This window comes from Trinickia sp. EG282A (genome assembly GCF_040965455.1).
GTDB lineage: Bacteria > Pseudomonadota > Gammaproteobacteria > Burkholderiales > Burkholderiaceae > Trinickia > Trinickia symbiotica.
Genome location: NZ_JBFRCC010000008.1, coordinates 113,589 through 157,496 on the forward strand (window position 1 = coordinate 113,589; position 43,908 = coordinate 157,496).

At 63.2% G+C, this 43,908-nt stretch carries 35 protein-coding genes and 1 pseudogene (1 of these 36 cut by a window edge); 17 read left to right on the forward strand and 19 right to left on the reverse strand.

The window, feature by feature from the left end:
- The 7 genes and pseudogenes from AB4Y31_RS29145 to AB4Y31_RS29175 form a co-directional block, all read right to left on the reverse strand.
- Positions 1-937, reverse strand: partial view of an MFS transporter gene (locus AB4Y31_RS29145; RefSeq protein WP_368677024.1) — the 5' portion only. Its footprint begins 317 nt before the window's first position; 937 of the gene's 1,254 nt are visible here — the first part of the coding sequence; it begins with the start codon at positions 935-937; its stop codon lies off the left edge, out of view.
- Positions 934-2,859, reverse strand: a complete 1,926-nt coding sequence (locus tag AB4Y31_RS29150) for an IucA/IucC family siderophore biosynthesis protein (RefSeq protein WP_368677025.1) — start codon at positions 2,857-2,859, stop codon at positions 934-936. The genes AB4Y31_RS29145 and AB4Y31_RS29150 overlap by 4 nt, the downstream gene beginning before the upstream one ends.
- Positions 2,860-2,879: 20 nt before the next feature.
- Positions 2,880-4,052: an NAD/NADP octopine/nopaline dehydrogenase family protein gene (locus tag AB4Y31_RS29155; RefSeq protein ID WP_368677026.1), complete on the reverse strand. Its 1,173-nt coding sequence runs from the start codon at positions 4,050-4,052 to the stop codon at positions 2,880-2,882.
- Positions 4,049-5,089 (reverse strand): PLP-dependent cysteine synthase family protein, encoded by a 1,041-nt coding sequence (locus AB4Y31_RS29160; RefSeq protein WP_368677027.1) that lies wholly within the window; start codon positions 5,087-5,089, stop codon positions 4,049-4,051. Before AB4Y31_RS29160 ends, AB4Y31_RS29155 begins: the two co-directional genes overlap by 4 nt.
- Positions 5,086-6,543 carry a Y4yA family PLP-dependent enzyme gene (locus AB4Y31_RS29165; protein WP_368677028.1) on the reverse strand — a complete coding sequence of 486 codons (1,458 nt, stop codon included), beginning with the start codon at positions 6,541-6,543 and terminating at the stop codon, positions 5,086-5,088. Before AB4Y31_RS29165 ends, AB4Y31_RS29160 begins: the two co-directional genes overlap by 4 nt.
- Before the next feature lie 14 nt (positions 6,544-6,557).
- Positions 6,558-8,816, reverse strand: a pseudogene (locus tag AB4Y31_RS29170) (TonB-dependent receptor).
- A 361-nt stretch (positions 8,817-9,177) separates the two neighbouring features.
- Positions 9,178-10,197 (reverse strand): GlxA family transcriptional regulator, encoded by a 1,020-nt coding sequence (locus AB4Y31_RS29175; protein ID WP_368677029.1) that lies wholly within the window; start codon positions 10,195-10,197, stop codon positions 9,178-9,180.
- Between the two features lie 367 nt (positions 10,198-10,564).
- Here AB4Y31_RS29175 and AB4Y31_RS29180 point away from each other — a divergent pair, with 367 nt between their 5' ends.
- The 11 genes from AB4Y31_RS29180 (at position 10,565) to AB4Y31_RS29230 (ending at position 23,958) form a co-directional block, all read left to right on the forward strand.
- Positions 10,565-11,851, forward strand: coding sequence for a serine hydroxymethyltransferase (locus AB4Y31_RS29180; RefSeq protein ID WP_368677030.1), 1,287 nt, complete (start codon positions 10,565-10,567; stop codon positions 11,849-11,851).
- Between the two features lie 15 nt (positions 11,852-11,866).
- A complete protein-coding gene (locus tag AB4Y31_RS29185; RefSeq protein WP_107148646.1) occupies positions 11,867-12,838 on the forward strand; it encodes a dipeptidase in 972 nt (323 codons plus the stop codon).
- 47 nt (positions 12,839-12,885) lie between these two features.
- A complete protein-coding gene (locus tag AB4Y31_RS29190) occupies positions 12,886-13,413 on the forward strand; it encodes a DUF5943 domain-containing protein (RefSeq protein ID WP_368677031.1) in 528 nt (175 codons plus the stop codon).
- Between the two features lie 90 nt (positions 13,414-13,503).
- Positions 13,504-15,567 carry an FAD-dependent oxidoreductase gene (locus AB4Y31_RS29195; RefSeq protein ID WP_368677032.1) on the forward strand — a complete coding sequence of 688 codons (2,064 nt, stop codon included), beginning with the start codon at positions 13,504-13,506 and terminating at the stop codon, positions 15,565-15,567.
- A gap of 2 nt (positions 15,568-15,569) precedes the next feature.
- Complete coding sequence (locus AB4Y31_RS29200) at positions 15,570-17,480, forward strand: (Fe-S)-binding protein (protein ID WP_368677033.1); 1,911 nt, start codon at positions 15,570-15,572, stop codon at positions 17,478-17,480.
- A 5-nt stretch (positions 17,481-17,485) separates the two neighbouring features.
- Positions 17,486-18,682 (forward strand): electron transfer flavoprotein subunit alpha/FixB family protein, encoded by a 1,197-nt coding sequence (locus tag AB4Y31_RS29205; protein ID WP_368677034.1) that lies wholly within the window; start codon positions 17,486-17,488, stop codon positions 18,680-18,682.
- Entirely contained in the window at positions 18,679-19,464 is a 786-nt protein-coding gene (locus AB4Y31_RS29210) for an electron transfer flavoprotein subunit beta/FixA family protein (protein WP_368677035.1), read from the forward strand. Before AB4Y31_RS29205 ends, AB4Y31_RS29210 begins: the two co-directional genes overlap by 4 nt.
- Positions 19,465-19,535: 71 nt before the next feature.
- Complete coding sequence (locus AB4Y31_RS29215; protein WP_026229958.1) at positions 19,536-20,777, forward strand: SRPBCC family protein; 1,242 nt, start codon at positions 19,536-19,538, stop codon at positions 20,775-20,777.
- A 41-nt stretch (positions 20,778-20,818) separates the two neighbouring features.
- Complete coding sequence (locus tag AB4Y31_RS29220) at positions 20,819-21,985, forward strand: FAD-binding oxidoreductase (RefSeq protein ID WP_368677036.1); 1,167 nt, start codon at positions 20,819-20,821, stop codon at positions 21,983-21,985.
- Positions 21,986-22,130: 145 nt separating this feature from the next.
- On the forward strand, positions 22,131-22,994 hold the full coding sequence (locus AB4Y31_RS29225; RefSeq protein ID WP_368677037.1) for a glycine betaine ABC transporter substrate-binding protein: 864 nt from the start codon (positions 22,131-22,133) through the stop codon (positions 22,992-22,994).
- 160 nt (positions 22,995-23,154) lie between these two features.
- Positions 23,155-23,958, forward strand: coding sequence for a hypothetical protein (locus AB4Y31_RS29230; protein ID WP_368677038.1), 804 nt, complete (start codon positions 23,155-23,157; stop codon positions 23,956-23,958).
- A 6-nt stretch (positions 23,959-23,964) separates the two neighbouring features.
- Here AB4Y31_RS29230 and AB4Y31_RS29235 read toward each other — a convergent pair whose 3' ends face one another.
- From AB4Y31_RS29235 to AB4Y31_RS29250, 4 genes are all read right to left on the reverse strand, one after another.
- Positions 23,965-24,165: a hypothetical protein gene (locus tag AB4Y31_RS29235; RefSeq protein ID WP_368677039.1), complete on the reverse strand. Its 201-nt coding sequence runs from the start codon at positions 24,163-24,165 to the stop codon at positions 23,965-23,967.
- A gap of 464 nt (positions 24,166-24,629) precedes the next feature.
- The gene (locus AB4Y31_RS29240; protein ID WP_368677040.1) at positions 24,630-24,962 is read right to left on the reverse strand and encodes a DUF4148 domain-containing protein; all 333 of its coding nucleotides are present in this window, start codon (positions 24,960-24,962) and stop codon (positions 24,630-24,632) included.
- Between the two features lie 224 nt (positions 24,963-25,186).
- Entirely contained in the window at positions 25,187-25,471 is a 285-nt protein-coding gene (locus AB4Y31_RS29245) for a DUF3331 domain-containing protein (protein ID WP_107148637.1), read from the reverse strand.
- Positions 25,472-25,778: 307 nt separating this feature from the next.
- Complete coding sequence (locus tag AB4Y31_RS29250) at positions 25,779-26,399, reverse strand: LysE family translocator (protein ID WP_368677041.1); 621 nt, start codon at positions 26,397-26,399, stop codon at positions 25,779-25,781.
- 405 nt (positions 26,400-26,804) lie between these two features.
- Between AB4Y31_RS29250 and AB4Y31_RS29255 the strand changes: the two genes are divergently transcribed.
- Positions 26,805-29,015, forward strand: a complete 2,211-nt coding sequence (locus AB4Y31_RS29255) for a glycoside hydrolase family 3 C-terminal domain-containing protein (protein ID WP_368677042.1) — start codon at positions 26,805-26,807, stop codon at positions 29,013-29,015.
- 190 nt (positions 29,016-29,205) lie between these two features.
- On the opposite strand, the gene AB4Y31_RS29260 is transcribed toward AB4Y31_RS29255, so the two are convergent.
- The gene (locus tag AB4Y31_RS29260) at positions 29,206-30,693 is read right to left on the reverse strand and encodes a DHA2 family efflux MFS transporter permease subunit (RefSeq protein WP_368677060.1); all 1,488 of its coding nucleotides are present in this window, start codon (positions 30,691-30,693) and stop codon (positions 29,206-29,208) included.
- Positions 30,694-30,930: 237 nt separating this feature from the next.
- Here AB4Y31_RS29260 and AB4Y31_RS29265 point away from each other — a divergent pair, with 237 nt between their 5' ends.
- Positions 30,931-31,380, forward strand: a complete 450-nt coding sequence (locus AB4Y31_RS29265; protein WP_368677043.1) for a MarR family winged helix-turn-helix transcriptional regulator — start codon at positions 30,931-30,933, stop codon at positions 31,378-31,380.
- 109 nt (positions 31,381-31,489) lie between these two features.
- On the opposite strand, the gene AB4Y31_RS29270 is transcribed toward AB4Y31_RS29265, so the two are convergent.
- Complete coding sequence (locus AB4Y31_RS29270) at positions 31,490-32,542, reverse strand: LacI family DNA-binding transcriptional regulator (RefSeq protein ID WP_368677044.1); 1,053 nt, start codon at positions 32,540-32,542, stop codon at positions 31,490-31,492.
- Positions 32,543-32,714: 172 nt separating this feature from the next.
- Between AB4Y31_RS29270 and AB4Y31_RS29275 the strand changes: the two genes are divergently transcribed.
- From AB4Y31_RS29275 to hpaI, 3 genes are all read left to right on the forward strand, one after another.
- Positions 32,715-34,262: a UxaA family hydrolase gene (locus tag AB4Y31_RS29275; RefSeq protein WP_368677045.1), complete on the forward strand. Its 1,548-nt coding sequence runs from the start codon at positions 32,715-32,717 to the stop codon at positions 34,260-34,262.
- Between the two features lie 96 nt (positions 34,263-34,358).
- Complete coding sequence (locus tag AB4Y31_RS29280) at positions 34,359-35,699, forward strand: MFS transporter (protein ID WP_368677046.1); 1,341 nt, start codon at positions 34,359-34,361, stop codon at positions 35,697-35,699.
- Positions 35,686-36,486, forward strand: coding sequence for a 4-hydroxy-2-oxoheptanedioate aldolase (gene hpaI / locus AB4Y31_RS29285; protein WP_368677047.1), 801 nt, complete (start codon positions 35,686-35,688; stop codon positions 36,484-36,486). Before AB4Y31_RS29280 ends, hpaI begins: the two co-directional genes overlap by 14 nt.
- Positions 36,487-36,612: 126 nt before the next feature.
- Here the strand turns inward: hpaI and AB4Y31_RS29290 are convergent, their stop codons facing one another.
- Complete coding sequence (locus AB4Y31_RS29290; RefSeq protein WP_368677048.1) at positions 36,613-36,912, reverse strand: 2Fe-2S iron-sulfur cluster-binding protein; 300 nt, start codon at positions 36,910-36,912, stop codon at positions 36,613-36,615.
- Positions 36,913-37,215: 303 nt separating this feature from the next.
- On the opposite strand from AB4Y31_RS29290, the gene AB4Y31_RS29295 reads away from it, so the two are divergent.
- Positions 37,216-37,506 carry a DUF1488 domain-containing protein gene (locus tag AB4Y31_RS29295; RefSeq protein WP_026229952.1) on the forward strand — a complete coding sequence of 97 codons (291 nt, stop codon included), beginning with the start codon at positions 37,216-37,218 and terminating at the stop codon, positions 37,504-37,506.
- Between the two features lie 106 nt (positions 37,507-37,612).
- Here AB4Y31_RS29295 and AB4Y31_RS29300 read toward each other — a convergent pair whose 3' ends face one another.
- The 5 genes from AB4Y31_RS29300 to AB4Y31_RS29320 form a co-directional block, all read right to left on the reverse strand.
- Positions 37,613-38,941: an NCS2 family permease gene (locus AB4Y31_RS29300; protein ID WP_368677049.1), complete on the reverse strand. Its 1,329-nt coding sequence runs from the start codon at positions 38,939-38,941 to the stop codon at positions 37,613-37,615.
- 182 nt (positions 38,942-39,123) lie between these two features.
- Positions 39,124-39,879, reverse strand: coding sequence for a slipin family protein (locus AB4Y31_RS29305; RefSeq protein WP_018442194.1), 756 nt, complete (start codon positions 39,877-39,879; stop codon positions 39,124-39,126).
- Positions 39,876-41,342 (reverse strand): nodulation protein NfeD, encoded by a 1,467-nt coding sequence (locus tag AB4Y31_RS29310; protein ID WP_368677050.1) that lies wholly within the window; start codon positions 41,340-41,342, stop codon positions 39,876-39,878. Before AB4Y31_RS29310 ends, AB4Y31_RS29305 begins: the two co-directional genes overlap by 4 nt.
- Before the next feature lie 127 nt (positions 41,343-41,469).
- Entirely contained in the window at positions 41,470-42,408 is a 939-nt protein-coding gene (locus AB4Y31_RS29315; protein WP_368677051.1) for a cation diffusion facilitator family transporter, read from the reverse strand.
- A gap of 81 nt (positions 42,409-42,489) precedes the next feature.
- The gene (locus AB4Y31_RS29320) at positions 42,490-43,404 is read right to left on the reverse strand and encodes a glutaminase (protein WP_368677052.1); all 915 of its coding nucleotides are present in this window, start codon (positions 43,402-43,404) and stop codon (positions 42,490-42,492) included.
- Positions 43,405-43,908 lie beyond the last annotated feature (504 nt).

The following is a 43,908-nucleotide window of genomic DNA, read 5'->3' on the forward strand; positions in this document are numbered from 1 at the left end:
CCCGCGTTGTTCCGGCGGCGATGGTCACGATGGCGCATGCGGCGGCGATGTAGACGATTTTCCGCAAGGCATCCCGAAGCGTCTTGTCTTCGAAGTACCGCGCCCAGAGCGATGCCGATACGGCAAAACCGAAAGACATGAGCGCGTAACAGAGCCCGGTGACCCAATTGCCGGCATGGAATACCGAATGGACATAGAGTGAAAAAGGGGACTGCGTCATCGTGCGGCTGGCCAGCAACATGCCCATGATGGCGAGCAGTCCGCCGATCGGTCCCGCTCGCCAGAGTCGGATCGGCCGATGCGAGGGCGGCGGCGCGCCTCTCGTCTCGCTCGAGGACGCGGTCTGCGGTGCTCGTACGTCGGGAACGGCCAGCACGACAGCGAGCGCGCAGGCGGCGCAAAGCAGAGCCGCGACGATGTTGATCCAGAAGAACGTTGCATGATCGAGGATGACACCACCGCAGATGGCGCCGACGATCGATCCGACGTTCGTCGACACTTGCAGATAGGCGAAGAGCCGCGCGCGGCGCGAGGGATCGACTACCGTAACGCCATAGGCTTGCGCGGGTGCCGTGTAGCCGGCGCATGCGCCCTGAATCACACGCAAGGCGAGAATGGCCCACACGTTCTCCGCATAGGCGAGCGCCGCCTGCGTCAGCGCAAGCGCAAGCAGCGCGCGGCACATCATGAGCTTATGGCCGGTTCGGTCGCCGATGCGGCCCCAGCGCGCGCCCATCAGCATCATCCCGAGCATCGGGCCGACGTAAACCGCGACCGCCGAGAACCCGAACTCGAAGCTCGAGGTGGCGAGCGCTTTCAAGCGGACCGGCCAGAAAGGGCCGCTCATCTCCATGGCGCTGATGGAGACGAGCTGCACGGCGAAGAGCAGGTGGACGAGCCGCGATGCCTGCGCAGGCAAGACGGTATTGCGTGTCATCGATCGGCTCTCGCGTTTTCGCGATTTCCCGACACGAGAGGATTCGATAACCTGTGCTCGATCCGATAGTCCGAATACTTGAGCAGATGCATCCTGAGCACGGATCGGCTCGGCCACGGCTGATCAAGGAAAGCGGTACGTTCGGTTTTCCAAAGCGTGCTGTCGACATCCGAGGCAAAGAGATCGAACGTTCGCGCCGTCTCCTCGCGGAGAATGTCCCATAGGCGGGGCGATGCGAGACCGTACTCCTGCGTCAGCAGCAGTGCGAGCTCGTGAAGATGGCAGACAAAGCACGCATGGAGCACACATGAGCGCACGGGTTCGATGTCGTCGTCGAAGACGGTCGGCAAAATGCCCGGATGAACGTACGGCTTCAATTCGTACCCGCGTGCATTGAGCAGCGGCGCGAAGGCCCGCCCGTCGCCGAAATCGCGCATTGCAAGCCGCCGGGGCGCGCCATCGCGAGCAAACAAGACGGACGCGTTTTGCTGATGCGCTTCGAGCGCGATGCCGTAGCGGAGGTAGATGCCGATGACGGGATAGGTGACGGTTCTCACGTATGCACGAAAGTATTCCTCGACCTGGTTCGCCGTGGCGCGCTGGCCGTCGCGCTCGATCAGTTCCGACACGAGTGCACGGCGGCTTGCCGGCGAGCGCGTCGACAGTGCGGCGACGGTGACGGGTAGGAGATCGTCGGACCGCTCGAAGGCACCCGCGCTTGCCCGATAGGCGACCGAAAGGTAGCGTCCGGGGCCGTCCTCCTGCTTGACCGCATGTTTATAGTGGAACGCCACCTCCTCGGGAAAGATTTCCAGCGCTCCGGCAAGGCGATGGTCGGTGGCGAGAATGCGCTCGATCACGCTGCTGATGCGCGGGCCCATATGAATCGATTTGGCCTGCAGACTGCGTTGCTCGCTCGTGAGCCACAGTGCAATGGGCAGCTTGATGAATGGCACGGGCCCCGGCAGCCGCGGCATCATCGTGCGAAAAGACATCGTTGGCAGCGTATCGATGTCCGGCCCATCGACGATGAGAAGGCCTTGCTCTATCTCGGCCGCATATTGTTTGCAAACGAAATGCTCGAGATGCCAACTGTGGATCGGCAACGGAAGCCATTCGTGCTCATGCAGCTCACGTTCGTTCAGCCTCGCTTTCCATCGCGCCCAGACTTGCGGAAACTGACTTGCGAACCAGTCGTGATAACTGCCGACGTGCGGCATGCGTTCGATATAGGCCATGTCCGCGCGCAATGCCGCGATACGCACGCGAACGCAGGCGTTGAATTCGGGTGAGAGGGCCGCTACCTGGTGCGCGTCGAGATCCGGTTTGCTTTTCCACGTCGGATAGTAGGGGTGCCCTTCGAGCGAGCCCCATCGATCGAGCAGCACCGCGGCATCGCGCACGGAATAGTGGCTACGCAAATAGTCGATCAGTCCGGTCGCGCCCGCTGCCTCCATTTTGGCCCGGAGATCGGCCTCCCACGTGACGCGATGGACTCGCGCGAGGACATCGTTTTCAATGCTGTTTTCGATGTCGTGCGTGAGTCTTTCCACGCCGTCGTCAGGAGCGGGAAAATCGAACGCCGGCCGCAGTAAGTCGATCAACTGGTCGGGGCTTTCGACGGCAGTGCGTGCGCCGTTCGCACCGATGAGCACGATGTCGCCTCGGTTGACGAACGTATCGCCCGGCGCCGCCCATAGGTCCGAGAAGTCGAGGACGGCGTGGCGATGCCAGAGCGGCAGATAGGCACTTGTTCCCTCGGGAGCAAAGACGAGCGCAGCGCTATCGACGATTCGCTCAGCGAAGATGCATCGCACGATGCGCCGCAGCGCGTTGCGGCGCGACGCGAAGCGAACGGCCTGGTGCCTTTGTAGCGCGGGCGACGCACTGTCATTGCGCTCGTTCGAGGGTAGGTATTCCATGTGTTCCATAGGAGTCCTGATCAAGATGGCCAGGTTCGAGGGAAATATTCGAGCGCGGAGCCGCGCGATTCCCCCATGTAGGAGACATTCCAGCGATACACCTCGTCGATGTGCGGCAACCGGACGTTCAGGCGCCTTCCCATTTCAACGAGCAGCGCGAGGCCGTATGCCACGTCTTCCTGAAAAGCGCGGCTTTCACGGTCGATGAGATAACCGGTGCCGCCGGGTGAGGGGACGAGCGGGGCCAAGATTCCGTCATAGGCGCGATTCGTTCTCAGGACCGACAGCATGGTTCCCCTATCGCCGATCTGATCGCCGTAAGCCTCGACGATCTCCTGCCTGAGCGGCTTCACCGAGGACAGATCAATGCCGAACTCGCGCTCGAGCGCCGTTCGCAATCGCTGATTGTCTTCGTCGCAGCGCTCGATGAAGTAGGCGCCGAGCTCCGGGCAATCATTCCACCAGCGGATCGGTTGCGAGAACGGCCGCCCGTGCCATTGGCCGTAAGGCCCGATGAGCCCGTAGATGACGGAGCCGTGCATGATCGGGTTGCCCGGCGTCAGCGTGATCTCAAGATAGTCGTTGAGCAGTTCGACGCGTGCGTCGTAAAGCCGCTCCAAATGCGAGAGCAAATTTTGTCTCGCTGCCGCGCTTTCCCGCACATGCGTCGCGACATGCAGGGTCGCCTTCGCGCCGCCCATCCGAACGGATACGCCGGAGTCGAGATCGGACGCGATATGCGCCACGTCCTTCATGCCCCAGATGACGACATTCGGCAGCGTGCCGAGCAATCGTTCCGCGAGCCAGTCGTAGCCGCAAAATCCCGGGATCGCGCCCACGAAAACCGGCTTCCCGGTGGGCAGTGATTCAGCGATTCGGTGGAGCAGCGGGGCGCGCACCTGCGCCGGCACCGTGACGATGACGACGTCGGCGTTGTGAAGCGCTTTGGCCGCATCGCAGGTGACCCGGTCGAGTCGCACGGTTTGCTTCGTGCCGTCGCGCATGATCGCGTTCATGCGCTGCCCCGCGCGGAGATAGCGATCGACGACCTCCTGGCGGCCGGTCAGCAATGACACGCGGATGCCGGGGCGCGCTTTGAAGAGCACCGCGGCGAGATGACCCGTACGCCCCCCGCCGCACACGGTGACGTTGAGCGGCGCGGAGCCGTCGCTTTCAGCATCGAGCTCGTTCATGCGAGATGCAGCCGTGGCGTCTCGCGCGGCTTGTCGATCGAGCGGTCGTCGCCGAGCCATTCGTCGAGCTGTTGCCAGACGAGCGGGTCGAGCAGGTTGCGCTCGCGCAACCAGTCTTCGCTGAAGACGGTGTGCAGGTACTTTTCGCCGCCGTCCGCTACGGCGACGAGCACGTTCCCGCCGATGGTGCCGCTATGGATGAACTCGAGCGCCTTGTAAATGACGCCACCGGTCGAGCCGCCCACCAGCAGCCCCGTCTTGCGCGCGACGTAGCGGGCCGTTTCGAAGGCCTGCGCGTCGGAAACCTGCACGCCCATGTCGATGCAGCTGTAGTCGAGCACGAGACCCACCGTATCGCCAGCCGGTGTTCCGGTGCCCGACTGATAGTAGGCGTGCCCGGGCTGGCCGAACACGATCGAGCCGTCCGGCTCGACGGCGATCGTTTTTGTCGCCGCGTTGTGAACTTTCAATCCGTGCGCGATGCCGGTCATCGAGCCGCCCGTGCCGACGCAGCCCACATAGGCGTCGATGCGCCCCGCTTCCGCGATGGCTTCGCGCACGAAATCCGCATAACCGCCCGCATTGGCGGCGTTGTCCGACTGGTTCATGAAGACGGCGCCGGGGATCTTGCCGGCCAGCTCGGCTGCCATTCTCTGGCGCTCGACGACGGCGACCTCGTCCTCGCGATAATCGCCTTCCACATAACGGATCTCGGCGCCGAGCGCACGCATGACGGCGATCTTGTCGGGGGCGGCATGATGATCGACGACAGCGATGAAGCGCATCCCGAACTCGACGGCGGCAATCGCAAGGCCGATGCCGGTATTGCCCGACGAGGACTCGACGATGACGCCGCCGGGCTTGAGCCTGCCCGATTTCAGCGCGGCGAGAACCATGTTGCGCGCCATGCGGTCCTTGATGCTTCCGCCCGGATTGTTCTTTTCGACCTTCAGCAGCAGCCTGGCCTGCCTTCCCGGAACGGAGAGACTGAGAATCGGCGTATTGCCGATCAGATCGGTGACTTTGTTCAAGATCATGCCGATACCTCAAGCGAAACGTCAGGTGAGAATTCCATGCGGCCCGCGGTGTCGAAGCTTGCGGCGACGCGGCACGGCATGGGGTGGCGATGAAACTCGTTTTCGAGCAGGTCCATCTGGTAGCCGGCCGTGTTGGCATAAACGAGCAGGTCTCCGGCTTTGGGCCGCTTCGGAAAATGGACGTAGCGATTCGTGATCACGTCTTCGTCGAGGCAACTGTGCCCGGCGATGTAGGCGGGCACGGTTGCAGGCGACGTGCCGCGGTGCCGCGCGTAATCGTCGGCTTCGTTCGCTTCGTCGGCGGCGATGAGGATCGGGTCGACGAGAAACTCCGAGGCAAACCAGGTTTCACAGGCGCTGAAGCTGCTGCCTTCCGCGAAGACGGCCAGCGTGCCGTTCGCAAGCGACTTGACGCGCGTGATGCGGAACACGGAAAGCGCGGCCTGATCGACCAGGCTGCGTCCGGGCTCGAGCGCGAGGGTCAGATTTTCGCGGTTCAGATATCGAGCGACGGACAAGCCCGGGGCACACGACGATGTGAGCAGGCGGTCGAGCCATTCGGTCGCGCCCAAGTTGCCGCCGTAGGGATAGAACGAGGACGGAACGCGCGAATGTCGATAGTCGGCTTCACGCTGATTCAACAAAAACGCGTTGTAGAGGGCGCTATCGACATATCGAACCGGCATCCCGCCGCCGATGTCGATCAGTCGCGGCGAGAGGCCAAGCGCACGCGCCGCGTCGATGAGCGGCACCAATTCGGTGATTGCCTCGACGCGCGATTCGTATTGATAGCCGGATAGATGAAAATGGAACCCCTCGAACCGAAGCATCTCGGGTACAGCGGCAAGACGGCGCAGGCAGAAGAGCAGGTCGGCCGCCGTCATGCCGAAGCGGCTCGCACGATGAACATGAGGCTGATAGCGCAGCAGGATTCGCGTGGGACGCTCCGCGGCGATTTCGCGCGCGAGCGAGAGCAGATCGTCGAACTCCTCGCGAGAATCGATGGCGATGAGCGCACCGGCACCGATCAGTGCCGCATGAAACACGCGTGTCTTCGCGGGGCCGGTCGCGCAGAGCCGGCTACCGTCAGCGCCACAGCGGAGCGCATCTCTGAGCTCGTAGATGCTCGACACATCCACGCCGATCCCCGATTCCACGGCGGCGCGCACCAACGCATTCGATTTGTTGACCTTGGCGCCATAGAACATCTCGAACGGCAGCGCGTGCTCACGGAGCACGGCGCGCAACGCATCGACGTTCTCGACGAGCACGTTCGGCAAGACGATGTTGAGCGGCGAGCCGAACTGTGCGACGAGCGATCGGATCCGCTCGGGCCATTCGTCGACGAGTCGCGCCACGTAGCGATGAACGAGCGGCGCAAGCGTCTTGCCTTCGATGACGAGACTGCGCGACGAGATGTCCGGAAGCGGCGGTGAAAAGCGGGCGGGATGCATGATCGCCGATGTCGTCAAAAGTCCACGGAGGCGGACATGAAGACCGTTCTCGGCGCGCCGAGCGAAACCGTGCCGAACGATGCAACGCCCGCCCAGTATCGGCGATCGAACGCGTTGAGGACGCCGGCGCGCCATGTGGTCGATTTGCCATAAATCTTCGTCTTGTAGCGCGCGCCGAAGTCGAACGTCGTCCAAGCGGGGACGGACTGCGTATTCGCTTGATCGACGTACTCGCGGCCCGTGAGGTTGACGGCGCTCGTCAGCGTCAGGCCGCTGATCCAGGGGGTGTCCCATTCGGCGCTCGCGTTGGCCATCCAACCTGGAACGCCGACGGGGCGGTTTCCTAGCGTCGCCTGACTGTTCGTTTTGGTGAGCGTGGCATCGATCCAGGTCACGCCGCCGAGAAGCCGCACGCCGTTGACGGGCTCGCCGGAGACGTTCAGCTCGATCCCCTGATTGCGCTGTTCGCTATCCACGGCGAACGTCGTGCCGAACAGCTGCCCGCTCGGCTTCGTGATCCTGAACGCCGCGAGCGTTGCTAGAACGCCGCCGAACTCCGCCTTGACACCGACTTCCTGCTGTTGCGTCTTGTACGGTGCGAACACCTGTCCGGCATTCGACGCTGTGACCGGTGCGATGTCGCCCTTGCTCAGGCCTTCGATGTAATTCGCGTAGAGCGAGACGTTCCGCCAAGGTTTTACGACGATGCCGGCGAGCGGCGTGACGGCACTGTCGTTATACGATGAAGAGCGGGCGCCCGTCGTCGCGTTGAAGTTGTCCGATTGCACATGCTGCTGCCTGACGCCGAGCGTCAATTGGACGCGTTCGTCGAATGCGCTCAATGTGTCCGCGAGCGCAAGGCCCGTCAAGGTGGACGCCGATATTTTCGGCACGCGCGTTGGCGCGGCCACGTTCGGCTCCGCGCTGGCAACCGGCGAATAGATGTTCGAAAGAATGGCGCGGCCCGTGTTGTTCGCGCTCGCGACGCGGTCCTGATAGGCGCTGGCTTGGAACACGACGGCATGCTTGACGGGCCCCGTATCGAAGCGGGCGCGCAAACCCGTATCGGCGGTCGAGCGGTTGACCTGGAACTTGGCGTTGAACGGAGTCGACGACGTGTTGCCGAGTGCATCGAGGATCGTCGGCGTCTGGTCCGAGAAGCGCGCGACATCCGTTTTCGCGCCGCCTGCGTCGGCGAATACCGTCAAGGCATCGTTGACGTCATATTCGGCATGCAGCAGCGTCGACATTTCGTTGGCTTTCCACCAACCCCACGGCTGACTGACGTTGCGACGGCCATCGGGCGCATCCGGCACCGGAAGGCCCGGCGCGACGAGGAACGGCCGCGTGGGCGCATCGACCCACTGATATTGCTCGATCAGGTCGAGCGATGCGCGCAAGCGTTCGCCTTGATAATCGAGCGCCTAGTGGCCGACTTCCGCTCGCGACTTTTGATTGTCGAGAGCCGTCTCGCCTTGTCGATGCAAGCCGTTGAAACGAATGCCGAACTGTCGCTCGCTGCCGAACCGGCGGCTCAGGTCGACTGATTCACCTACTTGGGAGTCCGAAGCATAGTCGAGCGTGACGCGAGTCAAGTCCTTGTTGAGCGGCCGCTTGGGGACGACGTTGACCACGCCCCCGACGCCGCTATTCGGCGACATCCCGTACAAGAGCGCCCCCGGCCCTTTGAGTATTTCGACGCGCTCGAGGTATTCGGTGAAGAGGTGGTAGTTGGGCGAAACGCCATAGACGCCGTCGAAGGCGATCTCGCTGATGTTGCCTTCGTTGATCGGGAAACCGCGGATGTAGAACGAATCGGTCACGCCGCCGATCTGCCCGGTGAAGCGGCTCGATGGGTCTTTACCGACGACTTCCGCAAGCGTGGTGGCGTTCTCGTCTTCCATCGTTTGCGACGTATAGTTCGTCACGCTGAATGGCGTATCGGTGATGCTCTTATTGCCCAGGAGTCCTAAGCGTCCGCCTTGCGCGAGCTGGCCGCCGGGCAAGGCGGGCGGCAATTCCGTCGATGCCTGGGCTCGAACGATAACCGCCGGCAATGCATGCTCGGTCTGCGTCTTCTTCGTTGCGCTCGCCTCCTCGGTGGCTTCAGCAGCGGTTTGCGCATAGCTTTGCGCGACGCCGGCGGCCAAAGCCCCGGCGAACAGAAGGCGAACGGCCGTCGAGAGCCGCGATGGAATCGACGAAGGCGAGCCCGCCGACGAAGATGCTGGCCAACCTATGGCGTTGGCCCTGGCGCTGCGATGCCACTGCATGACGATGGATTTCCTCTTCTTGGTGATCGATGCGGGTGTTTGCGGGTCTGCACGTTTCTCGGTGAAGACGGGTGAACAGTAATCGAAATGGGAATCATTCGCAATAGCATTCGTAAGAAGTTTAGGGCGTTGGCTTGATTTGGAGGAGCGGACGGGTTCGCGGAGGCGGCGCGCTTGGGCGCACGCGGCGGTGCGAAATGCGCTATGCCGATCGCCGATTCGCGACCGGGAAGCGGAAGCGACGGCCAGAAAGGATGGATGGGCGGGCGAGCGGGCCGTTCAACGGGCCGCCCTTGCGGTGACGCTTACGATCCGGCCAAGACGGTCAGGCCGTGTGTGTTGCGCGAAACGCGCGATGGCCTCAGGCGTGGAACGCGAGCCCCTTGTCGATCGTCACGCCGCCGGTCGCGAGCGGCGCGACTTGCTTGCGGCGCTCGCGCGTCGGCGCGGTTCCAAACGCGTCGCGATAGCTCTTGCTGAAATGACAGGCCGACTGAAACCCGCAAGCCATCGTGATATGCATGATCGACATGTCGGTCTGCAGCAGCAGCTCGCGTGCGCGCCGCAACCGTAGCGTCAGGTAGTAGTGGGTCGGCGTCATTCCGAGGTGCTCGCGGAAAAGCCGTTGCAGTTGCCGCTGCGACATATTCGCCAGCCTTGCGAGCTCCTCGCGCGAGAGCGGCTCTTCGATGTTGCTCTCCATCAGCGAGATCACTTCGAAGAGCGACTTGTTCGCCGAGCCGAGCCGAGCCACGAGCGGCATGCGTTGCTGCGCCTTCGGATCGCGCACGTGCTCGACGATGAACTGCTCCGCGATTTGCGTCACGCGCGCCGTGCCCACACGCGGCGCGATCAGATGCAGCATCATGTCGAGCGGGGCCACGCCTCCTGTGCAAGTCACGCGATCGCGATCGATGACGAAAAGCTCCTTCAAGAACCGCGTTCCAGGGAACTCTTCTTTCAGCGCGGACATGTTCTCCCAGTGGATCGCGCAAGCGTAGCCCTCGAGCAGCCCGGCCCGCGCAAGCGCATACGTGCCGGTGCAGAGGCTGCCCAGCACGACGCCCGAGCGCGCGAAGCGGCGCAGTTCGGAAAGATGCGCCGGCGTCGTCGAATGCTGCACGTCGATGCCGCCGCAGACGAACACGACATCGGGAACTTGCTCGAGCGAGCTGACCGGGACCGTCTCGACCGAAAGCCCGTTGCTGGCGGTGACCGGCCCACCGTCGGGGCTGACGACCGACCAGCGATAGAGCGTCTCTCCGCTCAGATAGTTCGCCATCCTGAGCACTTCGATCGCGTTCGAGAACGCGATCATCGTGAAGTTCGGCAGAGCCATAAACGCGAACTTCGCGAGCGACGCGGTACGGTCGGTTGACATGGGGCGTTCCTTCGATCCTCGGTGTTGCCGCCGATGTGGGGATTCGGCTCTTGCATTGTCCGATTCGTGGCAACAAGCATGCCATACGGCTTAACCCTAACCGGCATAAGGGCCGGAGCGCCATGCTGCACTGCCATCGTGCGTGAGGCGCTTCCGCTGGGCGCATAAGCGGCGCCGCCGTGGTGCGTGGCGGCGACTTGTCCAAAACGGACGTATGTGTCGTAAAAGGCAAAGAACGCGTCTGAATTCATCAATCCCCGCCAAAGGCGAACGACAAGAATAGAGCCGTCGTCAACGAAAGCCGGCGGCGCCCCGAGTCAAGCCAAGCCTGGCGCGGCGCTGCGCAGGACCCCACTACGGAAACGTCATGTCGAACACACAGTCGTTTTTCACGCAGACTCTCGCCGAGCGCGACGCGCGCGTCCGCGGCGCCATCCTGAAGGAACTGGAGCGCCAGCAATCGCAGGTCGAGCTGATCGCTTCCGAGAATATCGTTTCTCATGCGGTGCTCGAAGCGCAAGGCTCCGTACTGACCAACAAATACGCCGAAGGCTATCCGGGCAAACGCTACTACGGCGGCTGCGAGTTCGTCGACGAAGTCGAAGCGCTCGCGATCGAGCGCGTCAAGAAGCTCTTCAACGCCGGCTATGCGAATGTGCAGCCTCATTCCGGCGCGCAGGCGAACGGCTCCGTCATGCTCGCGCTCGCGAAGCCCGGCGATACGATTCTCGGCATGTCGCTCGATGCGGGCGGCCACCTCACGCACGGCGCGAAGCCCGCGTTGTCGGGCAAATGGTTCAACGCCGTCCAATACGGCGTCGATCGCGAGACGATGCGCATCGACTACGACAGAATCGAGGAGCTCGCCCGCGAGCACAAGCCGAGCCTCATCATCGCCGGCTTCTCGGCCTACCCGCGCGTACTCGACTTCGCGCGCTTTCGCGCCATCGCGGATAGCGTCGGCGCGAAGCTGATGGTCGACATGGCCCACATCGCGGGCGTGATCGCGGCCGGCCGTCATCCGAATCCGATCGAGCATGCCCACGTCGTGACATCCACCACGCACAAGACGCTGCGCGGCCCTCGCGGCGGGTTCGTGCTGACGAACGACGAAGACATCGCGAAGAAGATCAACTCGGCTGTATTCCCCGGCCTGCAAGGCGGCCCGCTGATGCACGTGATCGCCGGCAAGGCCGTCGCGTTCGGCGAGGCGCTCGAGCCGAGTTTCAAGCAGTACATCGACAGCGTGCTCGCAAACGCACAGGCGCTCGGCGCCGTCTTGCGCGAGGGTGGCGTCGATCTCGTCACGGGCGGCACCGACAATCACCTGTTGCTCGTCGACTTGCGTCCCAAGGGACTGAAGGGCACGCAAGTCGAAGTCGCGCTCGAGCGGGCCGGCATCACCTGCAACAAGAACGGCATTCCGTTCGACACGGAAAAGCCGACCGTGACATCGGGCGTTCGCCTCGGCACGCCGGCCGGTACTTCGCGCGGATTCGGCGTGGCGGAGTTCAGCCAGATCGGCCGCCTCATTCTCGAGGTACTCGATGCGCTCACGCATCACCCGGACGGCCATGCCGAAACGGAGCAGCGCGTGCGCCGCGAGATATTCGCGCTTTGCGAGCGTTTCCCGATCTATCCCTCACGCGCCTAAGCACCGGAGCAAGCGATGTCCACTCTGCACGAGAACAGCATCATCATCGACGGCCTCAACATCTCGAAGTTCGATCAGTCCGTCTTCGAGGACATGCGCAAAGGCGGTATCACAGCCGCGAACTGCACCGTGTCCGTCTGGGAGAGCTTCGCGAAGACGGTCGACAACATTGCGCAGATGAAGCAACAGATCCGCGCGCACAGCGAAATCCTGACGCTCGTGCGCACGACGGACGACATCGCGCGAGCCAAGCGAGAGAACAAGACCGGCATCATCCTCGGTTTTCAGAATGCCCATGCATTCGAGGACAACCTCGGTTACATCGAGGCGTTCGCGGATATGGGCGTTCGCGTCGTACAGCTTTGCTACAACACGCAGAACCTCGTCGGCACCGGCTGCTACGAGCGTGACGGCGGGCTTTCGGACTTCGGGCGCGAAGTCATCACCGAGATGAACCGCGTCGGGATCATGGTCGATCTGTCGCACGTCGGCGGCAATACGTCGTCCGAGGCCATCGCATTCTCAAAGAAGCCCGTCTGCTATTCGCACTGTCTGCCATCCGGGCTCAAGGAGCATCCGCGCAACAAGAGCGATGCTCAGCTGAAGGAGATCGCGGATGCGGGCGGTTTCGTCGGCGTGACGATGTTCGCCCCGTTCTTGAAGCGCGGCATCGACGCGACGATCGACGATTACATCGAGGCGATCGATTACGTCGTCAACGTGGTCGGCGAGGACGCAGTCGGTATCGGCACCGACTTCACGCAGGGCTATAGCGTCGATTTCTTCGACTGGCTCACGCACGACAAGGGCCGCTATCGGCGCCTCACGAACTTCGGCAAGGTCGTCAACCCTGAAGGCATTCGCACGATCGGCGAGTTCCCGAACCTGACCGCCGCGATGGAGCGCGCGGGTTGGAGCGAGGGGCGCATCCGCAAGATCATGGGCGAGAACTGGGTCCGCGTCTTCCGCGAAGTGTGGGGCGCCTGACGCCGCATCGCAAGTTTCCCGATTCGTTTCTTAAACAAGGCCACTTCATGCAACCGCAACTGCCGATCGACGTCGATCCCGAGACGGGCGTCTGGACTACCGACGCGCTGCCGATGCTTTACGTGCCGCGTCATTTCTTCACGAACAACCACGTTGCCGTCGAGGAGGCGCTGGGCCGCGAGACCTATGCGGAAATCCTCTATCGCGCGGGCTACAAATCGGCCTATCACTGGTGCGACAAGGAAGCGAAGCAGCATGGCCTCGCGGGCATGGCAGTCTTCGAGCATTACCTGAAGCGCCTGTCACAACGCGGATGGGGGCTCTTCAAGATCATCGAGGCCGATCCGTCGCGCGCCCATGCACGAATCGAGTTGCGGCACTCTTCGTTCGTGCTCGCGCAACCCGACAAGCGCGGCAAGCTTTGCTACATGTTCGCCGGTTGGTTCGCGGGCGCCATGGACTGGGTCAACGATACGAGCGCCGGCGCACGCGGGCCGCGTTCGCAATCGAAGGAAACGCAATGCGCGGCCGAGGGCCACGATCATTGCGTGTTCGAGGTCTCGCCGCTCGCCTGAGCCGAGCGCGGGATTAGCTGTAAAGCCAGCTGTAAAGCGCGTAGAGCGCCACGACACGGCGCCTGGAAATTGCATTAGAGGTCGATCGAGATGCGCTACCCCAATCTGTTCAAGCCGCTGACGTTAAACACGCTCACGCTGCGCAACCGTATCGTGAGCACGGCGCACGCGGAGGTCTATGCGGAGCCGGGCGGGCTGCCCGGCGATCGTTATATCCGCTACTACGAGGAAAAGGCGAAGGGCGGCGTAGGCCTCGCGGTGTGCGGCGGCTCGAGCCCCGTCTCGATCGATAGCCCGCAGGGCTGGTGGAAATCGGTCAATCTCTCGACCGACAAGATCATCGATCCGCTATCGCGCCTCGCCGAAGCCATGCATCGTCACGGCGCGAAGATCATGATCCAGGCGACGCACATGGGCCGCCGCTCCGCATTTCATGGCGAGCATTGGCCCCACCTGATGTCGCCGTCGGGCGTCCGCGAGCCCGTGCACCGCGGCAACGCGAAGATCATCGAGGTCGAGGAGATCCGCCGCATCATCGGCGACTTCGCCGCGGCGGCCAAGCGCGTGCAGCAAGCCGGCATGGACGGTATCGAGATCTCGGCCGCGCACCAGCATCTGATCGATCAGTTCTGGAGCCCGCGCACGAATTTCCGCACGGACGAGTGGGGCGGCAGTCTGCAAAACCGGCTGCGGTTCGGCGTCGAGGTGCTGCAGGCGGTGCGCGAGGCTGTCGGCAAGAACTTCGTCGTGGGCTTGCGCATGTGCGGCGACGAGTTCCATGAAGACGGTCTGGATCACGATCAGTTGAAGGAGATCGCGCAAGCGATGTCCGAAACGGGACTCATCGATTACCTCGGCGTCATCGGTTCCGGCGCCGACACGCACAACACGCTCGCGAACTGCATGCCCCCGATGGCACTGCCGCCCGAGCCGTTCGTGCATCTGGCGGCGGGCATCAAGTCCGTCGTCAAAGTTCCGGTGATGCATGCGCAGAGCATCCGCGATGCGGGGCAGGCCGAGCGGCTGCTCGCCAGCGGCATGATCGACCTCGTCGGCATGACGCGCGCGCAGATCGCCGATCCGCACATGGTCATCAAGATCCGCGACGGCCGCGAAGACGAAATCAAGCAGTGCGTCGGCGCCAACTATTGCATCGACCGCCAGTACAACGGGCTCGACGTGCTCTGCGTGCAAAACGCCGCGACTTCGCGCGAGGCGACGATGCCGCACGTCATCGAGAAATCGCGCGGGCCGAAGCGCAAAGTCGTCGTCGTCGGCGCAGGCCCCGCGGGCCTCGAAGCGGCGCGCGTCGCGCGTTCGCGTGGGCACGACGTCGTCCTCTTCGAAAAGAGCACGGAAGTCGGGGGGCAGATCATGCTCGCCTCGAAGGCACCGCAGCGCGAGCAAATGGCGGGCATCGTGCGCTGGTTCGATATGGAAACGAAACGCCTTGGCGTCGATCGGCGTCTCGGCGTGGAAGCCGACGACAAGACGATCATGGCCGAGAAGCCGGACATCATCGTGCTCGCCACCGGCGGCCGTGCATTCTCCGATCAGGTGCCCGCATGGGGTGTCGCCGACGGGCTCGCGGTCAGCTCATGGGACGTGCTGTCGGGCCGCGTCGAACTCAAGCAGAACGTGCTCGTCTACGACGGCGTCAGCACCCACGCGGGCGCGGGCGTAGCCGACTACATCGCGAGCCGCGGCTCCAAGGTCGAGATCGTGACGCCCGACGTGAAGGTGGCGGACGACTGCGGCGGTACGACCTTCCCGATCTTCTACCGGCGCCTCTATGCGCAAGGCGTGATCCATACACCGAACTACTGGCTCGACCGCGTGTACGAGGAAGACGGCAAGAAGATCGCGGTGCTGCGCAACGAGTATACGGAAGAACTGGAGGAGCGCGCCGTCGATCAGGTCGTGATCGAGAACGGCTCGACGCCGAACGACGCGCTCTACTGGAAGCTCAAGGCGGAATCGTTGAATCGCGGCCAGGTCGATGTTCACAAGCTGTTCGCGGCCGAACCGCAGCCGTGCCTTGCCGAAACGCTCGGCAACGGCCGCTTCCTGCTCTTCCGCGTCGGCGATTGCATCTCGATGCACAACATCCACGGCGCGATCTACGACTCGCTTCGTCTTTGTAAGGACTTCTAATCATGAGCCCGGCGTTCATGATCACGGGGCTGCTCTGGCTGTCGATGGCAGGCCTCGCTTACGCACTCGCGCGCCGCGCGTCGTACTGGCGTCTCGGACGCGCCACGCCGGCCGGCATGTACGGCTGGACCGACTTGTTGAGGATCCCGAAGCGATATTTCGTCGACCTTCACCATGTCGTCGCGCGTGATCCGTATATCGCCCGCACGCACGTGGCGACGGCCGGTGGCGCAATCGCCGCGCTGGCGCTCGTCTTCGTCAACTATGGGCTGGCAATCTATTCGCCGTGGCTCGATCGGCTGATCGCCATCGCCGCACTGGCGATGCTCGTCGGCGTCGTATTCGTCTGGCGCCGCCGGCGCGATGCGAGCGCGATTCCCGCGAGGCTCTCGCGTGGCCCGTGGAATACGCTTCCCTGGTTGCTCGGCTCGTTCGCCATCGGCCTGGCGCTGCTGACGTTGTTGCCGGCAGCGGCAACGTCGGGCGCGCTCGCCGTCGTCATCGCTCTGCTGATCGCGACGGGCGCATTTGCCATGACGTTCGGTGCGGCGCGGGGCGGCCCGATGAAGCACGCGTTGGCGGGCCTGATGCATCTCGCCTTCCATCCGCGGCGTGAGCGTTTCGGCGCGGGCGATGCCGAGGCGTTCCCGCCGACGGCACTGAAGACGCCCGATTTGCAGGCGCACGAATACGGTGTCGCGACGCCGGCTACGTTCCGCTGGAATCAGTTGCTGAGCTTCGACGCTTGCGTGCAATGCGGCAAGTGCGAGGCGGCCTGCCCCGCGTTCGCCGCGGGCCAACCGCTGAACCCCAAGAAGCTCATCCAGGACCTCGTGACCGGGATGGTCGGCGGCACCGATGCCCAATACGCCGGCAGCCCGAGCCCCGGCATTCCGCTCGGCAAGCACGGCGGCAAGCCGGATCTGCCAATCGTCTCGGCGTTGATCGAAGCCGATACGCTCTGGTCGTGCACGACTTGCCGCGCTTGCGTGCAGGAGTGCCCGATGCTGATCGAGCACGTCGATGCGATCGTCGATATGCGCCGCAACCGCACGCTGACGGAGGGCGACTTGCCTGGCAAAGCGCCCGAAGTGCTCGCGAACCTGCGCGAGACGGGCAGCGCGGGTGGCTACGACATTGCGGCGCGCTATGACTGGGCGGTCGACCTGAACGCGCGTGTCGCCGCGCCTGGGCAGACGGTAGAAATCCTCGTCGTTGCCGGCGAAGGCGCGTTCGATATGCGTTATCAGCGCACGCTGCGAGCGCTCGTCAAGATCCTCAACGAGGCGGGCGTCGACTATGCGGTGCTGGGCGGCCGCGAGACAGATACGGGTGACGTGGCGCGGCGTCTCGGCGACGAAGCGACGTTCCAGCGCATGGCGAAGCGTCTGATCTCGACGCTCGACACGCTGACCTTCAAGCGGATCGTGACGGCCGATCCCCACGTGATGCACAGCTTGCGCAACGAATATCGCGCGCTCGGCAGGCAATACACCGTGCAGCACCATACTTCACTCATCGCTGAACTCGTCGAGAAAGGCAAGCTTTCGGCGAAGGCATCCGCCGCGCTGTCGGATAAGCGCATCACCTATCACGATCCTTGCTACCTGGGCCGCTACAACGGCGAAACGGAAGCGCCGCGGCGCGCGTTGAAGTCGATCGGCATCAAGGTCGTCGAAATGGAGCGCCACGGCATGCGCGGGCGCTGCTGCGGCGGCGGTGGCGGCGCGCCGTTGACCGACATCCCGGGCAAAGCGCGGATTCCCGATATCCGCATGGCCGATGCGCGGGCGATCGGTGCCGAAGTCGTCGCGGTCGGCTGCCCGAACTGTACCGCGATGCTCGAAGGCGTCGTCGGGCCGAGGCCTGAAGTACTCGATGTCGCCGAGCTCGTGGCGGCCGCACTGGAGTAAGCGCGATGAATACGATCAAGCGAATCGACCCGCGCAGGCCCTTCACGGTCACCCGCTCGGGACTCAAGCGGATCACGCTCGGCGAGGAATTCGTCGCGGGGGCAGCGGTCGACGGCGTGCTGCCGCTGCCGATCCATGGGGAGGCGAACGCGAAGCCGCGCCGTGCCATCGTCAATCCGGAGCGCGTCTTGCTCGTCGCGGCCCATAGCGATCGCGGCGCGCTCGATGAGCCGGCACGGCAGGCCATCGCCGCGGCGGCGATCGTCGCCGACGCGCGCACCGAAGTCGTCCTCGTGGTTTTCGGCGAGCTGAACGACGACGCCGCGGAGCTCGGCGCGGACAAGCTCATCGAGTTCCGCTCGCTCGGGCGCCCGGCGTTCGCGCCCGATCGTGAGCTCGAAGCACTTGATCGTTGCGTTGCCCAATGGAAGCCGGCGCATATCCTCATGCCCGACAACGCGACCGGCGATGGCGATCTGGGCCGGCGGTACGCGGCGCTCAAGCGCGCGAGCATCGCAACCCACGTTGTCGAGATCGACGCCGAGCATGTCGGCACCTACGTCGACGCGGGCAGGAAATACGCGACGCGGGCATGGCCCGATGTCATCCTTCTCGCGCCTGATGCTGTATCGGCCAAGCTGCCGTTCACGGGCGCGGGCGAATCGATCGATGTGTCGGACGCGAAGGAAGCCGGTGCTGCCGACGGGCGGATCGATTCGAGGCCGTATGGAGATCTCGGCACGAGTCAGCTCGATGCCGCCGACGTCGCGCTCGAGGAAGCAGATTTCATCATCTCGGCCGGCAACGGCGTCACCGATATCGCCGCGTTCGAGGGCTTGGCGCGCACGCTCGGCGCGGCAATCGGCGCGAGCCGCGTCGCCGTCGACAACGGGCATTTCACGCGCGACAAGCAAGTTGGCGCGACCGGCAAGACCGTCAATGCGAGCGTCTATATCGCCTTCGGCATTTCGGGCGCCGTTCAGCACCTGCAAGGGATCAAGGATTGCCGCCATGTCATAGCGGTCAACCTCGACGCGAGCGCGCCGATCGCGAAGCGCGCGAACTTGACGATCGTCGGCGATGCGCGAGAGACGATCGCGGCGCTGACCGAAGCGGTGTCCTCCGCCCGTGCGGCGGGCGTGTCCGGGGGCGAACCGCCCGCACACGGTAGGAAGAAACTGACGGAAGGAGTCGCGGCATGAGCGCAACTGCAAGGCTCGGACGAATCGCGGTACTTGTTTCGGTCGGGAAACATCGCGTCAGCGCAGCGTCGTGCTACAGCCGCAACGACGCGCTCGCGCTCGAAATCGGACGGCGGCTCGCGCGCGCGCACGACGCCGCACTCGACGTGTTGCACGCGGGCGACGCGGCCGACCCGGCGCTTCAAGACTATCTGGCGCTCGGCGCCGAGCGCATCGAAGTGCTCGAGTGCCGCGAGGGCGACGATGCGTCTGAAGCGCTGGCAAGACGCCTGCGTGGAACATCGCTCGTTCTCACCGGCACGCGCGCGGAAGGCGCCTACGATTCGGGGATGCTCCCCTATCGCCTCGCGGCGGAACTCGGCTACGCGTTGATCGATTCGGCGCTCGAAATCGCGATCGAAGGCGAGCGCGCAACGGTTACGCAGTTCATGCCGAAGGGCGTGCGCCGCCGTGTCCAGGCCGCGTTGCCGGCGGTCGTCGCCGTGCACCCGCAGGCGAGCGCGCAGCCTCGCTACGCCTATGCGCGAATACCCGACGGCGCCATCGTCCCCGAGGCCAAGCCGGTGCGCCGCGATATCGAGGCCGCCGAATGGCGCGTCGCGCCCGCGCAACGCAAGCCGATGAAACTCGTGGCGGCGGAGAAGCGCTCGGGTCACGCCCGGATGCTGATGGCCACGACAACCGAGAGCCGCGGCGGAAACGTCGTAATTGAAGGAACTTCGGTCGAAAAAGCGCAAGTCATCCTCGACTATTTGCGCGAGCATCGACTCGTGGACTACTGATGCCGCGGCCCGAGGGCCGGCACGTCGAGCACTCGAATTTGAACCAGGGACGTTACGAGGTCGGAGCAGAAATGAACGTATCCGCAGACATTCGCCAACTTGTCGAGCGGCGCAAAGAGGGCTACAGCCTCGAGGCGCCCTTCTATTCGAGCGAGGAGATCTTCGCGCTCGACATCGATGCGATCTTCCGCAAGCACTGGATCCAGGTGGCCGTCGAGCCGGACATTCCCGAGCCCGGCGACTACGTGACGATCGAAGTGGCGGGCGAATCCGTGCTCATCGTGCGCGATGACGACATGGCGATTCGCGCGTTCCACAACGTCTGCCGCCATCGCGGGGCGCGCCTTTGCAACGAGGAGAAGGGCACCGTCGGCAACATCGTGTGCCCTTACCACAGCTGGACCTACAACCTGACCGGCGCGTTGATGTTCGCCGAGCATATGGGCGAGAAGTTCGATCGCTGCAAGCACAGCCTCAAGCCCGTGCACCTGCAAAACCTCGCCGGACTCATCTTCATCTGCCTCGCGGACGAGCCGCCGGCCGATTTCGACGTGATGCGTGCCGCGATGGAGCCGTATCTGCTTCCGCACGACCTGCCCAATTGCAAAGTGGCGGCGCAGGTCGATATCGTCGAGGAGGGTAACTGGAAGCTCACGATGGAGAACAATCGTGAGTGCTACCACTGCGTCGCGAACCACCCCGAGCTGACGATCTCGCTCTACGAGTATGGCTTCGGCTACCAGCCGTCCCCGTCGAACGCGGAGGGGATGGCCGCCTTCGAGCGCGCCTGCGTCGAACGCGCCGCGGAATGGGAAGCGATGAGCCTTCCGTCCGTCGAGGTCGAACGTCTTTCGGACGTGACCGGTTTTCGGACGCAGCGCCTGCCGCTCGATCGCGGCGGCGAATCGCAGACGCTCGATGCAAAGGTTGCCTCGAAAAAGCTGCTCGGCGAGTTCAAGCGGGCGGACCTCGGCGGACTCTCGTTCTGGACGCAGCCGAACTCGTGGAATCACTTCATGAGCGATCACATCGTGGCGTTCTCGGTGATTCCGTTGTCGGCCGGCAAAACGCTTGTCCGCACGAAGTGGCTCGTGCACAAGGATGCGGTGGAGGGCGTCGACTACGACGTGGAGAACCTGACCGCCGTCTGGAACGCGACGAACGATCAGGACCGTACGCTCGTCGAATTCTCGCAGCGTGGCATCGGCAGCAGCGCTTATGAGCCGGGACCCTATTCGCCCTTTACCGAAGGGCTCGTCGAAAAGTTCTGCGATTGGTACATCAGGCGGCTCGGCGCTCATATCGGCGTATGACGGCCATCGGTAACGGCAACGGTAATCAAGAGGTAACTTCGATGATGCGAGACGCGCAAACCCTGGAGCCCGGAGAGAGCCGGCTCACGCGGCCCGCGTTCTGGAGCCGGCTTGGCGAGCGCTGGACGAGCGACGCCGAGGAGACGCTCGTCTGCTGCCAGGTCCGGCAGGAGACGCACGATGTGAAGAGCTTTTTCTTCATGTCGCGGGAAGGGCGCTCGTTCGCGTTCGAGCCAGGACAGTTCGTTACGCTCGAGCTCGACATCGAGGGCGAGACGATCAACCGGTGCTATACGATCTCGTCCGCGCCGACGCGCCCGCACACGATTTCGATCACGGTCAAGCGCGTGCCAGGCGGCAAGGTATCGAACTGGCTGCACGACAATCTGCGCCCCGGCGATACCGTCCGGATGCTCGGGCCCGCGGGCGAGTTCACCTGCGCGCGGCGCCCCGCCGGCAAGTATCTGTTCCTCTCCGCGGGCTCCGGGATTACACCGCTGATGTCGATGAGCCGGGCGTTTCACGAGCTCGGCGAGGACCGCGATATCGTGTTCGTCCACAGCGCGAGAACGCCGGACGACATCATCTTCGCGCGTGAGCTCGACCTGATCGCTGCCAACCAACAACGGTTTCGCACGTCGTTCGTCTGTGAACGGATAGGACAACGAACGAACTGGCATGGCGTGACCGGGTTCCTGAACCTGGCGCTGCTGAAGCTCGTTGCGCCCGACTTCATGGAGCGCGAGGTATTCACGTGCGGACCAGCACCGTACATGAAGGCCGTGCGCGATATGCTGGCCGAAGCGGGTTTCGACAACGCGCATTATCACGAAGAGAGTTTCACGTTCGGCGCACCGCCGGAGCCCGTTGCGGGCGATGCCATCTCGCCACCGCAGTCGTCGCCGGCGCAACCGGAGGAGACGAACACCGGGGCCACGTCAGCCGAGCGCTATGCCGTCTCGTTCGCGAAGAGCCGGCGCGACATCGAGTGCGCGGCCGACCAGCACGTGCTCGACGCGGCGCGCCAAGCCGGCCTGCGCCTGCCGGCCTCGTGCACGCAGGGTATGTGCGGCACGTGCAAGGTGAAGCTCGTGTCGGGACAGGTCGACATGAAGCACAACGGCGGCATCCGCCAACGTGAGATCGACCAAGGCATGGTCCTGCTGTGCTGCAGCAAGCCGCTCACCGACCTTGTCATCGAGAAATAGCAACGCAAAGCCCGCCCGGTCAGACAGCTTTCCTTTGCGCGCATCGCACAAGTCGTTTACAGGCAAGCGCGTGTCGCAAAGCGAACTCTTTCAAAATTATTGGCCGCTCAATGTAGACACTCCAGTATCGTTAGGAGACCTGATTATGAAACTGATGCAGAAATTGATGCTCACCCTTGCCGCCGGCGCGGCGCTCGTGAGCGCATTACCCGTTGCGGCCGATACGAAACCGACGATCAAGATCGGCTACGTCGAAGGCTGGGACGACAGCGTGGCGACGTCGAACGTGGCCGGCCAGATCATCGAGAAGCGCCTGGGCTATCCGGTCAAGCTCGTGCCCGTGGCGGCGGGCGTGATGTGGGGCGGCGTCGCGCGCGGCGACCTCGATGCGACGCTTTCCGCGTGGCTGCCTGCCACGCATGGCGCGTACATGTCCCAATACAAGGACAAAGTCGTCGATCTTGGCGCGAACTTCACGAATGCCAAGATCGGTCTCGTCGTGCCCGCCAACGTCAAGGCGACGACGATTGCGGACCTCGAGTCGGAAAAGGATGAGTTCGGCGGACGTATCGTCGGCATCGATGCGGGCGCGGGCGTCATGATGAAGACGGCCGATGCGATCAAGGCCTACAAGCTCGACTACCAGCTCATGCCGAGTTCGGGTAGCGCGATGACGGCCGAGCTCGCGCGCGACATGCACGCGAACAAGCCCATCGTCGTCACCGGCTGGGCGCCGCACTGGATGCTCGCGAAGTGGAAACTCAAGTTCCTCGACGATCCCAAGAAGATCTTCGGCGAATCGGAGCACGTCGACAACGTGATCAATCCCGAGCTCGAGAAGAAGGCCCCCGCGGTCGTGGCATTCCTCAAGAAGTTCCAATGGCAGCCTGGGCAGATCGAGAGCGTGATGCTGGAGACGGAAAACGGCGCGAAGCCGGACGCGGCCGCGAGCAAGTGGATCGCGGCGCATGGCGACGAGGTCAATGGCTGGCTTGCCGACGCGAAATAGCGCTGCGCCGGAACGCGGCCGGTCGGACGGCCCATGGGAGGTGCGCACCGAATTGGGGCGCGCCTCCCTTTTTGCATCAGAGGAGATAAGGAAGCCTTAATGTCGATTCGGCAAAATAGCGGGTGTCAACGTCTACCTGCAATTTCAAAGGAGAACACCAATGGCCGAACAGACATCGATAGTTGCTCAAGAGGCACAGGAGTGGGCTAGTAAGGTCCCTCAGGCGACGGCCGTATTCTGGCTCGTCAAGATCCTGGCCACCACGGTCGGCGAGACCGGCGGCGATGCGTTGTCGATGACGCTGAAGCTTGGCTATGCCACCGCGACGCTCGTTTTTCTTGCGTTTTTCGTCGTCACGCTTGGCTTGCAGATTCGCGCCAAGCAATACCATCCGGCTATCTACTGGGCGGTCGTCATCGCCACGACGACGGTCGGTACCACGACGTCGGATTTCTTCGATCGGACAGCGGGTTTTGGCTATGTCCTGTCTTCGGCGATTCTGCTCGTGGCGGTGCTCGCGATCCTCGCGGTCTGGCGCCTGACGGCTGGGCGAATCGAATACCAGCATATTCTGCGCCCTCGCGATGAAGTGTTCTATTGGGTCACGATTCTCGTGTCGAACACGCTGGGTACCGCGCTGGGCGACTTCACGGCGACGAGCCTCGGGCTCGGTTTCGAGCGAGGCGCGCTCGTGTTCGGGGGATTGCTCGTGATCGTCGCGCTGACATGGAGGCTCTCGAAGCGTATCCCGACCGCCGTGCTCTTTTGGGCCGCGTACGTGCTGACGCGACCACTCGGCGCAACGTTGGGCGATACGCTCACGAAGCCGCATGCCGAAGGCGGGCTCTCGCTCGATCGCATTTCCGCATCGCTGGCCATTCTGGCCGCGATGGCCGTCGTCGTCGCGATCCAGCATTTCACGCGTGACGACACGAAGCGCGTCGCTTCGGCCTCGTCCGAATGATCGTCGCTAGGGCGATTCGAGCTGCGCTCGCTCGATCTCTTGCGGATGCAGGCAGCGATAAGCGTCGAAGAGTTGCGAGCAAAGCGTTGCGAGCGCCTCGAGATTCACGGCCTGATCGGCGTGCTCGATCTCATTCGCGTTGAGCACGTCGTCGAGGATCGGAGCAAGGCGGCGCAGTTGCCGGAAGGTGGCGGAATCAAGTTTCATATTCGGGGTTCCGTCGCCGGACTGTGGAGCAGTCCTGGTTCTAGTCGGTCGCAAGGCATAACAGGCGCTCGAGCACATCACACTGCGCACCCGATGCAAGCGTTGCGACGAGCCGCTTCATCTGTCGGTGCATGCCGAGCCAGCATAGCGTGGACCGGTCGAGAAACGCCCTCCGTATTGTTATAGGTTGTTAGCGCAAAGGGCTGGCGTTACGAGCCGTTACATCATCGACATTACCGTTTCACCTGCCGGACGTATCGCGGCCTAGCATTGACTGCGTCACTCGAAGACAGCTGCAATCGAAAAGACGACAGGCAACAGGGAGAGATACGAACGAGATGCAGCGAAAGCCGGGTGTCGTGAGCAGGCGCACTGGGAGTTCGCCATCGCAGTGCGGAGCGGCGAGCACGCCTGCGTGCTTTGATCGTAAGGCTCGCCGCTCGAGGGAAGTGTTCGGCTATGTGCTACTGACCGCCCAACGGTTGCGGCCACTCTGCCGCGGGCCTGGCCGGTCTTTCCGTCGGCAGCGGCATAGCTTGATTGCCCGACTGCGTTGCACCGGGCGCCGCGCCGCCGATTCCGGTATTGGTCTGCGCCGCGCGACTCTCGGCGGCCTGAATGTCGTTCGGATATTGCGGGTCTTCGCCCGTCGCGGGGTTGTAACCCGCTTGCTCAAGACGTTGCAGGTCGTCGCGTACTTGTGCACGCGTAGCGGGTCCGTTCGACTGCTGCGCAAGTGTGACGACAGGTGCGAGAAGCGCTGCGCAAATGATGCCGGTTCGAATAGCGATATTCATGATCGTGCCTCCAGGTCGCTGATGCGACTGCTCACGGCGATGAGCAGCGGTGACAAAAAGGATAGTGCAGCAACCTTAAGGCCCAATTACGATCTGGCGGATTCGATTTGGATCGTTTTACCGAACGTTACGACGGTAGAAAGTGACGTCGGTTTCCGTCAACCGATCGAAAGCATGAACGACGAACGAAGGAGGCGGGTGACCCAATCGATGGAACGGTGCGCTTACTTCTTCGGCAATCCCTCGAAGGCCTCGACGGAAATCATGGCTGCCGCGTTGGCCGGCGCCGGACGCTCAGCGGGCCGGAACACCGCATCTCCACGTCGAATCGCTCGACGTGAAACGATGCAGGTCCCCGAAGCATTGGCCGAGCGACGGCGCCAGCGCTGCTCACCGTAATGGCAGCGGCCCGGTTCTACCCAGCGAATGACGAGCGTGTTTTCAGACTGTTCGAGAATCTGGATCTGGACGCGGCTAAGATCGGGAGCGGGGGATTTTTTGGTCCTCATTTCTGTTCCTTGAAACGAGCCCCCTTAATGTATTCGCCCGAAGCGGTAAGAACCATCGCCATATCATGAGAAACACAATTTTGCATTTCGCAACAATGGCGTCTAGAGCAGGCCGATTTGTCCGATTGTTCGCAAATCTTGCTCAATTCCGCCGCATTTCGCCGTAATTGTCTGGTCCAACGTTGCCATCGATGTTGTCATGTAGGGCTAATTCGGCTTGACGACGTTGCCCGCATCGGTCAGGGGCACATCATTGCAATTCGTCAACACAGTGTTTCGGACACGCTCCCACCGCTGGGGCCGGCCGTTACAGCGATTGCAACCCATGCTTGAGCGTCGGCAGGATCGACGCGACCAATAACGCCGCCATTGTCCAGTTGAAAGCGCGCAAAACCGCTGAACTCGACAGCAGTCGCCGGACTGCGACGCCGAACGCCGCCCAGACGGAGACGCTCGGCAAATTCACGATCGCAAAGGCAATCGCAAGCGAGACTGCATTGATCAGCAGATCGTCGTTGAGCCGAAACGCCGTCACGCCCGTCAGCGCCATCATCCAGGCCTTGGGGTTCACCCATTGAAACGCCGCCGCCTGAAGGAACGTCATCGGCCGCTGGTTGGCGTTCGAGACCGACAACGAGCGCGACGTCGCAATCTTCCACGCTAGATAAAGCAAGTAGGCGACGCTTGCCGCCTCGAGCGCGGCGTAAAGACCAGGCACGCGCTCAAACAGCTGGCCCAGCCCGAGCCCGATCGCCACCATCATCACCGTGCAGCCGAAAGTGATTCCGGCCATATGCGGCAATGTCCTGCGAAAGCCGAAGTTGACGCCGGACGCCAACAGCATCGTGTTGTTCGGGCCGGGGGTGATCGACATCACGAGCGCGAATGTCATTGCTGCGGGCAGGACGGCATAAACAGTGGGAGGCATCGGCGGCTCGTTGTTATCGATGATCGGGATGACCGCAGTCTATCCATTCGGACCGGTACGGTACCGATACGGTTGATCGCATAAATATCAGTACGGCCGCGCCGCTCGCGTGGCAAACCGTCTGGAAACCGCGCCAGGCATGGCCCTTGCGCGAGCAGCCGCCTTTTTGCGCGTCTTACCGTTCCTTACGGGTAAACACTGATCATGTAGCTGGATTACTTGCATAAGATAGGACAATATGAAATTTGGCTACATGGCTCGAGTCGTCGGCTGATCGTCCAGGCCTCGCCAGCGAAGTTGCAATCCCCTGCATCAAGGTTGCCGGTGCCTGCCTGGCGTCCGAGGCGGTCAATCCGTTGCCAGCGAAATCCGGTGCTGTCCAGATCAACGCACATGGAGAGACACATGCAGGTCAATCGTTGGCCAATAGCGTTGCTGTTGGCGGCTGTCTGCGCTAGCGCCCATGCGGGCGACAGCGACAATTCAGGACTTCCCTTTCCGCATTCGCCGGCATCGCCCGGTGCAGATTTCGCCGCCCACCGGCGCGCGGAGAAACTGCTCGAGCAGATGACGCTCGACGAAAAGCTGCAGATGATTCATTCGGAGTACGAAATGAGTCAGGTGCCGGGGGGCGGGGCGGGTTACATCCAGGGCGTCCCGCGCCTTGGCATTCCGAGCCTCGACATGGTGGATTCGGCAACGGGCTCTGGCAGCACCACGCAGCCGAGCACGACCTTCCCGGCCACGATCGCGTTGGCGGCAAGCTGGGACCGTCCGCTCGCTTATCAGTTCGGTGCCGTGATCGCAGAGGAGTTGCGCGCACAAGGATTCGCGATGGGGCTCGGCGGCGGCACCAATCTCGCGCGCGAGCCGCGCGGCGGCCGACTCTTCGAATACCTCGGCGAGGACCCGGTGCTGGCTGGCGAGATCCTGACGGCGCGGACGTTCGGCACCCAAGACCACAAAGTCATTGCGACGATTAAGCACTACGTCGGCAACGAGCAGGAAACAGGGCGCATGGGCGGAAACAGCCAAATCGACGAGCGCACGCTGCGAGAGCTCTATCTGCTGCCGTTCGAGATGGCGGCGAGAGTGGCGCGCCCCGGCAGCGTCATGTGCAGCTACAACCGTGTCAACGGAACGTACTCATGCGAGAACTCGCACGTGCTCAGCGACATCCTCAAGCACGAGTGGGGCTTTCAGGGGCAGGTGCAGTCCGATTGGGGCGCGACGCATAGCACGGCAAACGCCATCAATGCGGGCCTCGACGAGGAAGAGGATGTCGGTCCAACCGTCTATCTGACGCCGGCCCTCGTCAAAGACGCGCTTAGTACCCATGCCGTCTCGCAGGAACGGCTCAACGATATGGTGCGGCGCAAGCTGTACGTGATGATCCGCACGGGCGTGCTCGACGATCCGCCTGCCGGCGGTGCGCCGATCGACTTTTCGAAGGCCAATGCATTTGCGCAGGCTGCCGAGGAGCAATCGATCGTGCTGCTGAAGAACGACAACGGGCAATTGCCGCTCGCCGCGTCGGGGCTCACGCGCATTGCGGTTATTGGCGGCCATGCCGATGCCGCGGTGCTCACGGGCGGAGGCTCGGGTAACACGCGCGACCCGGTGACAGGCTCGTTCGCCGGATGCGGCGGCTTGACGTTCGGTTCGTCGACAGGCTGCAATTGGTGGACGAACCCGTGGCTCAAGCTCGACGTGCCGATCGTGAACGCGATCCAAGCCTTGGCACCGACGGCCCAGGTGAGCTTTGCGGGCAACAGCGATCAACAGTCGCCGTTCAGGGCGTACACGCCGCAAGAGATCGCTCAGGCGGCGGCGCTGGCGGGCCAGTCCGACGTCGCGATCGTCGTCGTGGCGCAGCCGGCGGGCGAGGATTTCGGAGACTTGTCGAGCCTCGGTCTTGCCAATCCGACGAATCAGGATCAGTTGGTCGAAGCCGTCGCGAGCGCCAATCCGCATACGATCGTGATCGTCGAAAGCGGCAATCCCGTGTTGATGCCGTGGAAGGATCAGGTCTCCGCGATCGTCGAGGCATGGTATCCGGGCGAGGGCGGCGGGCGCGCGATCGCGAACGTGCTGTTCGGGAAGGTCAATCCCTCGGGCAAGTTGCCGGTCACGTTCCCAGCGCATGACCAAGATACGCCGACCTGGGGCGTCGACGGCACGTTCGCTACCGATCCCGTCTACTCCGAAAAGCTCGACATGGGGTACCGCTGGTATGACGCGAAGAACATCGCGCCGCTATTCGAGTTCGGTCATGGCCTTTCGTACACGCACTTCAGCTACTCGAATCTTTCGGTCAGATCCGGGCTGGGGCACACCTTGACAACAAGTTTCACCGTCAAGAACGATGGCCGTGTCGCCGGCGCGGAAGTGCCGCAGGTCTATCTCGGTGTCGATTACAGCGGTGAACCGCCGAAGCGGCTAGTCGGTTGGCAGAAGGTTTATCTACGACCGGGTGAAGCAAGAGAGGTTCGAGTCACGATTCCGGAGCGAATGCAGAGTGTGTGGGATACGGCGAGCAACGGATGGAAGTACGTGCCCGGCAGCGCGGTTTATGTGGGCGCCTCGTCGCGAGATATCCGCCTGCAGAGCCGATAAACGATCGATAAGCGGCAGCGATTGACATCCCGCGATTGGCAAGCGCCGGCTACTGCGCCGGCGCTCGCCATTGGAGCGCAGCCATTTCGCCTTCGGCAAAGACCAGCGCGAGTGGTAGCTCAAACGGTGGGCGTGGCGGTCACGGCGACGGTGGAGGCCGTGGCGGTGGTCACCACGAAACGCAGCCCGATCAATCGATCGCCGCATGCGCGCCGACATCCGTCGAATACGCACCGGGCTTGCGAATCAGAATCAGCAACGGGATGACGAGGAGCGTGGCGAAGAACATCAGCTTGAAGTCGTCGAGGTACGCGATCATTGCAGCCTGCTGAGTGATTCCGCGGTCGAGCATGGCGATGTCCATTCTCGAGCCGGATGCGAGCAGCGGCTGTACGGCGGGGTTGAAGGCGGTGATGTTCGCCGCGAGATCGGCATGCGATACCTGCGTGTAACGCGTCATCAGTGTCTGGACGATGGAAATGCCGATACTGCTGCCGATGTTGCGCATCAGGCTATAGGTGGCTGTGCCGTCTGCGCGAAGCTCGGCCGTCAGCGTCGAGAAGGTCAGCGTGCTGAGCGGCACGAACACAAGGCCGAGCCCGAATCCTTGGACGACGCCGGGCCAAACGATGTCCGACTCCGAGAGCACAATGGTGTAGTGCATCATCTGCCACAACGCGAACGCCGAGATCAGCATGCCCGCGAGCAACATCAGCCTCGAATCGATTCGCTTGAGCAACTTCCCGGCAATCAACATGGCGATCATCGTGCCCGCGCCGCTCGGGGCGGTAACGAGCCCGGCTGCGGCGACCGGATAGCTCATCAGATTCTGCAGCATCGGCGGAACCAGAGCACGGGTCGCATACAAGACAGCGCCGACGATAAAAATGAAGAACGTGCCGACCGCGAAGTTCGGATCGCGCAGCAGTTCGCGCTTGAAGAATGAGACCTTGCCCGCCGTTGCGGTATGCGCGATGAAAAACGCAAAGCTGATCGAGGCGATCAACGCCTCCGCGACGATTTCCTTCGATCCAAACCAGTCGAGTTGCTCGCCGCGGTCGAGCATCGCCTGCAGGGCGCCGATGGCGAGGGCAAGGGTAGCGAAGCCGAAGGCGTCGAACGTGACTCCGCGCCGCGGCGCTCTCGCGGGCAAGAACGCCGCGACGCCGGCGAGCGCCATGATACCGATCGGCAAGTTGATGAAGAAGACCCAGCGCCACGAATAGCTGTCGGTCAGCCAACCGCCGAGCGTCGGGCCGAGAATGGGGCCCACCATCACGCCCATTCCCCAGATCGCCATAGCCTGCCCTTGTTTCTCACGCGGATTGATGTCGAGCAGGATCGATTGCGAAAGCGGCACTAGCGCCGCCCCGAAGACGCCCTGCAGCAGTCGCGAACAGACGATTTGCGCGAGCGTCTCGGACAAGCCGCAACACGCCGAGGCGACCGTAAAGCCGGCGACCGAAATCGTCAGCAGCCGCTTCACGCTCAGGCGGTCCGATAGCCAGCCGGTGAGCGGCGTGGCGATTGCAGCGGCGACGATGTACGAAGTCAAGACCCACGTGATCTCATCCTGCGAGGCCGAGAGGCTCCCCTGCATATGAGGCAGCGCGACGTTGGCGATCGTGCTGTCGAGCGTCTGCATGAGCGTCGCCAGCATGATCGAGACCGTCAGCATGGGCCGATTCAGCGGGCGGCCCGCTTCAGTCGCGGAGGACGTCTGTATCAATGAACTCTCCTATCAGACTCGCTGGCCTGTAGGCGCCCCGCGGCGAGTGCGATTTCTGGGCTGGCGCAGTGTCCGCCACTGGCGCGACGATCCAATTCATAAGCATGCTTATTATATCCCGGCTCATCGATGGCCGGAATAGCACCCTCGGCAAGCCGGTCTGACCCGTTCCCCTATAATCCGCGCATGGACAAAAGCTACGAAAGCCGGCTGGGCTTCCTGGTGACCGACGTGGGGCGCCTGTGCGGGCGCCTTTATGACAAACGCGCTAAGCGGCTCGGGCTTACGCGCGCGCAGAGCCGCGTGTTGGCCTATCTGTCTTGGAAGGGCGAGATGAATCAGGCGCGCCTCGCCGAACTACTCGAGATCACGCCGATTTCATTGACTCGATTGCTCGACCGAATGGAAAGTTATGGGTGGATCGAGCGCGCGGCGAGCGATGGCGATCGGCGTGCGTTCACGATTCGACTCACGCGTAAAGCGCGGAGCATCTTTCCGCGCGTCCTCGAGGTCGGCGACGAAGTTGCCGAGGAAGGGTTCAAAGGTATGTCGCCCGCTGAGAGGGACACCTTGATCCGTCTGTTACAGCAGGTGCGGAGGAATTTCGTCGAAAGCATCGGCGAAGGTGTCGAATAGGCAGCTCACAACGTGGTCGGTTTCGCGGCCGCTCGCGGCCGGTATGAACGACTACCCGAATTCATCGCGTGCGAGGTCCACGCGTTCGGGCAGGGACCCAGCCCCGCGATCAGCAGGACCCCCGCTCGATCAAGTCGAAGCCGACGTCGAACTTACGCTGCCGTTGCACGCGCCCCTCGATCTTCGCGATGAGCATGGATGCGGCGAGCTTGCCGATCCTCGTGCCGTCGATGCGGATCGTAGTCAGCGGCGGATCGGTGTCGACGGCGAAAGTCTGATCGCCGTAGCCGACTACCTTCAATCGCCGAGGCACCGCCACGCCACGGTGACGCGCTTCGATCAACACGCCGAGCGCCATGATGTCCGCGCCGCAGAATACCGCGTCTATCGACGGATGCTCGTCGAGTAGGGCGGCCAGCGCGCGGCGGCCGTCGCCGAGCGACGCCGGCGAGGCAACCGATATGACGGGGATCGTCCAATCGCCATCGAACGCGCCGATGAACGCATCGGCGCGCAATTGCGCGCGACGGTCGCCCGGCGTGACGATTGCCGGGCGTTTTGTGCCGCGTTCGCGCAGATAGCGCGCCGCCGATTCGCCGACTTTTTGATGGGAAAAGCCGATCAACATGTCGAGCGGCGTGCGCGTGATGTCCCATGTTTCGACGACCGGGATTCCAGAGGCGCGTAGCTTCTGACGCGATGCTTCCGAATGCACGACGCCGGTCAGCACGATGCCTGCGGGACGCCTGCCGATGATTGCCTCGAGCAGCGCTTCCTCGCGTGATTCGTCGTAGCCGCTCTGGCCGAGCAGCAATTGATAGCCTGCCGCATCGAGCTCGGTGGTCAATGCGGTCACCGTTTCCTGGAAGACGCCCCCCGCCATCGCCGGGATCAATGCGACGATGAGCCGGCTGCGGTTGGAGGCGAGCGAACCCGCGACCAGGTCGGGCGTGTAGCCGGTCTGCCGCACTGCCTCGCGGATCCGCGCGAGTGTTTCGCTCGACACGAGCTCGGGGCTGTTGAGCGCCCGCGAAACCGTGACCTTCGTGACGCCGGTCAGCCTCGCCAGATCGCTCAGCGTGACGCGGCCAGTACCTTTGCGAGAGCGCCGCAGGGCGCTACCGGCGACGGGGACGGCGGTTTCGGTCGAGGTTTTCGTCACGGAGGCGGCGGGTCCTGTGTAAAACATTGCTGGCAATTATCCCAGAAGGCTACTAACATCGCAGAGTGTTACCGGTTACATATACCGGTAACTTTTCGTCGAATGAATACAGAGAGCCGCGGGCCGCCGTTCGCCGCGGCCCGGTGGAGACACTCGGTGGAGACATCCAGGCATGTGGCAGAACAAGACTGCTTTCGATGGGCCGCTCCTCAGGCTCAATCCACGCGACAACGTTCTGATTGCGCGGGAAGCGCTCGGGATCGGGCATCGGCTCCTCATCGATGGGCGACCGGTGCGTTTGCGCGCGCAGATCGAGCCCGGTCACAAGATCGCGGCCGTTCGTCTATCCGCCGGCGAGGCGATCCGCAAATATGACACGGTGATCGGCGTGGCCGCGCGTGACATTGAAGCGGGCGAGCACGTTCATACCCACAACGTCGCGCTGACTCACCTCGACTGCGACCCGGGCTTCGGACTCGACGCGAAGCCGGTTGCTTACGTTCCGGAAGCACAACGTGCGACTTTCGCCGGCATCGTACGGTCGGACGGGCGAGTCGCCACGCGTAACTTCATCGGGGTCATTGCATCGGTCAACTGCTCGTCGACGGTCATCCATCAAATCGCAGAGTGGTTTACCGCTGAGCGCCTGCGGCCCTATCCGAACGTCGATGGTGTAGTCGCGTTCGCGCAGACGAGCGGTTGCGGAATGTCATCGCCTAGTGAGCACTTCGATGTTTTGCGTCGTACGCTCGCCGGCTACGCACGGCATCCGAATCTCGCCGGTGTGCTCATCGTGGGACTCGGCTGCGAGCGCAATCAAGTCGGCGACTTGCTGGACTCCCAAGGTTTGCGAATCGGGAGCACGACGCATGCGCTCGTTATGCAGGACGAAGGCGGCACGCGTGCGACGATCGCTGCCGGCATCGCCGCCGTCGAGAAAATGTTGCCGGCCGCTAACGATGTCGTCCGCAGCCAGGTGCCGGTCAGTCACTTGAGGATCGGGCTTGAATGCGGCGGCTCCGACGGCTTTTCCGGAATCACGGCGAACCCGGCGCTCGGCGCGGCGATGGATCTGCTCGTGCGCCACGGCGGGACTGCGATCCTTTCCGAAACGCCGGAAATTCATGGCGTCGAATTCATGTTGACGCGGCGGGCCGTAACCCCCGAGGTCGGGCAGAAGCTGCTCGATCGGCTTGCGTGGTGGGAGCGTTACACGCACGGTCACAACGGACAGTTCAACGGCGTCGTGGGACCTGGCAACCAGAGGGGCGGGCTCGCGAACATCTTCGAGAAGTCGCTTGGCTCCGCGATGAAGGCGGGCACCACGCCACTGCAGGCTGTCTACGAATACGCCGAGCCGATCGATCGCGCCGGGCTGGTATTCATGGATTCGCCAGGCTACGACCCGGTGGCCGTCACGGGCCAGATCGCGAGCGGCGCGAACCTCATTTGCTTTACGACCGGGCGAGGCTCGATGTTCGGTTCAAAGCCCGCACCGACGCTGAAGCTCGCGAGCAACACCCCGATGTTCAGGCGGCTCGAAGAGGACATGGACATCAACTGCGGGCTCGTGCTCGACGGCGAGCGCTCGATCGCCGAGATGGGGCAGGAGATCTTCGAGCGGATTGTGCGTGCCGCGTCGGGCGAGCGAACGAAGAGCGAATTGCTGGGGCTCGGAGATCATGAGTTCGTGCCGTGGCACATGGGCATCGTGAGCTGATGCCACGAGCTGCCTGGAGCTGCCCGGAGCTGCCGGGGGGCGACCAGGAGAGAGGTCGAGCATCGCGACAGATCACAACAGAAAAGGAGACACGAGATGCAGCAGACAGGACAACGGAGGCGCCCGTCGAGGGTGAGATGGTGGGTCGCTGGACTGATGTGGGCCGCGATCGCGATCAATTACATCGATCGCACGGTGCTGTCGGCTGCCGCACCGCGCATTCAGTCGGAGTTTCATCTAAGCGCGGTCGAAATGGGCGTCGTCATGTCCGCGTTTTTCTGGTCATACGCGCTTTTGCAACTGCCGGCCGGCATGTTGGCGGATCGCTTCGGTCAGAAAAAGGTACTCGGCTTTGCCGTCCTCTGGTGGTCGCTCGCGACAGCCGCGACGGGCATCGCGAGCGGTTTCCGCTCGCTCGTTGCACTGCGCGTCGCGCTTGGCATCGGCGAGGCCGGTGCCTATCCGAGCAACGCCGGCATTGCGACACGCTGGTTTCCGCGCCAGGAGCGCGCGAGGGTGGCCGGAATCTTCGATAGCGGGTCCAAGCTGGGGGGGGCGGTCGCGTTGCCGCTCATCGCCGCGATGCTTGCCGCTTTCGACTGGAAGCTCACGTTCGTGCTGACGGGGCTGCTCGGGATCGTCTGGCTGGCGGTCTGGTTGATCACGTTTACCGATTCGCCAGCGGACAACAAGGGCGTCGACGCTGACGAACTCGCGCACATCGAGAGTGGGCGAAACGCACTGTCCGCGTGGCGTGCCGCGCCGTCGGACTGGCGCCGCCTGCTTGCACATCGGAACATCTGGGCGATGTGCATCGGCTTTTTCATGATCAACTACAACTCGTACTTCTTCATCACATGGTTGCCGACGTACTTGGTCAAGGCGCGCGGCCTTACGTTGATGGAGATGGGCTGGGTCGCATCGCTGCCTTTGCTGGCGTCAATCGTCGTCGAAGTCGCGGCCGGTTGGGCATCCGATCGCGTCTATGCGTCAGGCCGGCTCTCGCTGACCGCGACACGCAAGCTTTTTCTCGTCATCGGCCTGGTGATGGCTTCGAGCATCGGACTGGCCGCGTATGCGCATTCGGCCGTGGTGGCGGTCTTGCTGCTCATCGTCGCCAAGTCGGGAACGACGGTCGCGGCGTCGCAAGTATGGGCCTTGCCGGGGGACGTCGCACCGCCGAACGCCGTCTCGATGGTCGCGGGGCTGCAAAACATGGTGTCGAATCTCGGCGGCGTGATCGGGCCGATCGTGACGGGCGCGATCGTCGCCGCTACGGGTTCGTTCGTGTCGGCTCTCGTCGTTTCGTCGGGACTGATCGGCATTGCGATCCTCAACTATCTGTTCCTGCTCGGCCGGGTGGAGCCGATCCAGACCAGCGGCCATGCGACGAATTCCCTCAACCACGCGCAGCGAAACGCAGATGTCAGCTTCTAATCCCTTCAAGGCCGCGCTCGCCGCGCGCCGCAAACAAATCGGCTTTTGGCTTTCGATGGCGGATTCGTACCTGGCCGAAGTCAGCGCGACCGCGGGCTTCGACTGGTTGCTCATCGATAACGAGCATGCGCCGAACGACCTGCGCGGCACGCTCGCGCAGTTGCAGGCGGTTGCGCCATACGGAGCAGAGGCCGTGGTGAGGCCGGCGGCTGGCGACCCGGTATCGATCAAGCGGTTACTCGACATTGGCGCACGCAGCTTGCTCGTTCCCATGGTCAACACAGCCGACGAAGCGCGTGCGCTCGTCGCCGCCGTGCGCTATCCACCGCACGGCATACGCGGTGTAGGCAGCGCCGTGGGCCGGGCGTCGCGTTGGAGCGCGCGCGCGGATTACCTCGACGTGGCCGACGATGAAGTCTGTCTGCTCGTGCAGGCCGAAACGACCGCCGCGCTCGATAACCTCAAAGCGATTTGCGGGGTCGACGGCGTCGACGGCGTATTTATCGGCCCCGCTGACTTGGCCGCTTCGATGGGGCACCGCGGCAAGGCCGGGCACCCCGATGTCCAGCGCGCAATCGACGCCGCGATTCGCACGATCGTCGCATCGGGAAAAGCCGCGGGCACGCTCACGTCCGACCCGGCGTTGGCGCGGCACTACCTCGAGCTCGGCTGCGCGTTCGTGGCGACGGGCGTGGACATCCTGATGTTTGCGAACGCCGCGCGCAAGCTTGCGCGTGATTTCAAGGATGTTCGGGCGGGGCGGCGTGAAGACGCACCGTTCGGTTGAGCATGCCAGGGGATATGTCGGCTGCTACCACCCTACCGGCCGCCTGCCCTACGGAGCAGGTCAAGTCGTTCGGGTTGACGGTGGGTTGCTCACGCGACAGTTCTGCATCATCGGACACGATTCGATTCACGTCGTTTCCGCGTTTGGCACAACTAAGACCAGGTCCGTTTCGGCGACTGCCACGCAAGGCAGGACAAGGCCTTCCGCCTTCTCCTCCTTCGTGAGCCCCGGCCATTCGATCCGATAGATGACGCGCCCGCTCACCATGCGGCAGATGCATGATCGACACGTGCCATTACGGCATGACCTCGGCAGGCGAATCCCAGCAAACCCGGCAGCCTCGAGCAGGGACAAGTCAGCCGGCGCTTCAAACGTGCGGCCGAGCGGTTCGACGCGGACCAGCGGTGGGCGAGCGGACGTGGGCATGAGGCGGTTTTGCGGCATCGCCGCGGCGAGCGAATGTTATGGCGCCGCAGCATACCCGAAACCGAATGGCAGATGGAGGTTTGCCCGCATCCAGGGCGGTCCGCCCTTGCATTCCCTGATTTCGCCAGCCGAATCTGAAGTTGGCAGCCAAGCTTGCGTAAAACTTGCGTGTTGGCGCAAACGTCCTAAAGTGAATGCAACCGGCGGCGGGGCTAACGCGCTTTTCCGCCGTTCAGGTCGCGCTTTTTTCAACAGGGCGGCAATTTTCCAGGCGCGGCACTCGTCACGGCAAAGGCGAATCCGATGCAGATCACATTCCCGAAAGAGATCCCCGAGTATTCGGGGCGTGAGTTGACCCTGGCGTTTCCGGCGCTCGTCGATGGCGAGCGCGTGGAGTGCACGATCACCGCGGAAGCGCTCGAAGATCATTTCGGCGCCGCTTCGCCGCGTTTCGAGGACATGCTCGGCGCTTTCGACGCGCATCGTCCGCGTATCGAGGCAGCGGCGCGGCGGTTGTTGTCCGAGACGAACGCGCAGTGCGCGGTGCTTCGGAGCGGCTACGTCAGGTTCTACGTGGCGAACGCGCGCGTTTAGCAAGACACGCTGCGTTGCCACAACCCATCGCTCCGTCCCACGGACGCACCGTTGCGGTCCCGCGGGGAGCGCAACGGGCTGTGCAGCGGCGCTCGCTCCCGGCCGTTCACTCCGACCCAAGGTAGAAGAAGCGGAAAAGGAAGATCGCCGCGATGATCCAGACGATCGCCTTGACCTGCCGCGCCCGGCCAGTCAGCAGTTTCAACCCTGCATAAGTGATGAATCCGAAGGCGACGCCGTTTGCGATCGAGTAGGTGAACGGCATCAGGAGCGCGGTCAGCGCGGCGGGGACGGCTTCCGTCGCGTCGTCCCACGGCAATGCGGCGAGCTCGCGCAGCATCAGGCAGGAAACATAAAGCAGCGCGGGCGCCGTGGCATAGCTCGGTACGACGCCAGCCAACGGCGCGATAAAAAGGCAAGCGAGAAACAGGATGGCGACAGTGATCGCCGTTACGCCGGTGCGGCCGCCGGCCTGCACCCCGGAGGCGCTTTCGATATAGGCCGTCGTCGATGACGTGCCGAGCATCGAGCCTGCTACGATCGCAGTACTATCGGCAAGCAGCGCCTTGTTGAGGCGATCCATCTTCCCTTCGACGAGCAGCCCCGCGCGATTGGCCACGCCCATCAGCGTACCGGTCGCATCGAACAATTCCACGAGGAAGAAGACGAGAACGACGTTCAGAATGCCGGTGGACAGCGCGCCCCGAATGTCCAGATGAAAGAGCGTCGCGTCAATCGACGGCGGCGGCGACACTACCCCGTGAAACTGATTGCCGCCGAAGAAGAACGAGAGCACCGTCACGCCGAGAATCCCAATCAGGATGGCGCCGCGCACTTTGAGGAAATCGAGCGTCACGATCGCGAAGAAGCCGATCGTCGCGAGGATGACCTCCGGCTTGTGCAAGTCGCCGAGCGTGACGAGCGTGGCCGGGTTGCCGACGACGATGCCTGCCGACTTCAGCGAAATGATCGCAAGGAAAAGGCCGATGCCGGCAGTAATCGAAATCCGTATCGAGTGCGGGATGCCGTTGACGATCATCTCTCGCACGCGAAAAAGCGTGACGCAGAGAAAGAGACACCCGGAGATGAAAACCGCGCCGAGCGCGGCTTGCCAGGTGAATCCCATGCCCTTCACGACGGTATAGGCGAAATAGGCGTTGAGGCCCATTCCCGGCGCGCAGGCGATCGGATAGTTCGCGTAAAGGCCCATAATCAACGTCGCGAGCGCGGAGACGAGACAGGTTGCGACGAACACCGAATCTTTGGGCATGCCGGCGTCGCCGAGAATCGCCGGGTTCACGAAGATGATGTAAGCCATCGTCAGAAACGTGGTTACACCGGCAAGCACCTCGGTGCGCAGATTGGTGCCTGCTTCGTCGAGGCCGAAGTAACGCTTCGCCGCTTCGAGCGGGGAAAAGGCTTTCACTTGTTCCATGAGCGGTATGTCTCCTGATCCTGATGGCCGTTCGATCTTGTGCGGAAGAAACGTCGAGTCCGGTTGTGCCGTACTGTACACAGCCGTCGCGCGGAAACCAGCCGCCGACTGTAATAGCGACTATTTGGACGGCACTACGCTGCGCGCATCGCCCCTGCCGTGAAACCACCGCGGTACGGGCGTCAGCCGCGGTTCAGCACGGCGGTGAGGATATCGACAGGGAGCGGGAAAACGATAGTGGAGTTCTTGTCGGCGGCGATTGTAGTGAGCGTTTGCAGATAACGCAATTGCATCGCCTGCGGCTCCCGGGCGAGCGTCTGGGCCGCTTCGAGCAACTTCTGCGAAGCTTGCAGTTCGCCGTCGGCGTGGATGATCTTGGCCCGCCGCTCCCGCTCCGCCTCGGCTTGGCGCGCGATCGCGCGGATCATCGACTCGTTGATGTCGACGTGCTTGATTTCGACGTTCGAGACCTTGATGCCCCAGGCATCCGTTTGCATGTCGAGCGCCTTCTGGATGTCCGCATTGAGCATTTCGCGCTCGGCGAGCAACGTATCGAGCTCGTGTTTGCCGAGCACGGCGCGCAGCGTGGTCTGTGAAAGCTGGCTCGTCGCCTCGAAGAACCGCGCGACCTGGATCACGGCTTTCTCCGGATCGACGACGCGGAAGTAGACCACCGCGTTGACCTTGACCGATACGTTATCGCGCGTGATGACGTCCTGTGGCGGCACGTCGAAGACGACCGTGCGCAGATCGATGCGGACCACCTGCTGAATGATGGGCGCGATCAGGACGAGCCCTGGCCCCTTGACCTTCCAGAAGCGTCCGAGTGTAAACACGACGCCGCGCTCGTATTCGCGAAAGATGCGAATCGCCGAGGCGATGACGATGATCGCCAGCAGGATCAAAAGACTGCTGAAGCCGAAAGTGAAGCCGATCATGACGTTTCTCCTTGTTTTGGATCGACGATGGGGGCCACTGTTAGCGTCAGGCCGGAGCGGCCGATCACACGTACGCGGCTTCCGGCGGGAAGCGCGGCCGACGCGCGCACGCGCCAGCGCTCGCCGCGCACGTGCGCCCAACCCGTCGCCTCGGCGCCGAGCCCGCCATCCGCGCTCGCAAGACCATCGTCGATGATCTCGCCGAGGCAGCCGACCATGGCTTCCGAGCCCGTGACGACCGGGCGTCGCCGTGCCCTGAGCGCAAAGCTCGAGACAATGAAGACGAAAAGGCCAGTCGCCACGGTCAGCGCGGCGATGACGGGGAGCGGGACGCCATAGCCAGGGACGTCGGTGTTCACGAGCATCATCGCACCTGCCGCGAACGCGACGATACCGCCGAACCCGAGCGTGCCGAACGTCGGCAGGAAAGCTTCGGCAATAAGGAACGCAATGCCGAGGAAGATCAACGCAAGGCCGGTGTAGCTGATCGGCAGCAACTGCAGGGCGAAGAGGCCGATCAGCAGCGCAATGGCGCCTGCGACGCCGGGCAGGACGAAGCCCGGATTCATGAACTCGAAAAAGAGACCGTACATACCGATCGTGAGGAGGATCAGCGCGACGTTCGGGTCCGTAATGACGGAGAGCAGATGACTGCGCCAGTCGGGTACGAGGGTGACGGTGCGCGCATTGGCCGTCGCGAGCCGGTGGCTGCCCGTCGAGGTTTCGATCGTGCGGCCGTCGAGCTGCCGGAGCAGGTCGGGTACGTCGCGCGCGCTCATGTCCACCACGTGCTGCTCGACGGCTTCGCGCGCCGGCAGGCTCACCGCTTCGCGAACGGCGCGCTCGGCCCATTCGACATTGCGTCCGCGCATCTGCGCGAGACCTCGTATGTAGGCGACAGCGTCGCTGATGCGCTTGCGCGCTTCCGTCGATTGCGTATCGACGGCGGCAGGGGCGGAGGCGGATTTGTCGCTGCTGGCGTTCTTCCCCGTATCGGCGGGCGGCGTGCCGGGACTGCCGCCGACGCCGAGCTCGATCGGTGTCGCCGCGCCGAGATTCGTGCCTGGCGCCATTGCGGCGATGTGGCTGGCGTAGATGATGTAGGTTCCGGCGCTCGCCGCGCGTGCGCCGCTCGGCGCGATGAAGGTGGCCACGGGCACCGGAGAGGCGAGAATCGCCTTGATGATTTGACGCATCGACGTGTCGAGACCGCCGGGCGTGTCGAGTTCGATGACGGCGAGCTGCGCGTCGTCGTGCGCGGCGCGCTCCAGGCCACGCGAAATGAAATCGGCGCTGGCCGGGCCGATTGCCCCGGCGATGGGGATGACGACGACCTCGAGCGACGCGGCCGATGCGCCCATGCCCGCGAGGAGCAAAGCTAACGCAGCCGCCGCGCGGACGAGCCACGCCAGCACCCCTGGCGCGTGGCGCCGATTGTGCACTGCAACCTCGGTTGACATCATGCACGGCAATAGGCGGGTTTCCATCGTTCTGAGCAGACGCTGCGAGCGCGTCGCCGCCGGCGGCAACGGGCCGCTTTGTCGCTTAAAGCTTAGGACGATTCGGGCGTGAGAGGAAATCGGCGGGGAGTCACGACGGCCCGAATCGCCCTTCGCCGGATGCTGCCGCGGCGACCTGCCGAGCTTCGATATAGATTCGCTTGATGTTCGGAAAGCGCGATTGAATGCTGCTTTCGATGCGCTCGATTGCTACCGCAATCTCTTTCCCTGACGTGCCCGGCTTGAAGCTGACGTCGAGTGTCAGCAAGATGTCGTCTGGCCCAAAGTACATCGTCAGTGGTTGTGCGGCCGACGCTACCGCATGGTCTTCCTGGACCAGCTTCCGGATGGCACGCGCAATTTCGAGCTCGACGCCTTCGCCCAGCAGCAGGCTTCGGGTTTCGTACATGAGCAGGCCGGCCACGGCGGCCAGAACAAGGCCGATCGCGATCGACGCTGCGCCGTCGAGCGCTGGCATATTGAATCGATGGCTGGCATAGACGCCGATCGCTGCCAGCAGCAATCCGAGAAGGTCGGCGCTGTCTTCGGCGAGGACCGTTATGGTGCTCGGGTCCTTGCTCGAGTGCAATGCCTGCCAGAACGGCTTGCTGCCTTTTTCCTCGAGCGTGGCACGCAAGGCAATCGTGAAGCTCGCGCCTTCGAATATTGCGGCGCAGCCAAGCACGATGTAGTTCCACATCGCATCTTCCAACGGGGCGGGGTGCAAGATGTGCAGCAGTCCCTGATACGCCGATATGCCGCCCCCGACGCCGAAGATCATAACGGCGACGATCAGACTCCAGAAGTAGACCTCCTTGCCGTACCCGAACGGGTGCTCGGCGTCCGGCGGTCGCCGGCTGCGTTTCATTCCCAGGAGGAGCAAAAGGCCGTCGCCTGCGTCGACCACCGAATGGATTGCCTCTGACAGCATGGCTGAACTGCCAGTAATGCCGGCTACGACGAACTTCGTCGTCGCGACAGCAACATTGCCGGCCATTCCGCCGTAGACCACGATGATCGATTCGGCCATCTTTGGCTATCTGCGTCGATTGATTCGACAGGCTTGCTTTGGCTTTCACATGGCTCGCATCATGCGTGCCATGCGGCGGCGTTAGAAAATCGACTGCCTGGTGAGTGTGGTCAACCATTCAAGGGACAAGGTGCCGGCGAGCGAGTTGCCGTTCGCATCAAGGCCGGGCGACCAGACGCAAACGGCCATTTCGCGCGGCAGCACGGCGACGATGCCGCCGCCTACGCCGCTTTTCGCCGGCAGGCCGACGCGATAGACAAAATCGCCCGCCGCGTCGTAGGTGCCGCAGGTCAGCATCAACGCGGAGAGCCGTTTTGCCGAACTGGGATCGACGATACGCTCGCCGGTGGCCGGCGCGATACCGCCGTTGGCTAGAAAGAGGGCGGCGCGAGCGAGCTCGATGCAATTCATCTCGATCGCGCATTGACGGCAATACGCATCGACGACAGCGTCGGGCGGCATGTCCAGCTTGCCGAAGCTGGCGATGAAGTGAGCCATCGCCCGGTTGCGCTCCGCGTGGCGAAGTTCCGATTCCGCGACGCGCGCGTCGTAGTCGATATCGGATACGCCGGATAGCCGGCGCACGAACTGGACGAGCGCGGTTTCCGCGCGCACGAAACGGCGACAAAGGACGTCCGTAACGACTAGCGCTCCAGCGTTGATGAAAGGGTTGCGCGGTAACCCGCGTTCGGTCTCGAGCTGAACGAGCGAATTGAATGCTGTCCCGGATGGCTCGCGTCCAACGCGTTGCCAAAGCGCATCGCCGAGTAGTTGGAACGCCAGCGTGCAAGCGAACAGCTTCGAGATGCTCTGGATCGAGAATCTTTGGTGGGCGTCGCCGACACTGAACACTTCGCCATCGAGCGTGACGACGGCCATGCCGAAGCGCTCGCCCGGAATTTTCGCGAGCTCGGGAATGTAGTTGGCGACGCGGCCCGCGTTGCGCCACGGTTCGATGTCGCGGTAGATCTGCTCGAGGATCGGTTGATAGTTCACGGCGAGTCTGTCTGGTTGATTGCGTTTCGCTGACCGCGCTTTTCCGGCGGGTGCGACGGACCCGTATGGAACCGGCAAGTGGGACCGACGTCAAGCGCCGTGGCATTCGGATTGCGGCCGTTCATGGGACGCGGTGGGGCGCGGCGGGGTGCGGAGACCGGTTCGTTGCGATTGTTCGTGCACGGTTGTTGGCGCGGTCGTTCGCAATGCATTTTCCGCTTGCGGCGCTTCGCGAAGCGGCCTAGAATCACGCCCTTTCGCGCGGTCGGCGACGGCGGCGCGAGAGAGGGAAGTGGAACGGCGAGCGGCGCGCATCGTGCTGTAAATACGAGGCGCGCGGACAGCGGTTGGCGGGTCAGGATGTGGCGCTGAGCAGTGTGCGACGCAATCAAAAAACTCGTTGACGACTGGCTGGTGACGCTGCATAATCTCGCTTCTCTGCTGCTGATGCAGCAACGCAAGACGGCGGTGCCGAAGGGTAGTGGTGGTAGCGGCGCCAAGGCG

Coding starts and splice junctions, on each gene's coding strand:
- AB4Y31_RS29295 (WP_026229952.1), top strand. CDS start 37,216: ATGCAGATCACATTCCCGAAAGAGATCCCCGAGTATTCGGGGCGTGAG.
- AB4Y31_RS29220 (WP_368677036.1), top strand. CDS start 20,819: ATGATGCGAGACGCGCAAACCCTGGAGCCCGGAGAGAGCCGGCTCACG.
- AB4Y31_RS29260 (WP_368677060.1), bottom strand. CDS start 30,693: ATGCTGACGGTCTCGATCATGCTGGCGACGCTCATGCAGACGCTCGAC.
- AB4Y31_RS29305 (WP_018442194.1), bottom strand. CDS start 39,879: ATGATCGGCTTCACTTTCGGCTTCAGCAGTCTTTTGATCCTGCTGGCG.
- AB4Y31_RS29310 (WP_368677050.1), bottom strand. CDS start 41,342: ATGATGTCAACCGAGGTTGCAGTGCACAATCGGCGCCACGCGCCAGGG.
- AB4Y31_RS29205 (WP_368677034.1), top strand. CDS start 17,486: ATGAATACGATCAAGCGAATCGACCCGCGCAGGCCCTTCACGGTCACC.
- AB4Y31_RS29165 (WP_368677028.1), bottom strand. CDS start 6,543: ATGCATCCCGCCCGCTTTTCACCGCCGCTTCCGGACATCTCGTCGCGC.
- AB4Y31_RS29200 (WP_368677033.1), top strand. CDS start 15,570: ATGAGCCCGGCGTTCATGATCACGGGGCTGCTCTGGCTGTCGATGGCA.
- AB4Y31_RS29290 (WP_368677048.1), bottom strand. CDS start 36,912: ATGCCCACGTCCGCTCGCCCACCGCTGGTCCGCGTCGAACCGCTCGGC.
- AB4Y31_RS29315 (WP_368677051.1), bottom strand. CDS start 42,408: ATGGCCGAATCGATCATCGTGGTCTACGGCGGAATGGCCGGCAATGTT.
- AB4Y31_RS29240 (WP_368677040.1), bottom strand. CDS start 24,962: ATGAATATCGCTATTCGAACCGGCATCATTTGCGCAGCGCTTCTCGCA.
- AB4Y31_RS29225 (WP_368677037.1), top strand. CDS start 22,131: ATGAAACTGATGCAGAAATTGATGCTCACCCTTGCCGCCGGCGCGGCG.
- AB4Y31_RS29155 (WP_368677026.1), bottom strand. CDS start 4,052: ATGAACGAGCTCGATGCTGAAAGCGACGGCTCCGCGCCGCTCAACGTC.
- hpaI (WP_368677047.1), top strand. CDS start 35,686: ATGTCAGCTTCTAATCCCTTCAAGGCCGCGCTCGCCGCGCGCCGCAAA.
- AB4Y31_RS29190 (WP_368677031.1), top strand. CDS start 12,886: ATGCAACCGCAACTGCCGATCGACGTCGATCCCGAGACGGGCGTCTGG.
- AB4Y31_RS29195 (WP_368677032.1), top strand. CDS start 13,504: ATGCGCTACCCCAATCTGTTCAAGCCGCTGACGTTAAACACGCTCACG.
- AB4Y31_RS29160 (WP_368677027.1), bottom strand. CDS start 5,089: ATGATCTTGAACAAAGTCACCGATCTGATCGGCAATACGCCGATTCTC.
- AB4Y31_RS29265 (WP_368677043.1), top strand. CDS start 30,931: ATGGACAAAAGCTACGAAAGCCGGCTGGGCTTCCTGGTGACCGACGTG.
- AB4Y31_RS29275 (WP_368677045.1), top strand. CDS start 32,715: ATGTGGCAGAACAAGACTGCTTTCGATGGGCCGCTCCTCAGGCTCAAT.
- AB4Y31_RS29280 (WP_368677046.1), top strand. CDS start 34,359: ATGCAGCAGACAGGACAACGGAGGCGCCCGTCGAGGGTGAGATGGTGG.
- AB4Y31_RS29235 (WP_368677039.1), bottom strand. CDS start 24,165: ATGAAACTTGATTCCGCCACCTTCCGGCAACTGCGCCGCCTTGCTCCG.
- AB4Y31_RS29210 (WP_368677035.1), top strand. CDS start 18,679: ATGAGCGCAACTGCAAGGCTCGGACGAATCGCGGTACTTGTTTCGGTC.
- AB4Y31_RS29230 (WP_368677038.1), top strand. CDS start 23,155: ATGGCCGAACAGACATCGATAGTTGCTCAAGAGGCACAGGAGTGGGCT.
- AB4Y31_RS29180 (WP_368677030.1), top strand. CDS start 10,565: ATGTCGAACACACAGTCGTTTTTCACGCAGACTCTCGCCGAGCGCGAC.
- AB4Y31_RS29250 (WP_368677041.1), bottom strand. CDS start 26,399: ATGCCTCCCACTGTTTATGCCGTCCTGCCCGCAGCAATGACATTCGCG.
- AB4Y31_RS29300 (WP_368677049.1), bottom strand. CDS start 38,941: ATGGAACAAGTGAAAGCCTTTTCCCCGCTCGAAGCGGCGAAGCGTTAC.
- AB4Y31_RS29215 (WP_026229958.1), top strand. CDS start 19,536: ATGAACGTATCCGCAGACATTCGCCAACTTGTCGAGCGGCGCAAAGAG.
- AB4Y31_RS29245 (WP_107148637.1), bottom strand. CDS start 25,471: ATGAGGACCAAAAAATCCCCCGCTCCCGATCTTAGCCGCGTCCAGATC.
- AB4Y31_RS29185 (WP_107148646.1), top strand. CDS start 11,867: ATGTCCACTCTGCACGAGAACAGCATCATCATCGACGGCCTCAACATC.
- AB4Y31_RS29150 (WP_368677025.1), bottom strand. CDS start 2,859: ATGGAATACCTACCCTCGAACGAGCGCAATGACAGTGCGTCGCCCGCG.
- AB4Y31_RS29255 (WP_368677042.1), top strand. CDS start 26,805: ATGCAGGTCAATCGTTGGCCAATAGCGTTGCTGTTGGCGGCTGTCTGC.
- AB4Y31_RS29175 (WP_368677029.1), bottom strand. CDS start 10,197: ATGTCAACCGACCGTACCGCGTCGCTCGCGAAGTTCGCGTTTATGGCT.